49 protein-coding genes, 1 tRNA gene and 1 pseudogene (2 of these 51 only partly in view) are annotated in these 56,540 nt (G+C 70.6%); 27 read left to right on the plus strand and 24 right to left on the minus strand.

The genetic code is table 11. The features are described 5' to 3' along the window. Positions 1-79: the 3' portion of an L-seryl-tRNA(Sec) selenium transferase gene (gene selA / locus LG388_RS16930; protein WP_225783907.1), read on the plus strand. It extends 1,352 nt beyond the left edge of the window; 79 of the gene's 1,431 nt are visible here — the last part of the coding sequence; its start codon lies off the left edge, out of view; it ends in the stop codon at positions 77-79. 124 nt (positions 80-203) lie between these two features. On the opposite strand, the gene LG388_RS16935 is transcribed toward selA, so the two are convergent. Together LG388_RS16935 and LG388_RS16940 are read right to left on the minus strand one after the other, a co-directional pair. Continuing rightward, a complete protein-coding gene (locus LG388_RS16935) occupies positions 204-698 on the minus strand; it encodes a GNAT family N-acetyltransferase (protein ID WP_370630183.1) in 495 nt (164 codons plus the stop codon). Further along, positions 695-1,138: a DUF1778 domain-containing protein gene (locus tag LG388_RS16940; protein ID WP_370630184.1), complete on the minus strand. Its 444-nt coding sequence runs from the start codon at positions 1,136-1,138 to the stop codon at positions 695-697. The genes LG388_RS16935 and LG388_RS16940 overlap by 4 nt, the downstream gene beginning before the upstream one ends. Here LG388_RS16940 and LG388_RS16945 point away from each other — a divergent pair. The 3 genes from LG388_RS16945 to LG388_RS16955 all read left to right on the plus strand — a co-directional run bounded on the left by LG388_RS16945 (position 1,106) and on the right by LG388_RS16955 (position 4,552). Then, positions 1,106-3,493, plus strand: coding sequence for a SelB C-terminal domain-containing protein (locus LG388_RS16945; RefSeq protein ID WP_225783908.1), 2,388 nt, complete (start codon positions 1,106-1,108; stop codon positions 3,491-3,493). The two genes, LG388_RS16940 and LG388_RS16945, sit on opposite strands and share 33 nt — an antisense overlap. A 37-nt stretch (positions 3,494-3,530) precedes the next feature. Beyond that, positions 3,531-4,280: a hypothetical protein gene (locus LG388_RS16950; protein WP_225783909.1), complete on the plus strand. Its 750-nt coding sequence runs from the start codon at positions 3,531-3,533 to the stop codon at positions 4,278-4,280. Positions 4,281-4,456: 176 nt separating this feature from the next. Further along, positions 4,457-4,552 (plus strand) — tRNA-Sec (locus tag LG388_RS16955). Positions 4,553-4,817: 265 nt separating this feature from the next. On the opposite strand, the gene LG388_RS16960 is transcribed toward LG388_RS16955, so the two are convergent. Next, positions 4,818-5,978, minus strand: a complete 1,161-nt coding sequence (locus tag LG388_RS16960) for an IS701 family transposase (RefSeq protein WP_225783061.1) — start codon at positions 5,976-5,978, stop codon at positions 4,818-4,820. 114 nt (positions 5,979-6,092) lie between these two features. Here LG388_RS16960 and LG388_RS16965 point away from each other — a divergent pair. Continuing rightward, positions 6,093-6,904, plus strand: a protein-coding gene (locus LG388_RS16965) for an IS5 family transposase (protein WP_225782572.1) whose coding sequence is annotated in 2 segments (ribosomal slippage) — positions 6,093-6,429 and positions 6,429-6,904 — 813 coding nt in all. Because the reading frame shifts where the segments join, the coding sequence is not laid out codon by codon here. A gap of 65 nt (positions 6,905-6,969) precedes the next feature. Continuing rightward, a pseudogene (locus LG388_RS16970) lies at positions 6,970-8,130 on the plus strand (IS701 family transposase). A gap of 313 nt (positions 8,131-8,443) precedes the next feature. On the opposite strand, the gene LG388_RS16975 reads toward LG388_RS16970, so the two are convergent. Next, positions 8,444-9,151, minus strand: coding sequence for a restriction endonuclease (locus LG388_RS16975; RefSeq protein ID WP_225783910.1), 708 nt, complete (start codon positions 9,149-9,151; stop codon positions 8,444-8,446). A 241-nt stretch (positions 9,152-9,392) separates the two neighbouring features. Beyond that, positions 9,393-10,340 (minus strand): GlxA family transcriptional regulator, encoded by a 948-nt coding sequence (locus tag LG388_RS16980; protein WP_225783911.1) that lies wholly within the window; start codon positions 10,338-10,340, stop codon positions 9,393-9,395. A 122-nt stretch (positions 10,341-10,462) separates the two neighbouring features. Here LG388_RS16980 and LG388_RS16985 point away from each other — a divergent pair, with 122 nt between their 5' ends. From LG388_RS16985 to LG388_RS17005, 5 genes are read left to right on the plus strand one after another with little or no spacing between them, the layout of a single operon-like run. Next, on the plus strand, positions 10,463-11,263 hold the full coding sequence (locus tag LG388_RS16985; RefSeq protein ID WP_225783912.1) for an SDR family oxidoreductase: 801 nt from the start codon (positions 10,463-10,465) through the stop codon (positions 11,261-11,263). Between the two features lie 30 nt (positions 11,264-11,293). Then, the gene (locus tag LG388_RS16990; protein ID WP_225783913.1) at positions 11,294-12,304 is read left to right on the plus strand and encodes an aldo/keto reductase; all 1,011 of its coding nucleotides are present in this window, start codon (positions 11,294-11,296) and stop codon (positions 12,302-12,304) included. A 40-nt stretch (positions 12,305-12,344) separates the two neighbouring features. Further along, positions 12,345-13,478 carry a thiolase family protein gene (locus LG388_RS16995; RefSeq protein ID WP_225783914.1) on the plus strand — a complete coding sequence of 378 codons (1,134 nt, stop codon included), beginning with the start codon at positions 12,345-12,347 and terminating at the stop codon, positions 13,476-13,478. A 59-nt stretch (positions 13,479-13,537) separates the two neighbouring features. Further along, positions 13,538-13,771: a DUF6364 family protein gene (locus tag LG388_RS17000; protein WP_225783915.1), complete on the plus strand. Its 234-nt coding sequence runs from the start codon at positions 13,538-13,540 to the stop codon at positions 13,769-13,771. Then, complete coding sequence (locus LG388_RS17005; RefSeq protein ID WP_225783916.1) at positions 13,768-14,205, plus strand: TA system VapC family ribonuclease toxin; 438 nt, start codon at positions 13,768-13,770, stop codon at positions 14,203-14,205. Before LG388_RS17000 ends, LG388_RS17005 begins: the two co-directional genes overlap by 4 nt. A gap of 35 nt (positions 14,206-14,240) precedes the next feature. On the opposite strand, the gene LG388_RS17010 is transcribed toward LG388_RS17005, so the two are convergent. Further along, positions 14,241-15,740 (minus strand): DUF2130 domain-containing protein, encoded by a 1,500-nt coding sequence (locus LG388_RS17010; RefSeq protein ID WP_225783917.1) that lies wholly within the window; start codon positions 15,738-15,740, stop codon positions 14,241-14,243. Positions 15,741-15,999: 259 nt separating this feature from the next. Between LG388_RS17010 and LG388_RS17015 the strand changes: the two genes are divergently transcribed. The 4 genes from LG388_RS17015 to selD are packed head-to-tail and all read left to right on the plus strand — an operon-like array spanning position 16,000 to position 20,305. Then, a complete protein-coding gene (locus LG388_RS17015) occupies positions 16,000-17,127 on the plus strand; it encodes an acyl-CoA dehydrogenase family protein (RefSeq protein WP_225783918.1) in 1,128 nt (375 codons plus the stop codon). 21 nt (positions 17,128-17,148) lie between these two features. Further along, positions 17,149-18,015, plus strand: coding sequence for a phosphate/phosphite/phosphonate ABC transporter substrate-binding protein (locus tag LG388_RS17020; RefSeq protein WP_225783919.1), 867 nt, complete (start codon positions 17,149-17,151; stop codon positions 18,013-18,015). Next, positions 17,972-19,192, plus strand: a complete 1,221-nt coding sequence (locus LG388_RS17025) for a ferritin-like domain-containing protein (protein ID WP_225783920.1) — start codon at positions 17,972-17,974, stop codon at positions 19,190-19,192. The genes LG388_RS17020 and LG388_RS17025 overlap by 44 nt, the downstream gene beginning before the upstream one ends. Positions 19,193-19,237: 45 nt before the next feature. Next, complete coding sequence (gene selD, locus LG388_RS17030; RefSeq protein WP_225783921.1) at positions 19,238-20,305, plus strand: selenide, water dikinase SelD; 1,068 nt, start codon at positions 19,238-19,240, stop codon at positions 20,303-20,305. Here the strand turns inward: selD and LG388_RS17035 are convergent. Both LG388_RS17035 and LG388_RS17040 read right to left on the minus strand, forming a co-directional pair. Continuing rightward, complete coding sequence (locus tag LG388_RS17035; RefSeq protein WP_225783922.1) at positions 20,294-21,163, minus strand: L,D-transpeptidase; 870 nt, start codon at positions 21,161-21,163, stop codon at positions 20,294-20,296. The genes selD and LG388_RS17035 overlap by 12 nt on opposite strands. A gap of 17 nt (positions 21,164-21,180) precedes the next feature. After that, positions 21,181-21,492 carry a proteophosphoglycan ppg4 gene (locus LG388_RS17040; protein WP_225783923.1) on the minus strand — a complete coding sequence of 104 codons (312 nt, stop codon included), beginning with the start codon at positions 21,490-21,492 and terminating at the stop codon, positions 21,181-21,183. A gap of 345 nt (positions 21,493-21,837) precedes the next feature. Here LG388_RS17040 and LG388_RS17045 point away from each other — a divergent pair, with 345 nt between their 5' ends. The 7 genes from LG388_RS17045 (at position 21,838) to LG388_RS17075 (ending at position 31,965) form a co-directional block, all read left to right on the plus strand. After that, on the plus strand, positions 21,838-23,088 hold the full coding sequence (locus tag LG388_RS17045) for an MFS transporter (RefSeq protein ID WP_225783924.1): 1,251 nt from the start codon (positions 21,838-21,840) through the stop codon (positions 23,086-23,088). A 64-nt stretch (positions 23,089-23,152) separates the two neighbouring features. Further along, a complete protein-coding gene (locus LG388_RS17050; RefSeq protein WP_225783925.1) occupies positions 23,153-24,829 on the plus strand; it encodes a (2,3-dihydroxybenzoyl)adenylate synthase in 1,677 nt (558 codons plus the stop codon). Between the two features lie 73 nt (positions 24,830-24,902). Next, positions 24,903-25,166 (plus strand): phosphopantetheine-binding protein, encoded by a 264-nt coding sequence (locus tag LG388_RS17055; RefSeq protein WP_225783926.1) that lies wholly within the window; start codon positions 24,903-24,905, stop codon positions 25,164-25,166. 145 nt (positions 25,167-25,311) lie between these two features. Continuing rightward, positions 25,312-29,283, plus strand: a complete 3,972-nt coding sequence (locus tag LG388_RS17060; protein WP_225783927.1) for a non-ribosomal peptide synthetase — start codon at positions 25,312-25,314, stop codon at positions 29,281-29,283. A gap of 17 nt (positions 29,284-29,300) precedes the next feature. Continuing rightward, on the plus strand, positions 29,301-30,074 hold the full coding sequence (locus LG388_RS17065; RefSeq protein WP_225783928.1) for a 2,3-dihydro-2,3-dihydroxybenzoate dehydrogenase: 774 nt from the start codon (positions 29,301-29,303) through the stop codon (positions 30,072-30,074). Positions 30,075-30,104: 30 nt separating this feature from the next. Continuing rightward, the gene (locus LG388_RS17070) at positions 30,105-31,298 is read left to right on the plus strand and encodes an isochorismate synthase MenF (protein WP_225783929.1); all 1,194 of its coding nucleotides are present in this window, start codon (positions 30,105-30,107) and stop codon (positions 31,296-31,298) included. 16 nt (positions 31,299-31,314) lie between these two features. After that, entirely contained in the window at positions 31,315-31,965 is a 651-nt protein-coding gene (locus tag LG388_RS17075; protein WP_225783930.1) for an isochorismatase family protein, read from the plus strand. 346 nt (positions 31,966-32,311) lie between these two features. Here LG388_RS17075 and mdeB read toward each other — a convergent pair whose 3' ends face one another. After that, positions 32,312-34,996: an alpha-ketoglutarate dehydrogenase gene (gene mdeB / locus LG388_RS17080; protein ID WP_225783931.1), complete on the minus strand. Its 2,685-nt coding sequence runs from the start codon at positions 34,994-34,996 to the stop codon at positions 32,312-32,314. A 106-nt stretch (positions 34,997-35,102) separates the two neighbouring features. Here mdeB and LG388_RS17085 point away from each other — a divergent pair, with 106 nt between their 5' ends. Further along, entirely contained in the window at positions 35,103-35,585 is a 483-nt protein-coding gene (locus LG388_RS17085) for an Lrp/AsnC family transcriptional regulator (RefSeq protein ID WP_225783932.1), read from the plus strand. A 19-nt stretch (positions 35,586-35,604) separates the two neighbouring features. On the opposite strand, the gene LG388_RS17090 is transcribed toward LG388_RS17085, so the two are convergent. The 3 genes from LG388_RS17090 to LG388_RS17100 form a co-directional block, all read right to left on the minus strand. Next, positions 35,605-36,021 carry a hypothetical protein gene (locus tag LG388_RS17090; protein ID WP_225783933.1) on the minus strand — a complete coding sequence of 139 codons (417 nt, stop codon included), beginning with the start codon at positions 36,019-36,021 and terminating at the stop codon, positions 35,605-35,607. A gap of 8 nt (positions 36,022-36,029) precedes the next feature. Further along, positions 36,030-37,046 carry a 1-aminocyclopropane-1-carboxylate deaminase gene (locus LG388_RS17095; protein ID WP_225783934.1) on the minus strand — a complete coding sequence of 339 codons (1,017 nt, stop codon included), beginning with the start codon at positions 37,044-37,046 and terminating at the stop codon, positions 36,030-36,032. 190 nt (positions 37,047-37,236) lie between these two features. Then, entirely contained in the window at positions 37,237-38,205 is a 969-nt protein-coding gene (locus LG388_RS17100) for a LysR family transcriptional regulator (RefSeq protein ID WP_225783935.1), read from the minus strand. 134 nt (positions 38,206-38,339) lie between these two features. Here LG388_RS17100 and LG388_RS17105 point away from each other — a divergent pair, with 134 nt between their 5' ends. The 4 genes from LG388_RS17105 (at position 38,340) to LG388_RS17120 (ending at position 42,532) form a co-directional block, all read left to right on the plus strand. Beyond that, positions 38,340-39,767: a M20 family metallopeptidase gene (locus tag LG388_RS17105; RefSeq protein ID WP_225783936.1), complete on the plus strand. Its 1,428-nt coding sequence runs from the start codon at positions 38,340-38,342 to the stop codon at positions 39,765-39,767. Continuing rightward, complete coding sequence (locus LG388_RS17110) at positions 39,764-40,273, plus strand: Lrp/AsnC family transcriptional regulator (RefSeq protein ID WP_225783937.1); 510 nt, start codon at positions 39,764-39,766, stop codon at positions 40,271-40,273. The genes LG388_RS17105 and LG388_RS17110 overlap by 4 nt, the downstream gene beginning before the upstream one ends. Positions 40,274-40,514: 241 nt before the next feature. Then, a complete protein-coding gene (locus LG388_RS17115; RefSeq protein WP_225783938.1) occupies positions 40,515-41,489 on the plus strand; it encodes a tripartite tricarboxylate transporter substrate binding protein in 975 nt (324 codons plus the stop codon). 59 nt (positions 41,490-41,548) lie between these two features. Beyond that, positions 41,549-42,532 (plus strand): class I SAM-dependent methyltransferase, encoded by a 984-nt coding sequence (locus LG388_RS17120; protein ID WP_225783939.1) that lies wholly within the window; start codon positions 41,549-41,551, stop codon positions 42,530-42,532. Between the two features lie 93 nt (positions 42,533-42,625). Here LG388_RS17120 and LG388_RS17125 read toward each other — a convergent pair whose 3' ends face one another. The 12 genes from LG388_RS17125 to LG388_RS17180 form a co-directional block, all read right to left on the minus strand. Then, positions 42,626-42,853: a hypothetical protein gene (locus LG388_RS17125; protein ID WP_225783940.1), complete on the minus strand. Its 228-nt coding sequence runs from the start codon at positions 42,851-42,853 to the stop codon at positions 42,626-42,628. A gap of 164 nt (positions 42,854-43,017) precedes the next feature. After that, a complete protein-coding gene (locus tag LG388_RS17130) occupies positions 43,018-44,226 on the minus strand; it encodes a M20 aminoacylase family protein (RefSeq protein ID WP_225783941.1) in 1,209 nt (402 codons plus the stop codon). 19 nt (positions 44,227-44,245) lie between these two features. Further along, positions 44,246-45,238 (minus strand): tripartite tricarboxylate transporter substrate binding protein, encoded by a 993-nt coding sequence (locus LG388_RS17135; protein WP_225783942.1) that lies wholly within the window; start codon positions 45,236-45,238, stop codon positions 44,246-44,248. Between the two features lie 213 nt (positions 45,239-45,451). After that, positions 45,452-47,437, minus strand: coding sequence for a hypothetical protein (locus LG388_RS17140; protein WP_225783943.1), 1,986 nt, complete (start codon positions 47,435-47,437; stop codon positions 45,452-45,454). Positions 47,438-47,609: 172 nt separating this feature from the next. Continuing rightward, positions 47,610-48,650, minus strand: a complete 1,041-nt coding sequence (locus LG388_RS17145) for an NAD(P)/FAD-dependent oxidoreductase (protein WP_225783944.1) — start codon at positions 48,648-48,650, stop codon at positions 47,610-47,612. Between the two features lie 13 nt (positions 48,651-48,663). Beyond that, a complete protein-coding gene (fdxA, locus tag LG388_RS17150) occupies positions 48,664-48,993 on the minus strand; it encodes a ferredoxin FdxA (RefSeq protein ID WP_225783945.1) in 330 nt (109 codons plus the stop codon). Between the two features lie 81 nt (positions 48,994-49,074). Continuing rightward, complete coding sequence (locus tag LG388_RS17155) at positions 49,075-50,538, minus strand: sulfate adenylyltransferase subunit 1 (RefSeq protein ID WP_225783946.1); 1,464 nt, start codon at positions 50,536-50,538, stop codon at positions 49,075-49,077. 135 nt (positions 50,539-50,673) lie between these two features. Beyond that, positions 50,674-51,621, minus strand: a complete 948-nt coding sequence (gene cysD / locus LG388_RS17160) for a sulfate adenylyltransferase subunit CysD (RefSeq protein WP_225783947.1) — start codon at positions 51,619-51,621, stop codon at positions 50,674-50,676. Positions 51,622-51,682: 61 nt separating this feature from the next. Next, entirely contained in the window at positions 51,683-52,303 is a 621-nt protein-coding gene (locus LG388_RS17165; protein WP_225783948.1) for a phosphoadenosine phosphosulfate reductase family protein, read from the minus strand. 252 nt (positions 52,304-52,555) lie between these two features. Further along, positions 52,556-53,377: a DUF2894 domain-containing protein gene (locus LG388_RS17170; protein WP_225783949.1), complete on the minus strand. Its 822-nt coding sequence runs from the start codon at positions 53,375-53,377 to the stop codon at positions 52,556-52,558. Then, positions 53,374-54,090, minus strand: coding sequence for an OmpA family protein (locus LG388_RS17175; RefSeq protein WP_225783950.1), 717 nt, complete (start codon positions 54,088-54,090; stop codon positions 53,374-53,376). The genes LG388_RS17170 and LG388_RS17175 overlap by 4 nt, the downstream gene beginning before the upstream one ends. Continuing rightward, positions 54,087-56,540, minus strand: partial view of a DUF802 domain-containing protein gene (locus LG388_RS17180; protein ID WP_225783951.1) — the 3' portion only. The gene runs 207 nt beyond the window's last position; only the last 2,454 of its 2,661 coding nucleotides appear in the window; its start codon lies off the right edge, out of view; its stop codon occupies positions 54,087-54,089. Before LG388_RS17180 ends, LG388_RS17175 begins: the two co-directional genes overlap by 4 nt.

Consider the following 56,540-nt stretch of genomic DNA (forward strand, 5'->3'; position numbering starts at 1 on the left):
GCGCTGCCTCGAAGCTGCGGACCAGCCCATCTTTGAAAGCCAGTTGCCCGCCCTTTCAGCTGCACTGGCTGGGGCGTGAAAGAGGCCGAACGGTGAAGCAGCGGCGGCTGTTTGAAGAGATTGCCGAGGGCTTTCGCGGCTTTGGCAAAGGCGCGCGTGGGCCCGGCTGTTCAGCGCCCAAGCGCTTCGCGTCGAGCTCGGAATCAGCCCAGGCTGGCTTTCAGATCGGCCAAGGTCGCCATCAACATCATGGGGTCGAGCGGCGACGACTCGAAGCCCAGCCGTTCATAAAAAGCCTGGGCGGCGGGCGACAGGGCGTGAACGATCATTCCGCGAATGCCGATGGCGTCAGCCGCCTGCACGACGCGCAGGCCCGCATCCCTGACCAGCGCCCGACCCAGCCCGCTGCCCTGCAAAGAGCGATGCACTGCCAGGCGCCCGAGGACCACCACTGGAATGGGTTCGGGCATGTTGCGCCTGAAGCGGCCGGGCGCGCTGTCTGCGGTCACGGCGCTCGACGCCAGCGCGTAGTACGCCATCACCTGCAGGCCCTCGCAGGCCACGAACGTCCGGGAAGCGCCGGTGGCCTGGTTCTTCAGGGCGCGTCGTTGCAGCCATTGGTCCAGACTGGCCTCGCCTGACTCGAAGGACGCCAGGTCATGGTGGGAGGCCAGCGGCTCGGGCGCCGCCAGACTCACGTCTTGTCCCAGGGCGCCGGCGTCTGCATCGTCTGGCGCAGGCGCTCGTTGGGTTGCGGCGGCATGTCCAGCCGCGCCACGAAGGCAGCGTATGCCTGCGGGCTGACCGCGATCAGCGCCTGGTCCAGCAGCGCTTCCTCGGCAGCCATGCGGGCGGCATCAAGCACGAAGTCGGTCCGATTCTTTCCGCGCGATTTGGCTGCACGGTCAATCAGGCTGCGGTCTTCCGGCCTGATCCGGATGTTCAGGGTTTCTCGCTTGACGGATGCAATACTGGCTGTAGACATGCTCAGGCCTCCACAGGAAATCACGGCATCCAGTGTAATGCCGACGTCATTACATTGCAGACTGTATGGCATCGTGCGGTCCCAGGCGACCATGACGGTCAGACAACCAACATCCACAACATGATCATCGGCACCGCCGGTCACATCGACCACGGCAAGACCACGCTGGTGCGGGCGCTCACAGGCGTGGACACGGACCGGCTCAAGGAAGAGAAGGCGCGCGGCATTTCCATCGAGCTGGGCTATGCCTACATGCCCGTGCCCCCGCTGACCTTGCGGCCGCATGTGTCGCAGCAGCAGCCGACCGCCGATGCGGCATCGGCCGCCGCGCAGACCGCTGGCACGAGCGGGGAGGGTTCGCAGTCTGGAGGCACAACTGACGCCACCGACGACGACAGCACCCAAGTCCTCGGCATCATCGACGTCCCCGGCCACGAGAAGTTCGTCCACACCATGGCGGCTGGCGCCTCGGGCATCGACCATGCGCTGCTGGTCGTGGCCGCCGACGACGGCGTGATGCCGCAGACGCGCGAGCACCTGGCCATCGCGCTGCTCTTCGGCATCACCCAGGGCACGGTGGCGCTCACCAAGTGCGACCGGGCCGACGCGCAGCGCATCGCCGCCGTGAAGGCCGAAGTGGCCGCATTGCTGGCCGGCACGCCGCTGGCCGGCGCGCCCGTCTTTGAAACCGCCATCCGCCCCGCGGCGGCGGCGCCCGCCGCACACGCCCCTGAGGGCGCAGTGCCTGCCGCGCAAGCCTCGGAAGGCTCCGCGCCCGCGGCCCAAGGCATCGGCGCCTTGCGCAACCACCTCTTCACCTTGGCCCGCCAGCAGCACGCCCGACGCAGGGACGGCCTGTTCCGCCTCGCCGTCGACCGCGTGTTCACGCTCGCGGGTCACGGCACCGTGGTGACGGGCACCGTCTTCGCCGGGCAGGTGCAGGTGGGCGACACGCTCGTGCATTCCGCCACCGGCCAGGCCGTGCGCGTGCGCAGCCTGCACGCGCAGAACCGCGCCGCGCAGCAGGGCCGCGCCGGCCAGCGCGTGGCGCTCAACCTCACGGGCGTGGACAAGCAGGCCATTGCACGCGGCGACTGGGTCGCCGACGCCCGCGTGCTGCAGCCCAGCACGCGCATCGACGTGCGCCTGCGCCTGCTGGACGACGCGCCCCCACTCACGGCCTGGACGCCGCTGCACGTGCACCTGGGCGCCGCCCACCGGCAGGCGCATGCCGTGCCGCTGCAGGGCGACACCGTCGCGCCCGGCACCGAGGCGCGCGTGCAACTGGTCTTCGACCCCGGCGCGCCCGTGTTCGTGGTGCCCGGCGACCGGCTCATCCTGCGCAACGCCCAGGGCACGCGCACCGTGGGCGGCGGCGCCGTGCTCGATCCGCAGGCGCCCGAGCGCCGCCGCCGCAGCGCCGAGCGCATGCAGTGGCTCGATGCCCTGGAAACCCTGATCGGCCGCGCGGGGGGCGAAGCGCCCGGCGACGCCCGCCCGCTGCTGGCCGTGGCGCCCGCGGGCCTCACGCGCAGCGGCCTGGCGCGCCTGCTGGGCCGCCTGCCCGCGCCCGACTGGGCCGGGCCCGACGCGCCCGCCTTCCCGCTGGGCCAGGCCGGACCGCTGGCCGGTGCCGCGCTGGGCGCGCCCGGCGCGGGCGAGTCCGACAAGGCCGGCCAAGCCGGCCGGGCCGACATCCTCTGGCTCTCGCCCGCGGCCTGGGCGCAGGTGCAGGCCCGCATCCTCGACGCACTGGCGCGCCACCACGCCCGCTCGCCCGACGAACCCGGCCTCAACAGCGCGCGCCTGCAGCGCATGGCTTTCCCGGCCCAATCGGCGCTCGCGGGCTTTGGCACGGCCATGCCCGGCTGGCCCGCCTGGCTCGACAAGCTGGTGGCCGACGGCGTGCTGGCCCGCAGCGGCCAGTGGCTGCACCTGCCCGGCCACAGCATCACCCTGAACGACGCCGAACAGGCCCTGGCCGACCGCCTGCTGCCCCTGCTGCTGGCCGGCGGCAACGACCCGCCCTGGGTGCGCGACCTGGCCCAGGCCACCGGCACGCGCGAAGACGCCGTGCGCGACCTGCTGCGCAAACAGGCCCGCCTGGGCGCGCTCTACCAGGTCGTCAAAGACCTGTTCTACCCCGCGCAGCGCATGGCCGAACTGGCCGCCACCTTTGCCACCCTGTCCGCGCAAGCCACCCACGCGGCGGATTCGCTCCCTCTCCCCCCGCGGGAGAGGGCTGAGAGGGCTGGACAGAGGGGGCGACAAGCGCTGGCCCCGCGCCTGCCCCCCGGCGCCGTGGAAGCCCGCGTCTTCCGCGACGCCGTGCAACTGGGCCGCAAGCGGGCCATCCAGATCCTCGAATGCTTCGACCGCATCGGCTACACCCGCCGTGTGGGCGACGCGCACCTGCTGCGCCCCCACACCCGCTGGACGCCGGAAGGCCCGATCACCGGCCCGGCCGCTGACCCCGCCGCCCCGGCCCCCGCGCCGGCGCAGCCCTGAGCCCGACCCCCCGCACCTCAGAAGGAAGCGCCCACCCATGCCCCCAAGCACGGCCCGACGAGCCGGCCCTTCCTGCCGCAAGAACAAGACAACCCAGCGCTGGCTGCCCACCGCCGCCGCGCTGATCACCGTGGGCCTGGCGCTCAGCGCCTGCGGCCCGCGCCCGCCCACCGCGCAGTTCCAGGCCGACCTGTGCGGCCGCACCCTGAGCTGGGAAGAAAAGAGCGACTACTGGGACGTGCTCTACACCGGCCAACTGCCCGGCCAGCGCGAACTGACCCTGGCGTTGAGCATCCCGCGCCAGACCCCCTCTCAGCCTGATCGCCCCGAACAGCCCGTCGACGAGTTGAACGTGCAGTTCAACCTGCAGGGCGAACCCGGCCTGCTGCAGGCCGACGGCGCCCCGCGGCTGGTGGGCCGCTTTCCGCTGCGGGCCAATGACCTGATGAAACGCGCCGAAGAAAGCGCCGACCCCGTGGCCCAGCGCCGCGCCGACCTGGCGGCTGCCACCGGGGCTGCCACCGGGGCTGCCACGCCGCCCACCCCCGAATCCCGCACTGGCATGGCCACCGTCTTTGGCGACAAGGGCGTGATGTGGAAGGGCGGCGAGGGCGAACTGCAGATCACCGACGTGCGCGTGCTGGCGCGCGATGAAGACGAGGGCGGCACGGGCGGCCTGGCTGTGGCCAGCGGCAGCTACCGCTTCGACGCCACCCCCGCCGGCAGCGGCATGGCCTGCGTCATCAGCGGCAGCTTCAAAGACGCGAGCTTCCGCCTGCGCCGTTGACGGCTGTCTGTCTTGCTCCCTCGCCCGCTGGGAGAGGGCTGGGGTGAGGGCCGCACGTCGGTCGCCCACGCGCAAGCGCCCCTAGAATCCCGCCCCAGTGGCTGAGCCCGCGCAGGCCGCCACGTGAAAAATGAGAGCAGCGCATGCGCCCGACCGTGCATGCATGCGCCTCACAAGGAAGGCAAACGCACCCGGTGGTGCGCCCGGGCTTCAAACCCGGTAGGGGGCGCCAGCCGCTTCCTGGTCGGTTCGACTCCGGCTGCTTTCCGCCAACTGATGTGCAGGTCGTCGACCCACTGCGAGTGACTGTTGAAGACTGGTTGCTGCCGTTCAGCACCTGCGAGCTAGATGTCTGCAGCAACGCTGACAGCGGTCATTTAGTACTACAGCCGTACTTATGGAGGAGCATGTCCTCTGCGGCGGTAGTGGCACGCACGTGCCCTGTGCTGATGCCTTCGTCGCCACAGCGACCAGTGCAGGACATGGCCGAAGTGCTGTTCGCCCGGCCACACCAGCCCGGCCAGCAGCCTGCGCAGTTCAGGCACGCTCAACTCGATCAGGTCCTCCGGCGTTTTTTTTCTCCGCACTCCTGAGTACCGCCAGCACCGCGTGCGCCAGCAGCGACAGCGTGATGTGCCGATACCAGCCCTGCCAGCGGCGCACCTCGTATTGGTCCAGCCCACACTCGCCCTTGGCCGCTTCGAACCCGATCTCGATCTCCCAGCGCCTGCCAGCGATCTGAACCAGCTTGCCCAGCTTGGCCTTGGCACGCGGCGCAAACACCACGTAGTAGGCCAGCTCACGCTTTTCATCGAGACTGCGCCGCACCAGCAGGTAGTGTCCCCAGCGTTGCTCCTGTGGCGTCAACTGCAAGCGCCACAGCGGCGCCAGCGCCCAGTCGTAGAGCCGCTCTCCTTTGGCACCGGGCCCTGCCGACAGGCGTTTCCAGGCTTGCAGCCTCAGGCTACCTGCAATCGACTCGGCCTTCACCGACTTCGGGCCTTGCCACCACAGCGGCTCATTGCAGGCCACCGCCAGCACGAAGGGCTGCTCGCGCGACTCCAACCACAGCCGCAGGTGCCGGTCGCCACCGTAGACCTCGTCGCCTGTGACCCACCCGCAGGGAACACCGGCATCCAGCGCCCGCTCGATCATCTGGCGCGCCAGCCTGGGCTTGGTCGCGAATTCCACAGACGCCGGGATGCCCGCCGCATCGCAGCGTTGGCGATCAGCACTCCACTGGCGCGGCACGTACAACTCACGGTCGATGAAGGCGCTGGCCCCACGCCCGGCGTAGCACAGGAACACCCCGATCTGGCAGTTCTCGATGCGCCCGGCCGTGCCGCTGTACTGGCGCTGCACGCCCGCGGAGTGCACTCCCTTTTTCAGGAAGCCCGTCTCGTCGACGATCAGCACGCCTTCGCGGTCGCCAAGATGTTCGGCCACGTAGCTGCGCAGCACGTCCCGTGCCGCGTCGGCGTCCCACACGGCGCGCTCCAGAAGGTGCTGCACGCCATCGGGCGTGGCCTCGCCAATCCACTCGGCCAGCTGCCAGCCGTTCTTGCGCTCAACGCTGCCGAGCAGCCCCTGGAGGTATGCCAGGCTGCGCTGGCGCGGCTCCGAACGGCGGAACAAGCCGCCCAGGCGCTCGTGCATCGATACCAGTTCTCGCTCCCACGCCTTGAGCCTTGTGCGCATCCCGTGCCTGTGGTCGAGTCAACAATAGGCACATTCTATATCTACGGCTGTAGTACTAAGAGCTACTAACAAAACCATGTCATCATCGAGCGCTTGATTGGTGTTTGATGAGGCATGGGTCGAAACAGGAATAGAGAAATCAGCGCCGCGCTGTTCAAGAAGGTTGCCCCGCTGTTGCCGGTAGTCGTTGCCTCGGCCAAAGGCGGTCGCCCACGAGTGAGCGACGAGATGGCCCTGAACGGCATTCTGTTCGTGCTGCGCACCGGCATTCCCTGGGAGGAGTTGCCCCAGGAACTGGGCTTCGGCAGTGGCATGACCTGTTGGCGGCGTCTGCGTGATTGGCAGGCTGCGGGCGTGTGGCATCGCCTGCATCTGTTGTTGCTCGGTGAATTGCGCGGCGCCGGCAAACTGGACTTCAGCCGTGCGAGCATGGACGCGGCCAGTGTGGCCAGCCCCCGGGGGGCCACTACACCGGCCCCAACCCCACGGACAGGGGCAAACTCGCAAGCAAGCGCCACATCATCACGGACCGCCAAGGCATCCCACTGATCTTCTGCGTCACGGGCGCCAACGGGCATGACTCGGTGGTTTTCGAGCAACTGGTCGACGCGTTGCCAGCGGTACGTGGCTGTCGCGGTCGGCCCAGGCGCTGGCCGCACAAACTGCATGCCGACAAGGGCTATGACTATGCTCGCTGCCGCTTTCACCTGCGCAAGCTGGGGATCACCGCGCGTATTGCCCGGCGCGGCATCGAACGCAACGACCGGCTCGGGCGTCATCGCTGGGTGGTCGAGCGCACGCACGCCTGGCTGGCCGCCTTCGGCAAGCTGCGTACTCGTTTCGAGCGCCGCATCGACATTCATGTCGCGTTGCTCTCGCTGGCCTGCTGCGTTATCTGCATTCGCCATCTCCCACCGTTTTGTTAGCCGCTCTTAGTACTACAGCCGTAGATATAGAATGTGCCTATTGTTGACTCGACCACAGGCACGGGATGCGCACAAGGCTCAAGGCGTGGGAGCGAGAACTGGTATCGATGCACGAGCGCCTGGGCGGCTTGTTCCGCCGTTCGGAGCCGCGCCAGCGCAGCCTGGCATACCTCCAGGGGCTGCTCGGCAGCGTTGAGCGCAAGAACGGCTGGCAGCTGGCCGAGTGGATTGGCGAGGCCACGCCCGATGGCGTGCAGCACCTTCTGGAGCGCGCCGTGTGGGACGCCGACGCGGCACGGGACGTGCTGCGCAGCTACGTGGCCGAACATCTTGGCGACCGCGAAGGCGTGCTGATCGTCGACGAGACGGGCTTCCTGAAAAAGGGAGTGCACTCCGCGGGCGTGCAGCGCCAGTACAGCGGCACGGCCGGGCGCATCGAGAACTGCCAGATCGGGGTGTTCCTGTGCTACGCCGGGGGTGGGGCCAGCGCCTTCATCGACCGTGAGTTGTTCGTGCCGCGCCAGTGGAGTGCTGATCGCCAACGCTGCGATGCGGCGGGCATCCCGGCGTCTGTGGAATTCGCGACCAAGCCCAGGCTGGCGCGCCAGATGATCGAGCGGGCGCTGGATGCCGGTGTTCCCTGCGGGTGGGTCACAGGCGACGAGGTCTACGGTGGCGACCGGCACCTGCGGCTGTGGTTGGAGTCGCGCGAGCAGCCCTTCGTGCTGGCGGTGGCCTGCAATGAGCCGCTGTGGTGGCAAGGCCCGAAGTCGGTGAAGGCCGAGTCGATTGCAGGTAGCCTGAGGCTGCAAGCCTGGAAACGCCTGTCGGCAGGGCCCGGTGCCAAAGGAGAGCGGCTCTACGACCGGGCGCTGGCGCCGCAGGGGCGCTAGCAGCTGACGCCACAGGAGCAACGCTGGGGACACTACCTGCTGGTGCGGCGCCGTCTCGATGAAAAGCGTGAGCTGGCCTACTACGTGGTGTTTGCGCCGCGTGCCAAGGCCAAGCTGGGCAAGCTGGTTCAGATCGCTGGCAGGCGCTGGGAGATCGAGATCGGGTTCGAAGCGGCCAAGGGCGAGTGTGGGCTGGACCAATACGAGGTGCGCCGCTGGCAGGGCTGGTATCGGCACATCACGCTGTCGCTGCTGGCGCACGCGGTGCTGGCGGTACTCAGGAGTGCGGAGAAAAAAAACGCCGGAGGACCTGATCGAGTTGAGCGTGCCTGAACTGCGCAGGCTGCTGGCCGGGCTGGTGTGGCCGGGCGAACAGCACTTCGGCCATGTCCTGCACTGGTCGCTGTGGCGACGAAGGCATCAGCACAGGGCACGTGCGTGCCACTACCGCCGCAGAGGACATGCTCCTCCATAAGTACGGCTGTAGTACTAAAGGGTTGGGACTCGGCCGTCATCGCGCCGGAAGCGTACCCCAGAGCTGCCGCTAGCGACCGGCAGGTGGTGGCCGAATCTGGACAGGGGGTACCTGTGGTGCCACCGTCCGCAATCGCTGCAAAACGGACGTTGGCGGGCGTAGCTGCTTTTGTCACCCCAACCTCATCATGTTCGTGCACCGGGTCTTCCCATAGTTCGCGCACCCCCAAAACGACGACGACCCATCCCTCTTCTCCCGGAGAACCATCTTCACGCCGCATTTCACGCAGGTCGGTTTCCAGTATTCGCCTTCATAAGCCGTTCGGAGCAGCGCACTTTGCTGATCTTGGGCTCGACCGGCAATCAATCGCAGCAAGCCCTCGCGATCCTGCGCATTGATCCGGTTGTCCTTCGCAAAGGCCAGTGCGTCCTGCGAAAACGTCGAACTCGTCGCAAACGTCCCATACGTCAGGTCATGCGACTTCAGCACCCCGTAGAACTCGCGCAGTTCCTTCACGCCCACCACGCGCTTCTTCCAGTGCTTGCACTGCACGATCACGGGCTTGTCGCTGAACTGGCTCCACAGCCAGATGTCCACGCCACCATCGGCGCCGTGGGATTGGGTTTCGGCGCGCATACCGCTCTGGGCGAACAGGCCTTCGCACACGGCCTCGAAGCGGCGCCACTCGATGTGTTCGAACACGCGGGCGTTCCAGCTGGTCTCGGGCACGGGCGGCTGCAGGGCGGTTGCCGTTGGCGTGGCGCGGCGGGCCGCCGCCGCTGCGGAGGCCGTGGGTGCCGGGCGGCTCAAGGTCGGCTCGGTTCGTTCCTCGGCCTTGGGCGCGCGCTGGGCGCCGCCCCATTTCATTCCCCATCCCATCCGGCGTGCTCCTTTTTTCAGTGCATGCCTTTAATGTAAGTGGCTGTTACATCTCTGTGAACCCTCTGTTTTCATAGGTGAGCGGGCGCTCTTTGGATGCGCGTCAAAAGCATGGCGCCATTGGCCGCGCGGGGGCGGGGCGCAAGCACAGGCCCTTGGCCGGAGGCTGGTGGCGCGCATCTGTCGGCCAGGTGCTCAAACGGCGCGGTGCGGCAACGAGCGAACGCCTGCGCCCGCCCGCTCAACCCGCCCGGCTGTCCCGCCGCACCGCCTGCGGTGCCGTGCCGTACCCGCGCAGAAAGGCCTCCCGCAGATGCCGCCGGTCGCGAAAGCCCGTTTCGCGCGCAATGGTCTCCAGCGGGTGCCGGCTCTGTTCGATCAGGAGCCGCGCTGCTTCCAGCCGCAGCCCCTCGATGGCCTTGGCCGGCGACTGGCCGGTTTCGGCCGTGAACACGCGGCTGAACTGGCGCGGGCTCAGGTGCGCCACTTCGGCCAGCTGTTCCACGCCCAGCGGCTCCTTCAGGTGCTGGCGCGCATGGGCCAGCGCCTGCTGGATGCGGTCGGATTTGGGCGCGAGCTTGAGCATTTCCGAATGCTGTGACTGGCCGCCCGCGCGGCGCTGGTGCATCACCAGCCGGTGCGCCACGGCGCGCGCCATGGGCTCGCCCAGGTCCTGCTCGACCAGGGCCAGCGCCAGGTCGAATTCGGCCGTCATGCCGGCCGAGGTCCACATCGCGCCGTCGGCGATGTAGATGCGGTCGGCCTCGACCTGGATGCGCGGGTGGCGCTGCTGCAGCGCGTCGGCAAAGGTCCAGTGCGTGGTCGCGCGCCGGCCGTCGAGCAGCCCGGCCTCGGCCAGCGCGAAGCCGCCGGTGCACAGGCCCACGGTGCGCCGCGCATGCGCGCTGATCTTGGGCAGCAGGCGCAGCAGCGCGGGCGGGGTGGGCGTGGCCAGCGGGTGCACGGTGCCCACCACCAGCCAGCTGTCGGCCCGGCTGCGCGCGGTGAGCGGGCGGGCCTGCACGCTGACGCCGACCGAGGCCTGCACTGCGCCGTCGGCGCTCAGCCCGAAGTTTTCCACGGCATAGACGCGCTCGCCGGCCAGCAGGTTGGCGAATTCGAACACGGCCTGGGTGCCGAGCGCGATGACCTGGAAGCCGGGCGGAAGGATGTAGCCGATGCGGTGCATGGTGGGGCGCGCCGAGGTGTGCGGCGGTGATGGCCTAAAACATGACTATATACGTCATTTGAGACATGGCGTATCGGGCGCACCATTCGGGGCATCCACTGGCTCGCAAGGAGTTCCCTCTCATGACTTCGATTTCACTCGGCACGGCCCTCATCACCGGCGCCTCGACCGGCATGGGCGCGCTGTACGCGCAGCGGCTGGCGCGGCGTGGTTACGACCTGGTGCTGGTCGCCCGCCAGCGCGAGCGGCTCAACGCCCTGGCGCGCGACATCAGCAACGCGACCGGCCGCGCGGTCGAAGTGCTGCCGGCCGACCTGGCCACGCCCGACGGCCTGGCCACGGTCGAACACAGGCTGCGGCACGACGCGAGCATCACGCTGCTGGTGAACAACGCGGGCATCGGCACGCACACGCCGCTGCTGGCCAGCGACGTGGAGCGCATGACGCAGATGGTGGCGCTCAACGTGACGGCGCCGATGCGGCTGGCCTACGCGGCGGTGCCCGGCTTTGTGGCCCGCGGGCGCGGCGCGCTGATCAACATCGCCTCCATCGTCGCCGTGGCGCCCGAGGTGCTCAACGGCGTGTACGGCGGCAGCAAGGCCTTTCTGCTGGCCTTCAGCCAGTCGCTGCAGCACGAGCTGGCCGGCCAGGGCGTGCAGGTGCAGGCCGTGCTGCCGGGGGCCACGGCCACCGATTTCTGGGCCGCCGGCGGGCTGCCGGCCGAACAGCTCGACGCGCGCATCGTGATGCGGGCCGAAGACATGGTGGACGCGGCCCTGGTGGGCTTCGACCGCGGCGAGGCCGTGACCATTCCGTCGCTGCAGTCCGTGGCGCACTGGGAGGCTTTCGAGGCCGCGCGCAAGGCGCTGGCGCCGCACCTGTCGAGCAATACGCCCGCGCCGCGCTACGCGGCGCTGCATTGAGCCACGCGCGCCCAGGAGGAAGGCACCACCATGCAGTTCCATACCTTCGGCACCACCGGCCTCGCGCTGTCGCAGATCGCGCTGGGCACCGCCAACTTCGGCCAGCGCTGGGGCCACGGCGCCGATGCGGCCGAGAGCGCCGCCATCTTCAACGCCTATGCGGAAGCGGGCGGCAACGTCATCGACACGGCCGACGTGTACCAGTTCGGCCAGTCAGAAGAGATCCTGGGCGGCCTGCTGGCCGGCCGGCGCGAGGAGTTCTTCCTGGCCACCAAGTTCACGAACGGCGCCGCGCCGCAGGCGGGCCGGCTGGTCACGGGCAACAGCCGCAAGGCGATGGTCGCCTCGGTCGAGGCCAGCCTGCGCCGGCTGCAGACCGACCGCATCGACCTGTACTGGGTGCATCACCCGGACGGCGTGACGCCCTCGGACGAGATCGTGCGCGGCCTGGACGATCTGGCGCGGGCCGGCAAGATCCTCTACGCGGGCCTGTCGAACTTCCCGGCCTGGCGCCTGGCGCGCGCGGTGACGCTGGCCGAGCTGACGCGCAGCGTGCCCATCGCGGCCGCGCAGTTCGAATACAGCCTGGTGCACCGCGCGCCCGAGGCCGACCTGCTGCCCGCCGCGCGCGCCCTGGGCGTGGCGCCGGTCACTTGGTCGCCGCTGGGCGGCGGCATGCTGACCGGCAAGTACCGCCAAGGCGAGCAGGGCCGGGCGCAGGGCCTGGGCGGCGAGGTCTTCCAGGCCGAAGACACGCCGCAGCGCGCGGCCGTGCTCGACGAGGTGCTGGCCATCGCGGGCGAGCTGGGCGCATCGCCGGACCAGGTCGCCATCGCCTGGGTGGCCAGCCGCGGCGCGCAGCCGCTGATCGGCCCGCGCTCGCTGGCGCAGCTGCGTTCCAACCTCGGGGCGGCCGGTCTGGCGCTCACGCCGGCCCAGCTGGCGCGGCTCGACGCAGTCAGCGCGCCGCCGCGCGCGGCGGCAGCGGCGTCCGCGGCCCCTGCGCGCGACGCCGTGGCAGCAGGCCCGGTGGTGGCCTGATCCCTTTTCTCTCCCTTTCTTTCCCTCCAAGGAGCCCTTCATGAAAGCCGTCATCAGCGCCTATGCGCGTTCGCCCTTCCACTTCGCCCGCAAGGGCCGCCTGGCCGAGGTGCGGCCCGACACGCTGGCCGCGCAGGTGGTGCAGGGCCTGCTGCAGCGCACCGACCTGGACCCGGCGCTGCTCGAAGACGTGATCCTGGGCTGCGCGTATCCGGAAGCGGCGCAGGGCAACAACCTGGCGCGCATCGTCGGCCTGCTGGCCGGCCTGCCGCAGGAAGTGGGCGGCATGACCGTCAACCGCTTCTGCGGCTCGTCCATGCAGGCGGTGCACATCGCGGCCGCGCAGATCGAGGCCGGCATGGGCGAGGCCTTTCTGTGCGTGGGCGTGGAGTCCATGACGATGGTGCCGCAGGGCGGCTTCAACTTCTCGCCCAGCCCCGAGCTGCTGGCGAACAGCGACGCCTACATCTCGATGGGCGACACGGCCGAGAACGTGGCCGCGCAGTGGCAGGTGAGCCGCGCCGACCAGGAGCTGCTGGCGCTGCAGTCGCACCAGAAGGCCGCCGCAGCGCGCGACGAAGGGCGGCTGCGCGACGAGATCGTGCCGATCCGCCTGGCCAGCGGCGAAGTGGTGGACGCCGACGGCTGCATCCGCCCCGGCACCACGCTGGAGGCGCTGGCCGGCCTGAAGCCCGCCTTCCGCCCCGACGGCGTGGTGACGGCGGGCACCTCGTCGCCGCTGACCGACGGTGCGGCGGCCGTGCTGGTGACCAGCGACGCCTTCGCGGCCCGCCACGGCCTGCAGCCGCTGGCGCGCGTGCGCAGCTTCGCGAGCGTCGGCGTCGATCCGGCGATCATGGGCATCGGCCCGATCCCGGCCACGCGCAAGGCGCTGGCACGCGCGGGCCTCACGGTGGCCGACCTGGACGTGGTGGAGATCAACGAGGCCTTCTCCTCGCAGGCGCTGGCCTGCATCCGCGACCTGGGCCTGGATCCGGCCACCGTCAACCTCGACGGCGGTGGTCTGGCCATCGGCCACCCGCTGGGCGCCACCGGCGCGCGCATCACGGGCAAGGCGGCGGCGCTGCTGGCGCGCACGGGCGGGCGCTACGCGCTTTCGACGCAGTGCATCGGCGGCGGGCAGGGGATTGCGACGGTGCTGGAGCGGGTGTGAAGTCAGGGTGTCCATCGCTAGATAAAATACAGATATCTGTATCGAAGCCGGTGGATGCCATGAAGACCACGCTGAATCTCAATGACGCCCTCGTCACCCAGGCCAAGACCTTGGCGGCACAGCAGCGCACGAGCTTGACGCGGCTGATCGAGGAGGGCCTGCAACTGCGCCTGAACGCGGTGCCGAAGCGCGGCGCCGCGCGGAGCCTGCCGGTGTTCCACGGCAAGGGTGGCTTGGCGCCGGGGCTGGGCGGCTTGAGCAACAAGGAAATGCTGGACGCCGCCGATTCATGACGCCCGACGTCAATGTGCTGGTCGCCGCCTCGCGCAGCGACCATCCGCATCACGCCAGTGCGCGCGAATGGCTGTTGGCTGCGCTGGCCGAGGCCGAGAGCGCGGTGCCTCTCACCCTGCAGCCGATGGTGACCGCCAGCTTCCTGCGACTGGTCACGCATCCCCGAATCTTCTCTCAGCCCACACCCGTCGCCGAAGCCATGCGTTTCGTCGACGCTTTGCTGGAGGCACCAGGCGTGCGTGCGCCGGTGCTCGGCGACGAATGGCCCGTCTTCCGCGCGCTTTGCATCGACAAGGGGCTGACGGCCAACGACCTGCCGGACGCCTGGCTGGCCGCGGCGGTCATTCAGCAGGGCGAGCATCTGGTCACTTTCGACCGCGACTTCCGGCGCCTGCTGTCGCGCAGTCAGTTCACGCGGCTTGACCCGGGCTGAGCTTGCTGTGGGGGCACGGTGCCTTGCCCCCCGTCTCACTCCATGCCCGGCAACTCCGGCGCCTCGGGCGTGCCGCCGGGCGGCAGCTGCGGGCGGCGGCTGCCGTTGCTGCCGGCCTTCTTCAGTTCGTCGAACTTGGCCGCCATGGTCGGGTTGCCCCGCGTCAGCTTCTTGAGCGTCACGTCCTGCGCCTTGTCGTTGGCCAGGCGCAGGTTGCGGTCGGCGCCGAGCAGGGCGTCCTTGGTCTTCTGCAGATGGTCGATGGACTTGTCGATCTCTTCGATGGCCGTGGCGAAGCGGCGCGACGCCAGGTCGTAGTTCTTCGAGAACGCATTCTTGAAGCTGTCGAGCTGGGTCTCGAAGTTGGTGATGTCGATGTTCTGCGCCTTCACCAGCGCCAGCTCGTTCTTGTATTGCAGCGCGCCCATGGCCGCGTTGCGCAGCAGCGTGATGATGGGAATGAAGAACTGCGGGCGCACCACGTACATCTTCGGGAAGCGGTAGGACACGTCGACGATGCCGCTGTTGTAGAGCTCGTTCTCGGGCTCGAGCAAAGACACGAGGATCGCATACTCGCAGCCCTTCTCGTTGCGGTCCTTGTCCAGTTCCTTGAAGAAGTCCTCGTTGCGCTTCTTCGTGGCCGTGAGGTCGGCTTCGTTCTTCATCTCGAACATGATCGAGACGATCTCGGTGCCGGCCTCGTCGCTGTCGCGGAAGATGAAGTCGCCCTTGCTGCCGCTGCGCGCGTCGTTGTCTTTTTCGAAGTAGGCGCGCGGGAAGGCGGTGGCGCGGATGCGGTTGAACTCGGTCTCGCAGTGCTGCTCCAGCGTCTCGCCCACCATCTTGGTCGACAGGCGCGCCTTCATGTCGCGCAGCCGCTCGATGGCGTCGTCGCGGTCCTTGATCTGCGTTTCGTACTTGTCCTTGAGCGACTTCTCGGCCAGTTCCTTTTCGAGTGCGGCGCGCGCCAGGCGGCTTTGCAGCGTGTCGCGCTCCTTCTCGACCGCTCCCACGGCCTGCGTGATGGCGAGCTGTTGCGCGACCTCGGCGGCGGCCAGGCGGGCGCTCAGGGCCTGCAACTCGGCGTCCTTGGCCGCGGCCGTCTTCTGCAGCGCGGCGGCCTGCGCGGCGGCGGCTTTTTGCAACTCGTTCTGCAGGCGCGCGGCGGCCAGTTCGGCCGCGGCCTGCTGCGCCTGGCGGGCCTGCTGCAGTTCGCCGGCCAGCGCATCGCGCTCGCGCTCCAGGGCGGCCAGCGCCTCGGCCACCGCCAGGCGGCGCGCCACTTCCTCACTGTCCAGGCGCGCCTTCAGGTCCTGGATTTCGGCCTCCTTGGCGGCCACCGCCGCGCTGGACTGGCTGGCCAGGCGCGCCTCGGCCAGCGCAAGGGCATTGCGCTTGTCGCGCTCGGCCAGCTCCAGGCGTTCGTGCAGCAGCCGGTCGAACTCCTTGTCGCGCACCTGCTTCTGGATGTCGGCGTAACCAGCCTCGTCGATCTTGAAGGCTTTGCCGCAGTGCGGGCAGATGATTTCGTGCATGCTCGTTTCCTCGTCTGAGCGCGGATTGTGGCCGCCGCCATAATGGGCGGGGCGCTGCCGTTCGCGGGGCGTTCCATCGTGAGTCGCTGTTGCAGGTCTGCACCGAAGTCACATGCCGCACGCACCCGCTGCGTCGGCGCAGGGGCCGCCGCCAGGCGGCCGATCCGGCCCGCGCGAGGGGCGGGGCCTGTGGACGCAGATGCAGGGCATGCCGCGGCGGCTCGAAGTGTCTTTCCGACCCTCACCCCGGAGTTGCCTCATGCGCTTTCTGCAAGCCCTCGAACCCATCGTCCGTGACATCATCGCGCCCGCCGCGGCCGAGACCGACCGCGAGGCGCGCTTTCCGCGCCAGGCGCTGGACGCGCTGGGCGCGGCCGGGCTGCTGGGCTTGGTGAGCAGCCCGGAGGTGGGCGGGCAAGGCTTGGGCCTGGCCGAAGCAGCGCAGGTGGTGCAGCGCATCGCGCAGGACTGCCCCGCCACGGCCATGGTGCTGACCATGCACTACGCCGGCACGGTGCTGATCGAGAAGTACGGCCCGCAGCAGGTGCGCCAGGCGATCGCGGCCGGCCGGCACATCACCACGCTGGCCTGGTCCGAGATGGGCACGCGCAGCCACTTCTGGGCGCCCGTGGGCACCGCGCGCCGCGAGGGCGACCAGGTGGTGCTCGACGGCTTCAAGAGCATGGTCACCTCGGCCGCGGAGGCCGATTCGTACGTGTGGTCCTCGCGCCCCACGCAGGGCGACGGGGCGTCGAGCATCTGGCTGGTCGACGCAAAGGCCGCGGGCCTCGCGCGCACCGCCGTGTTCGACGGGCTGGGTCTGCGCGGCAATGCCTCGGCCCCCGTGAAGGGCGAGGGCGTGCGCATTCCGGCCACGGCACTGCTGGGTGAAGACGGCCAGGGCGGCGACCTGATGAACAACGACGAGCTGCCGGTGTTCGCGACGCTGATCGCGTCCAGCTCCATCGGGCTGATGGACGGCGCGCTGGCGCGCGCCACCGCCCACCTGGTGAAGAACCGCTTTGCCGAAAGCGACACGAGCCTGTCGGAGCTGCCCACCATCCGCGCCTACCTGGCGCGCGCGCAGATCCGCGCCGACCAGGCCCGCACCCTGCGCGATGACACCCTCGCCGCGATGGCCGCCGGCCGGCCCGACACGATGCTGCGCGTGCTGGAGGTGAAGGCCAGCGCCGCCGAGGCCGCGCTGGAAGTCACGGACACCGCGATGCGCATCTGCGGCGGCGCGGCCTTCCGCAAGGACGTCGGCATCGAGCGCCTGTTCCGCGATGCGCGGGCGGCCTCGGTCATGGCGCCGACCTCGGACGTGCTGTACGACTTCATCGGCAGCGCGTTGTGCGATGCCGCGGCCAAGGCCCAGGCGGCGTGAACAGAAAAAAGGAGCCCGACGATGAGCCAACCCCAACCCTTCATGCTGGGCGCCGTCGCGTATGCGCCCAAGGTCGTCACCATCTGGGAAGGTTTCAAGACCTACCTGGCCGAGCGCGGCTTCGCGATGGACTACATCCTCTATTCGAACTACGAGACGCAGGTGCAGGCGCAGTTCACGGGCGACATCGCCTTTGCCTGGAACTCGCCGCTGGCCTGGGTGCGCGCCGACCGCATGGCCCGTGCGCGCGGGCAGGCGGTGCAGTCGCTCGTGATGCGCGACACCGACCAGGACCTGCAGTCGGTGCTGGTCGTGAAGGCCGACAGCCCGGCGCAGAGCCTGGCCGACCTGAAGGGCCGGACGGTGGGCTTTGGCGCCATCGATTCGCCGCAGGCCACGCTGATCCCGCTGGACCACCTGCAGCACGAGGGTGGCCTGGTGCCGGGCCGGGACTACGAGGTGCGCCGCTTCGATGTGCTGGGCGGCAAGCATGGCGACCACATCGGCGGCGAGCGCGATGCGGCGTTGGCCATGCTCCAGGGCGAAGTGGCCGCAAGCTGGATGATCGCCGGCAACCACCGCGCCTTTGCCAAGGAAGGCACCTTGCCCGCGGGCGGCACGCGCGTGCTGGCCACCACGGGGCGGTACGACCATTGCACGATGACCGTGAGCCCCGGTGTGGACGCCGCCGCCACGCAGCGCTTCGCCGACCTGCTGCTGGCGATGGACTGGAACGACGCCCAGGTGCGGCCGCTGCTGGAGCTGGAAGGCCTGAAGCAGTGGCGCCCGGGCCGCGCGGACCACTTCCGTCTGCTGGAGCGCGCGGCCACCGAACAGGGCTTCTATGACGCGCTCGGGAACATCGTTGCCGCCGACTATCGATATTGAGACGCTGGGCTTCGACGCCGGAGCGCACCTGCTGGTGAAGCATGCGCTGGCGACGCTGCCCGAGGGCGCATCGCTGCGCGTGACCGGCCAGGCACCGGGCTGGCAGGCGCAGCTGGCCGACTGGTGCCGCGCGCAGGGCCATGCGCTGGCGTGGGCCGATGCGTCGCAACGCCTGGCGCATGTCACGCCCGGCACCGCCGAGGCCGGCCGCTGGCGCGACGCCGCGCACACCGGCCATGCCGACCCGCGCGCCGCCGGCGCGGTGCTGCCCGAGGCCCGCGCCCACTGGGGGCTGGCCGCGCGCGGTGCCCGCGTGGAAGCGGGCTCGCCCGACATCGCCTTCCGGCTGGACCGCAAGGACGAGGTCTGGGCCGAGAACGCGGCCGAGCTCTATGCCCAGGCCGTCAGCGCGCAGTGGGACCCGGAGGTGGCGCTGGACTGGCAGGTGGCCTTCACCCACCCGCCCGAGGTCGAAGCCGCGATCCGCCAGGTCATGACCTACATGGTCGAGAACGAGAACGCGGCGCTGCTCGTGCCCGCGCGCTTTCTCGGGCAGATCCACCCGCACTACCGCGAGCTGCAGGCCGCGCTGGCGATCCAGGTGGCCGACGAGGCGCGCCACATCGAGGTCTTCACAAGGCGCATCCGCCTGGGCGGCGGCGAGCCCGCGCTGTCCACGGCGGGCGGCCAGGCCTCGCTCAAGAGCCTGCTGGACGAGCCCGACTTCTCCGTCGCGGGTTTCCTGCTGTCGGTGCTGGGCGAAGGCACCTTCGTCAACCTGCTGCAGTTCCTGGCCGCGCATGCGCCCGATCCGCTCACGCGGCAGATCGCGAAGCTGGCGGCGCGCGACGAGGCGCGCCATGTGGCGCTCGGCATGTCGCACCTGCTGTACCGCCTGCAGCAGGAGCCGGCGATGCGCGGGCGCCTCGCGCACGCCGTGGAGGCGCGGCACGACAGCCTGGCCGGCACCGCGGGCCTGAACGAGGAGGTGTTCGACGCGCTGGTGCTCATCGGCGCCGGCGCGCTCACGCCCGCCGCCGTGGCCGCCGGCTTTGCCAAGGTGCAGCAGCTCATGCGCGAGATGGCCGACGGCCGCTTCACGCGCCTGCTGCGCCTGGGCTTCGAGCGCGCCGAGGCCGAGCGGCTGTCGGCGCTGCATACGCGAAACTTCATGTGAGACCGCGGCCGTTCGCGGCCCCCTTTCCCCCATCCATTCCGAACCATGACTGCTGCCACCGACTCCGCCCCGCGCCTCACCTCCCTGTCCCACGGCGGCGGCTGCGGCTGCAAGATCGCGCCGGGGGTGCTCAGCGAACTGCTGGCCCGCAGCAGCCTGCCGAAAATGGGTTTCCCCGACCTGCTGGTGGGCACCGAGACCGCCGACGACGCGGCCGTCTACCGCATCAACGAGCGGCAGGCCATCGTCGCGACCACGGACTTCTTCATGCCTATCGTGGACGACCCGCGCGACTTCGGCCGCATCGCGGCCACCAATGCGCTGTCGGACCTCTACGCCATGGGCGCGCAGCCGCTGATGGCGCTGGCCATCGTCGGCATGCCGATCAACGTGCTGCCGCACGAGGTCATCGCGAAGATCCTCGAAGGCGGCGAATCGGTGTGCCGCGAGGCCGGCATCCCGCTGGCGGGCGGGCATTCCATCGATTCGGTCGAGCCCATCTACGGCCTGGTCGGCATCGGGATCGTGGAGATCGCGCACCTGAAGCGCAACGCCACCGCGCAGGCCGGCGACGTGCTGGTCCTCGGCAAGCCCCTAGGGGTGGGCATCCTGTCGGCAGCGCTGAAGAAGGGCGAACTCGACGCCATGGGCTATGCGGCCATGATCGAGGCGACCACGAAACTCAACCGCCCCGGCACCGAACTCGCGCGGCTGCCGGGCGTGCATGCGCTGACCGACGTGACCGGCTTCGGCCTGTTGGGCCACACGCTGGAACTGGCGCGCGGCGCGGGCCTGGCGGCGCACCTCGACAGCGGCGCGCTGCGCTGGCTGCCCGGCGTGCAGGCGCTGGCCGCGCGCGGGATCGTCACCGGCGCCTCGGGGCGCAACTGGGCTTCTTACGGGGCCCAGGTGGAAGGCGCCGTGACGGAGGACGCCACGCTGCGCGCGCTGCTGACCGACCCGCAGACCTCGGGCGGCCTGCTCGTGGCCTGCGCGCCCGAAGCCGCGGCGCAGGTGCTGGAGCTCTTTGCGAAGGGCGGCTTCACCGATGCGGCGGTGATCGGCCGGATGAGCGCCGGTGCACCGGGCGTGCGCGTTTTTTCAGAGGACTGACGCGGTGCGCGTGCCCGGCGGGGCGCTGGCGCGCGCGGCGGACCCGGGCCCGGGCGCGTCGGCGAACAGGTGCGGGAACTGCCTCTCCAGGCTGCGCGTTTCCGGCAGCACGTAGACCACGCCGCCGCCCTGGCCCAGCGTCGGGCGGATGTGGGCGTCGTAGAAGGGCGGCGGGATGTTGACGCAGCCCATGGAGATGCGGTTGTCGGCCACCGACTCGCTGGCCAGGCGCTGCGGCCGGCGCTCGGCCGGCGCCGCGCTGTCGCGCAGCCGGTGCATGGACACGGCGGCGTCGTAGTCGATCCAGACGATGTCTTCGTGCTCGTGGTTCAGGCCAGGCTCGGCCACGAAGCGGCCGGCGGGCGTGGTGCGCTCGCTGGGGCGGATCTGGGCGATGGGCCGCTGGCCGATGCCGGGCACCGAGTCGTCGCCCACGGCCAGGCCCAGCAGCACCAGCGACTGGCCCTGCAGTTCCCCCTCGCCATTGAAGACGAAGAGCCGGGCGGCGCGCTTGTCCAGGATCACGAAGGGCGCGCCGCCGCTGTCCGCCTGCATCATCACGCGGGTCCACAGCGTGGCCACTGGCGGCGTCAGTCCGGCGGGCGGGGTGGGCAGGGGTGGCGGGTCGCTGCGCGGCACATGCCTCGCCAGCGAGAGCCCGGCGTCGGACGGCACGGCTTGCGAAGCGGGTGGCGCCAGCGGTGCCGCGGGCGCGCCGGAGGGCTCGGCGCTCGGTGCGAGGGAATGGGCGGTGCCCGCCGGATCGGCCGGCGGCACCCCGATCACCACCGCGCCCAGCGCGGCCAGCCCCAGGACGAACCCGGCGATCAGCGTGCGGCGCGGGGCGGCGGGGGTCATGGCAGCGATCCTTGCGATCAGCCGCGGTCGGCGCGGGCCGGACGCATGGGGGCGTCCATGTTCGTGCTGGGCGGTGCCGACGGCGTGGCGGGGGCGACGGCCGTGCCCGACGAAGTGGCGGGGGCCTGCTGCATCGTGCCCGTGGTGCCGCCGGGGGCCGGGGTGGGCACGCCGGTGGTGCCCATCGACGTGCCTTGCTGGGTCTGCTGGCCGGCGCCCAGGGCGGGGTTGGCGACGTTGGGGTTCGGCGGCGTGCCCTGGGCCACGACGGCGCCGGCGGCTGCCAGGGCGGCGGCGGCGATGGACAGCTGGATCTTCGATGCGTTCATGGTGTGCTCCTTGGGTGGGTGGTGGCCGGGGACCGGCCGGATGTCTGCATTGCGGACAGGCGCACCTTAAAGAGCCCGGCCGCGCGCCCGGGGTCGGTGCGGCTCGTGGGGTGTCGTAGGACATGCGGGGCCGGGCGGCATCGGCCAATGGCCGCGCGGGCGTCGGTGCAAGCCCGGCGATACACTGCGGCGCCTTCCCTTTCCAAGTCCCTTCGCGTCTGGTACCGCGCCGGGGCCCTCCGCTCGCACGGAGCGCCCGCCAGCCTGCGCCAGCTTCCCTGGCGGCACCGGATGCGCCGGCTTCGCGCGCTGCGGCGTGCGGGCCGGCCCTGCCGGATCTGCTTCATGTCCTCTGCGCTTCCCCCTTCCTCCGGCGCCGCCCCGCGGGCGGCCGCCATGCCTTCGGCCGCCGCCGCCGCGCCCCTGCGCCTGTACCCGCTGCTGCTGGCGGCCCTTCTGGGCACCATGGCCATGATGGCCTACGTGGCCGTCATCGGCCCGGCCGTGCGGCGCCTGGGCCTGCCCGAATGGGTGGCCGGGCTGTCGGTGACCGCCGGTGGCATCTTCTGGATGCTGCTGGCGCGCGCCTGGGGCCGCGCCAGCGACCGCGCGGGCCGCAAGCCCGTGCTGCTGGTGGGCCTGGGCGTGTTCGCGCTGACCTACCTGGGCATGGCGCTGGGCGTGGACCTGGCGCTGCGCGGCGCCCTGGGCGGTGTGGCCGTGGTGGCGCTGCTGATCGTCACGCGGGCGCTGGTGGGCGCCTTCTACGCCGCGGTGCCGCCCACGGCGGCGGCCGTGATCGCCGACCACACGCCACCCGCCTCGCGCGGGGTGGTGATGGCCAAGCTGGGCTCGGCCAACGCGCTGGGCATGGTGGCCGGGCCGGCGGCGGCCGGCTGGCTGGCTTCGCGCGACCTGGGGCTGGCGCTCTACGCGGCGGCGGCGCTGCCGGCCATCGCCTTCGTGCTGATCGCGCTGCGCCTGCCCGCGCGCGCACCGGTGGCTGCGCCCGCGGGCGGCCCGGGCGGCAAGGGCGGCATCGGCCTGTGGGACGCCCGCCTGCGCCTGCCCGTGCTGACGGCCTTCATCGCCATGGCTTCGGTGGCGGTGGCGCAGGTGTCGGTGGGCTTCTTCGCCATCGACCGCTTCGGCCTGCGCGAGGAGGAGGGCGCGCGCGTGGCGGGCCTGGCGCTCACGGCCGTGGGCTGCGCGCTGATCCTGTCGCAGCAGCTGGTGATGCGCCTCAGGGGCGTGCCGCCGCTGCGCTGGGTGTGGGTCGGCGCGCTGATCTCGGGCCTGGGTTTCCTCAGCGTGTTCTGGATCCATTCGCAGGCGGCGCTGCTGGCGGCGTACGGCTGCGCGGCCTTCGGCATGGGCTTCATCTTTCCCACCTTCCAGGCCATGGCCGCCAATGCCGTGCAGGCGCACGAGCAGGGCGCGGCCGCGGGCAACCTGTCGGCCGCGCAGGGCCTGGGCATGGTGCTGGGGCCGCTGATCGGCACCCTGGTCTACCGGCTGGCGCCAGGCGCGCCCTATGCCCTGGTGGGCGCCGCGCTGCTCACACTTTCCCTCAGCGTGGCTTTACGTCCGCGATAAGAATGATTCTTGTTGATGGTGGACAATGGCGGGCTCGTTTCCGAGCGAATCCCGCCTTGTGCCCATGCCTGAACCCCTGATTCCCCTGCGCCAGAGCTGGCCCGACGCCTTCGTTCGCCGATATCGGGGAGCCGGCTACTGGCGCGGCGAGACCTTCCCGGCCTTCCTGCGCGAGCGTGCCCAGCGCCTGGGCGCGCGCACGGCGGTGGTGGGCAGCGGCCAGCGCTGGAGCTATGCCGAGCTGTGGCAGCGCGCCGAAACGGCTGCCGCCGGCTTCCTGGCGCTGGGCCTTTCGCCCGGCGACCGCGTGGTGGTGCAGCTGGGCAACGTGCCGGCCTTCTACAGCGTGGTCTTCGGCCTGTTCCGCGCCGGCCTGGTGCCGGTCTATGCGCTGCCCGCGCACCGGATCACCGAGATCGGCCATTTCATGCACAAGGCCCAGGCCGCGGCCTATGTGGCGCTGCGCAGCTACGAGGCCTACGACTACCGCCTCCTGGCGCGCGAACTGGTGGCCCGCAAGGAGGCCGGCGAGCTGCCGCATTTCCGCCAGGCCGTGATCGTGGGCGGCGACGCGGCCGAGTTCGCCGACTTCGACGCCTTCCAGCCCGACCCTTCGCTGCTGCCCAACCAGGACCCGGATCCGCAGTCGGTCGCCTTCCTGCAGATCTCGGGCGGCAGCACGGGCCTGTCCAAGCTGATCCCGCGCACGCACGACGACTACATCTACAGCTTCCGCGCCAGCAACGAGATCTGCGGCATCGGCGAAGACAGCGTCTACATGGTCGCGCTGCCGGCCGCGCACAACTTCCCGATGAGCTCGCCGGGCGCCATGGGCGCCTTTTATGCCGGGGCCACGGTGGTGCTGTCGCCTTCGCCCTCGCCCGAAGCGGCCTTTCCGCTCATCGCGCGCGAAAAAGTGACCGACCTGGGCCTGGTGCCACCGCTGGCGCTGCTGTGGGCGCAGGCCGCCGAGACGACCGCGCACGATCTTTCGAGCCTGCGCGTGCTGCAGGTGGGTGGCGCCAAGCTCACGACTGAGGCCGCGCGCCGCGTGGTGGCGGGGCTGAAATGCCAACTGCAGCAGGTCTTCGGCATGGCCGAAGGGCTGGTCAACTACACGCGCCTGGATGACCCTCAGGAGATCGTGCTGAACACCCAGGGCCGGCCGATCAGCCCCGACGACGAGGTGCTGATCGTGGACGACCACGGCCAGCCGGTGCCCGAAGGTCAGCCCGGCTACCTGCTCACGCGCGGGCCGTACACCATCCGTGGCTACCACAACGACGACGCGGCCAACGCGCGCAGCTTCACCGACGACGGCTTCTACCGCACCGGCGACGTGGTGCTGCGCACGCCCGAGGGCTACCTGAACGTGCAGGGCCGCGCGCACGACCACATCAACCGCGCGGGCGAGAAGATCTCGGCCGAGGAGGTGGAAGACCACCTGCTCGCGCATCCGCAGGTCTTCGACGTGGCCGTGGTGTCCATCCCCGACGAATACCTGGGCGAGCGCATCTGCGCCTTCGTCATTCCCAACGCGCCGCGCGCGGGTGAAGACAAGCCCCGCGGTCCCGCGCTCAAGGCCTGGATGCGCGCGCGCGGCGTGGCCGCGTACAAGATCCCCGACCAGATCGTGTTCGTCGAGGCCTTCGAGACCACCGCCGTGGGCAAGACCAGCCGCAAGGAGCTGCGCGCCCGACTGCGCGAAGAGTTCCTAAAAGCGCAGCCCGCGCAGGGCTGAACTCTTTCATCGATTTTTCTTTCCAGGCGCGCCGCGTGTGTGAGGCGCGCCGCTTGCTGACTGTTTTTCTGCCATGACCGATCCGACTGCCTCCACCCCCGTCCTGACCCTGGAAAAGCTGCGTGCCGACGTGGCCCGCATGGTGGGCGAGGCGCCCGAGGACATCGCCCTCACCGACAACCTGATGGACGTGGGGCTGGATTCCATGCGCATGCTCAACCTCATCATGGGCTGGAACGAGGCGGGCCTGAAGATCGACTTCTCGGACCTGGCGGAGCACACCACGCTGGAAGGCTGGTGGAAGGTGCTGTCGGCCCGCCAAGGTATTCAAGAATGACGGCAACCCCCAAGCCGCTTCGCGGCTCCCCCTTCTGCTGCGCGAAGGGGGCGCAGCCGACGGTTCGGCAAAGCCGGTCCCGTGGCTGCCCTGAGATGGGTGGCATGTGGCGCGTGGTCCGTGGGGCGTGGCCCGGGGAGGCCGCGTGAGTCATGCCAGCACTTGGCCGCTCACCGAGGCGCAGGCCGGCCTCTGGTACGCGCAGCAGCTGGCGCCCGCCAACCCCAGCTTCAACACGGCGCACGGCCTGTGGATCGACGGGCCGCTGGACGTGGAGGCTTTCACGCAGGCGGCCAACCAGGCCGCGCGCGAGTGCGAGTCGCTGGCGCTGCACCTGCGCCTGCCCGAGGGGGATGAAGCGCGCGAGCCCGTGCAGTCCATCGACCCCGCCCGCGTGCCGTTGCTGGAGGTGGTGGACCTGCGTGCGCTGGCCGATCCGCGCGCCGCGGCCGAGGCCGCGATGCAGCAGGACATGGGCACGCCGCTCGATCCGCTGCGCGACGCGCTGGCGCTGCAACGCCTGTATGTGCTGGGGCCGCAGTCCTTCTGCTGGTACCAGCGCGCGCACCATTTGACCAACGACGGCTACGGCATGGCGCTGTGGGGCGAGCGCGTGGCGCAGCTTTACACGCAGGCCGTGACGAAAGACGACGCGGCTTGTGCCGCCACCGTGCCACCGCCTCTGGCCTCGCTCGCCGGCGTGATCGACGAAGACGCCGCCTACCGCGCCAGCACGCGACGCAGCGACGAAGCGGCCTGGTGGCGCGCGGCCTTCACGCCCCTGCCGGAGGTGGCGGGGCTCGCGCCGGGCCGCGCCACCCCCGCGCATTTCTGCCACCGCCGCACACTGCCCTTGAGCGAGGACTGGCGCGCGCGCGTGCTGGCCTTCGCCCAGGCGCAGGGCCAGATGTGGCCCGACGTGCTCACCGCCCTCACGGCCCTGTACTGCCAGCGCATGGCCGGCGCGGCCGAGGCCGTGGTGGGCGTGCCCTCCATGGGCCGCCTGGGCAGCGCGAGCGCGCGCGCCACCGCCACCGTGATGAACGTGCTGCCGCTGCGCGTGGCCGCCCAGCCGGGCCAGCCGCTGGCCGAGTTCATCGCGCAGCTGGCCAAGGCGCAGATCCAGGCGCGCCGGCGCGGCCGCTACCGCAGCGAACAGCTGCGCCGCGACCTGGGCCTGCTGGGCGGCCAGCGCCGCCTGCACGGCGCGCTCATCAACGTGCAGCCCTTCTACAAGCCGCTGCGGCTGCCGGGCCTGCATTGCGCGCTGCAGATCCTGGGCACGGGTCCCATCGACGACATCACCCTCGGCTTCCGCGGCGACGGCGTGCAGTCGCTGCTGCTGGAGATCGAGGCCAACCCGGGCCTGTACAGCGAAGCGGCGGTCGAATCGCACCTCACGCGCCTGAAGGCCTTCATCGAGGCCGCGCTCGATGCGGCCACGGTGGACGACGCGCCGCTGGCCAGCCCCGAAGAGGCGCGGCGCCACCTCATCACGCTCAACGCCACCGAGCATGCGGTGCCCGACACCACGCTCGTCGCGCTGATGCAGGCGCAGATGCGCGCACGCCCGCAGGCCATCGCGCTCGAATTCGAAGGCGCCACGCTGAGCTACGCCGAGCTGGACGCGCGCACGCAGGCCCTCGCGCAGCAGCTGCGCGCGCAGGGCGTGCGGGCCGACACGCGCGTGGCCGTGGCGCTGCCGCGCTCGCTCGAACTGCTGATCGCACTCGTGGCGGTGCAGCGCGCCGGCGGCGCCTACCTGCCGCTGGACCTGGCGCATCCGCCCGAGCGCCTCGCGCGTGTGGTGCAGCTCGCGCAGCCGCTGCTGGCGCTGGTGCGGCCCGAAGACGCGATGCGCCTGCCGCACGGCTTGCCCACGCTGGCCCCCGCGCAATGGGCGACGCAGCCCGTCGCCACGGCCGAACCGCTGCCCGAAGTGCAGCCGCAGCACGCGGCCTACGTCATCTACACCTCGGGCTCCACCGGCGAACCCAAGGGCGTGCTCATCGAGCACCGCGCCATCGTCAACCGCCTGGAATGGATGCGCCAGCACTACGGCTTCGGGCCCGACGAGCGCATCCTGCAGAAGACGCCCGCCACCTTCGACGTGTCGGTGTGGGAGTTCTTCCTGCCGCTCATCACCGGCTGCACGCTGGTCATCGCGCCGCCCGAGGCGCACCGCGACCCGGCCTGGCTGGCGCGCATCCTGCGCGAGCAGCGCATCGGCACCTGCCACTTCGTGCCCTCGATGCTGGCGGCCTTCCTGGCCGATCCGGCGTCGCGCGGCCTCACGATGCGGCGCGTGTTCTGCAGCGGCGAAGAGCTGCCCGCGCCGCTGCGCGACCGCTTCCACGCCACGCTGTCGGCCGAGCTGCACAACCTCTACGGCCCCACCGAAGCGGCGGTGGACGTGAGCCACTGGCACGCGCACCCGCGCGACCTGAGCCTGCCCGTGCCCATCGGCTTCCCGGTGTGGAATACGCGCCTCTATGTGCTGGATGCGCGCATGCGCCCCCTGCCGCCGGGCGTGGCGGGCGAGCTGTACCTGGGCGGCGTGCAGCTGGCGCGCGGCTACCTGGGCCGCGACGACCTCACGGCCGAGCGTTTCCTGCCCGATCCGCACCGCCCGGGCGAGCGCCTCTACAAGACCGGCGACCTCGCGCGCTGGCGCGAGGAAGACGGTGCCGTCGTTTTCCTGGGCCGCAGTGACCACCAGGTCAAGATCCGCGGCCTGCGCATCGAGCTCGGCGAGATCGACGCGGCCATGGCTTCGTACCCGGGTGTGGTGCGGGCCGAGGTGATCGTGCGCGAAGACCGCGAGGGCGACCGGCGCCTCGTGGCCTACGTGCAGCCGTCGAAAGGCGAAGCGGGCTTCGACGCGCAGGCGCTGCGCGCCCATGTGGCCGCGCGCGTGCCCGACTACATGGTGCCCGCGGCCTTCGTCGAGCTGCAGGACTGGCCCGTCACCGCCAACGGCAAGCTGGACCGGCGCGCGCTGCCGGCGCCCGCGCTGGCGGCGAGCAGCGCAGTCCCCCTCGCCACGCCCACCGAAGAGGCGCTGGCCGCCATCTTCCGCGAAGTGCTGGCGCTGCCGGCGGATCTGGCCGTGGGCGGCGATGCCGACTTCTTCGGCCTGGGCGGCGACTCGCTGTCGGCCGTGCAGCTGCTGCTGCGCGTGCAGGAACAGTGGCGGCGCGACCCGGGCCTGGGCGCGCTGTTCGAATCGCCCACCATCGCGGCGCTGGCGGCGGCCGTCGACAGCGAGCAGGTGCGCTTCGACAGCGGGCTCAAGCCGCTGATCCAGCTCGCGGCCGGCGACCCGCAGCAGGCGCCGCTGTTCGTGATCCACCCCGCGGGTGGCATCGCCTGGGGTTACCGGCACCTGGCGCTCGTGATCGCGCATCCGCAACTGCTGGACGACACGCGCGGCACGCCCTCGCGCAGCGTGTGGGGCCTGCAGTCACCCGCGCTCGACCCCGCGGTGCCGCTGCCGGCCAGCATCGACGCGCTGGCGGCCCGGTACGCCCAGCGCGTGAGCGAACTGCAGCCCACGGGCCCCGTGCACCTCATGGGCTGGTCGGTGGGCGGCATCCTGGCGCAGGCCATGGCCGTGGCGCTGCAGCAGCAGGGCCGCACGGTGGGCCTGGTGGCGATGCTCGACGCCTATCCGGCGGACGTGTGGCGCCACGAACCCGAACCCACGCCGCAGCAGGCGCTGCGGGCGCTGCTGGCCATCGCGGGCTACGACCCCGAAGGCCACCCCGAGCTGGACACGCGCGAAAAGCTCATCGCCTTCCTGCGTGCCGGTGACAGCGCCTTGGGCCACCTGCCCGAAGCCGCGCTGCAGGGCGTGGTGCGCGTGGTGACCGACACCAACCGCCTGATCCGCGAGCACCACCACCGGCGCATGGCCGGCACGCTGGTGCACGTGCGCGCGGGCCTGGACCACGCGGCCAAGCCGCAGCTGCAGGCCGCCACCTGGCAACCCTACGCCGATGCGGTGCAGACGCTCGAAGTGCCGCTGCTGCATTCGCAGATGACCCGCGCGGCCGCCACGGCGCTGATCGCGCCGCTGCTGGTCGCGCGCATGGCCGAAGGCGCCGCGCCGCGCTGACGATACGAGGACCGAACATGCAACTCACAGGATTCGAGGGCCGCATCGCCTTCGTGACCGGCGCGGCCGGCGGCATCGGCCAGGCGCTGGTGCGCCAGCTGCTGCTGGCCGGCAGCACGGTCGTGGCCACCGACGTGGCCGCACCCGCCTTGGCCGCTCCCGAAGGTGCGCGCGGCCGCCTGCTGCCGCGCGCGCTGGACGTGAGCGACGGCCAGGCCGTCACGCGCCTGGTGCAGCAGACCGAGGCCGAGCTCGGCCCCATCGCGCTGGGCGTGAACGTGGCCGGCGTGCTGGGCAGCACCTTGGTGACCGAGACCAGCGACGCCGAATGGCGCCGCGTGTTCGCCGTGAACTGCGACGGCGTGTTCCATGTCGGCCGCGCGCTGGCGCAGGTGATGCAGCCGCGCGGGCAGGGCGCCATCGTCACGGTGAGCTCCAACGCGGCGGGCGTGCCGCGCCACGCGATGGCCGCCTATGCCGCCTCGAAGGCCGCCGCCACCATGTTCACGCGCTGCCTGGGGCTGGAACTGGCGCCGCACGGCATCCGCTGCAACATCGTGGCGCCGGGCTCCACGCTCACGCCCATGCAGACCGGCATGTGGGCCGACGAGCGCGGCGCCGAGCGCGTGATCGCGGGCCTGCCCGAGCAGTACAAGGCCGGCATTCCGCTGCGCAAGCTGGCCACGCCGCAGGACATCGCGAATGCCGTGATGTTCCTGCTGTCCGATCAGGCCGGCCACATCGCGATGAGCGACCTGTACGTGGACGGCGGCGCCACGCTGAGGGCCTGAGCCATGGGTGCATTCACCGGGGATCCGATCATGTCCACACCGGCCCTCGCCGATGTCGCCGAAGACGGCCGCGGCCATGTGCTGCTGCAATCGAAGGACGGCAGCCGCCTGACCGAAGGCGTGGCCGCCGTGCTGTCGCCGGCCCTGCCGGACCTGGGCGAGGCCGTGGCGCGGCATTTCGCCGCCCCTCTGGCCGTGGAGGCCGGCCTGCTGGCCGGCGCCTTGCCCTTCGACCGCGCGCAGCCCGCGCACCTGATCGCGCCGCAGCGCGTGGTCGACGCCGGCCCGGCGCAGGCCTGGCTGCAGCGCATGGCCGCGCAGGGCGCCGCGCCCGCGCCCTGGGCCCTCACGCCGCAGCCCACGCGGGCCCGCTACGAAGAGGCCGTCGCGCAGGCCTTGACGGCGCTGCGCGGTGCGGGGGAACTGCGCAAGGTGGTGCTGGCGCGCACGCTGCGCGCGCACAGCGCGCAGCCGGTCAACCCGTGGCGGCTGCTGCAGCGCCTGGCCGGCGATCCGGGCGTGATGCGCTACGTGGTGCCGCTGCCCGTGGCCGCCGGCGAGGCGCCGGCCTGGCTGGTGGGCGCGACGCCCGAGCTGCTGCTCTCGCGCCGCGGCGCGCGCATCGTGAGCGAGCCGCTGGCCGGCTCCGCGCCGCGCGTGGGCGACGCGGCGCAGAGCCAGGCCCTGGCCGAGGCGTTGCGCGGCTCCGCCAAGGACCAGCAGGAACACCGCTATGTCGTGCAAGCAATCGCCGACCTGCTGGCCCCGCTGTGCCGCCAGCTGCGCGTGCCCGATGCGCCCGCGCTGCATGCCACGGCCACCATGTGGCACCTGGGCACGCACATCGAGGGCGAGCTCAAGGATGCGTCGCCCGACGGCCTGCCCGCCGCATCGAGCGCCGCGCTGGCCGCGCTGCTGCACCCCACGCCGGCCGTGTGCGGCACGCCGCGTGCGCTGGCCGCGCAGGCCATCGCGCAGCTTGAAAGCGTGCCGCGCGGCTTCTATGCCGGTGCCGTGGGCTGGTGCGATGCGGCCGGCGACGGCGACTGGCATGTGGCGCTGCGCTGCGCGCGCGTGCAGGGCCATGAAGCGCGCCTGTTCGCGGGCGCCGGCATCGTGGCCGATTCGGTGCCCGCCTCCGAAGGCGCCGAGACGCGCGCCAAGTTCAACGCCATGTTGAATGCGCTGGAGCTGGACCTGTCGGCCCTGCCGGCCGACCTTTGATTGCTCTTTTCATCCAATGACCGATCCAACTGCCCGCAGCCTGCCTCGCATCCCGGCCTACGCGCTGCCGCGTGCCGATGAACTGCCCACGCCGCGCGGCCCCTGGCGCTTCGCTGCCGCGCGCGCGGCGCTGCTGGTGCACGACATGCAGGCCTACTTCCTGGCCGCGTACGGCGACGCGCCGCAGCCGCTGCCGGCCGTGGTCGCGAACATCGCGCGCCTGATCGCCGCCGCGCGCGCGGCCGGCGTGCCGGTCTTCTACACGGCGCAGCACGGCAACCAGGACCGGCGCGACCGGGGCCTGCAGGCCGACCTGTGGGGCCCGGGCATGCGCGCCATCCCCGAACATGAAAGCATCGTCGAAGCGCTGGCACCGCAGGCCGGCGACCATGTGCTGACCAAGCACCGCTACAGCGCCTTCCAGCGCAGCAACCTCGAGACGCTGATGCGCGTGCGCGGGCGCGACCAGCTGGTGATCTGCGGCGTGTATGCGCACATCGGCTGCATGGCCACGGCCGTGGAAGCCTTCCAGCGCGACATCGAACCCTTCTTCGTGGCCGACGCATTGGCCGACTTCTCGCGCGAGAAGCACGACCTGGCCGTGCAATGGGTGGCCGCGACCTGCGGCGTGCCGCTCACGGCGGATCAGTTGCTGGCGCAGTTCTGAATCGGACCTCCCTGGTCGTTGGCGCCTCTCAACCGTCCACAACGCCTTGCGGCCCAGGGCTGTGCGCGGGCGACTTGTGGGGTGGCGAGAAGCGCAGCGAAGCCGGTGTGCCCGCGCGAAGTCGCGCGGGCTTCGTGATCTGACTCATCGCGGCTGTCCGAGCGGAATGAACGCAGTGAATGCAGCGAGTTCCGCGATGCACCGGCTTCGCGAGCATCGCAGCGCAGTCGGCGCAGCCGACCACCCCGCCAGGAGCCCGCGCACAGTCCTGGGTCGCAAGGCGTCGCGCGCAACTTCAACTGTCAGCCGATTTCAGCCAGCAAAGCCCCGCATTTGGCGCTTTCGCTCAGCCCACCAGCCGCTTCGCCGCGTGCACGACGTGCGCCGCATCCACGCCGAAGAAGTCGCGCAGCGCCGCCCGCGTGTCGCTGCGCCCGAAGCCGTCGGTGCCCAGCGTGAGGTAGCGCCGGCCCGCGGGCAGGAAGGCGCGCACGCTTTCGGGCACGGCGCGCACGTAGTCGGTGGCGGCGATCACCGGGCCTTCGGTGCCGGCCAGCACCTTCGCGATGTGGGCGATGAAGGGCTCGCCCGCATCCGCCTCGCCCGCCAGCGCACGCGCCTCGCAGGCCTGCCCATCGCGCGCCAGCTCGCTCCAGCTCGTGACGCTGATCACCGTGGCTTCGATGCCTTCCAGCGCCAGTTGCTGCGCCGCCTTCACCACTTCGGTCAGGATGGCGCCGCTGCCCAGCAGCGTGACCCGGCGCGTGGCAGCCGGCGCGCCTTCGGGCCGCTGCCAGCCGTCGTAGCGCCAGGCGCCGCGCAGCAGGTCGGCATGCGCGGCCGCGGGCACGTCGGGCTGCGCGTAGTTCTCGTTCATCAGCGTGACGTAGTAGAAGACGTCCTGCTGCTCCACCAGCATCTCGCGCATGCCGGCGTCGACGATCACGGCCATCTCGCCCGCGAAGGCCGGGTCGTAAGCCTTGCAGTTGGGAATGGTTGCGGCCACCAGGTGGCTGCTGCCGTCCTGGTGCTGCAGGCCCTCGCCGCCGAGCGTGGTGCGGCCCGAGGTGGCGCCGAGCAGGAAGCCGCGTGCGCGCTGGTCGGCCGCGGCCCAGATCGCGTCGCCCACGCGCTGGAAGCCGAACATCGAGTAGTAAATGTAGAAGGGCAGCATGGCCAGGCCGTGCACGCTGTAGCTGGTGGCCGCGGCCGTCCAGCTCGCGATGGCGCCGGCCTCGCTGATGCCTTCTTCGAGGATCTGGCCGTCCAGCGCCTCGCGGTAACTGAGCACCGAGCCGATGTCCTCCGGCGCGTAGCGCTGGCCCACGCTGGAATAGATGCCCACCTGCTTGAACAGGTTGGCCATGCCGAAGGTGCGCGCCTCGTCGGCCACGATGGGCACGATGCGCGGGCCCAGCTGCGCGTCCTTGAGCAGGTTGCCCAGCAGGCGCACGAAGGCCATGGTGGTGCTCATTTCCTTGCCGGCAGCCTCGGTGGCGAACCTGGCGTAGCCGTCGAGCGCGGGCACGGGGACGATGTCGCAGGCCGTCTCGCGGCGCGGCAGCGCACCGCCCAGGGCGGCGCGGCGTTCGCGCAGGTAGCGCATCTCGGCGCTGTCCTCGGCGGGCTTGTAGAAGGTGAGCGACGTGGCCTGCTCGTCGCTGAGCGGCAGGTTGAATCGGTTGCGGAATTCGATGAGGTCGGCCTCATCCAGCTTCTTCTGCGAATGCGTGGTCATCTTGCCCTGGCCGGCCGCGCCCATGCCGTAGCCCTTCTTGGTATGGGCCAGGATCACCACTGGCTGGCCGCTGTGCGCGGCGGCCGCCGCGTAGGCGGCGTGGATCTTCACCAGGTCGTGCCCGCCGCGCTTCAAGCGGTCGATCTGCTCGTCGGTCATGCCCTGGGCCAGGCGCTGCAGCTCGGGGTTCTGGCCGAAGAAATGGTCGCGGTTGAAACGGCCGTCCTTGGCCGCGAAGGTTTGCATCTGGCCGTCCACCGTGTCGGCGAAGGCGCGCAGCAGGGCGCCTTGCGCGTCGCGCGCGAACAGGCCGTCCCAGTCGCTGCCCCACACCAGCTTGATCACGCGCCAGCCGGCGCCGGCGAAGAGCTTTTCCAGCTCGTCGATGATGCGGCCGTTGCCGCGCACGGGGCCGTCCAGGCGCTGCAGGTTGCAGTTGACCACCCACACCAGGTTGTCCAGCTTCTCGCGCGCGGCCAGCGTGAGGGCGCTCATGGATTCGGGCTCGTCCATCTCGCCGTCGCCGAACACGCCCCACACCCGTCGCTTGTCGATGGGTGTTTCATGTTCATTGCGGCCCTCGCAGTTCAGCAGGTTGCGGTGCGTGAGGTAGCGCATGAAGCGCGCGTGGTAGATGCTGCTGATCGGGCCGATGCCCATCGAGCCGGTGGGGAACTGCCAGAAGTCCGGCATCAGCCAGGGGTGCGGGTAGCTCGACAGGCCGCGCGCGCCTTTCTCTGACGCCGTGATTTCCTGGCGGTAGTGCGACAGGTCGGCCTCGGTGAGCCGCCCTTCGAGGAAGGCGCGCGCGTACACGCCCGGCGCGCTGTGCGGCTGGAAGAACACCAGGTCGCCGCCATGGCTTGCGGTGCGGCCATGGAAGAAATGGTTGAAGCCGGTCTCGAACAGGTCGGCTGCGCTGGCATAGCTGGCGATGTGGCCGCCCAGCTCGCCATAGGCCTGGTTGGCGCGCACCACCATCGCCAGCGCGTTCCAGCGCATCAGCGAGCCCAGCCGTTCCTCGATGGCCAGGTCACCCGGGAAGACCGGCTGCTGGTCTACGCCGATGGTGTTGGCATAGGGCGTGGCCAGCTCGGGCTGCCAGCCGATGCGGTGGGCGCGCGCCAGCCGCGCCAGCTCGTCGAGCATCCAGCGTGCGCGCGCCGGGCCTTGCGCCTCGATCAGCGCGGCATAGGCTTCGCGCCACTCGGCCGTCTCGCCGGGGTCGATGTCGTGGGCGTCGGCGGCCGTTTGCAGCAGACGCATCTGGTCGGGGGTGAGAGGGGCGTTCATGGCTGTCACTCTAGGCGGCGCGCAGCGGAATGAGGTGTTGAACTGAGGCGCCTTAGCGCTTGAAGGCGGAATAATCTGCTGCCAAACATGAGACTGACGGCATTTCATGAGCATGGACACGATCGACCTGCGCATCCTGGACGAACTGCAGCGCGATGGCGCGCTGTCGAACGTGGAGCTGGCGCGGCGGGTGCATCTGTCGCCCTCGCCCTGCCTGGCGCGCGTCAAGGCGCTGGAGGCGGCCGGCGTCATCGACCGCTACGTGGCGCTGTGCAGCGCGCCCGCGCTGGGGCTGGGGCTCAATGTCTTCATCTCGATCAGCCTCCGAACGCAGAGCAAGGAGTCGCTGGCCGATTTCGAGCGGCGCATCGCCGAGCACGAGGAGGTGATGGAGTGCTACCTGATGACCGGCGACAGCGACTACCTGATCCGCATCGCGGTGGCCGACATGGCGGCGCTGGAAAAATTCATCCTGGAACAGCTCACGCCGATCCCGGGCATCGAGAAGATCCGCTCCAGCTTCGCGCTCAAGCAGGTGCGCTACAAGACGGCGCTGCCGCTGCCTGGACCTGTGCCGCCTGCGCGCTGAGTCCGCAGCCATGGCCGGCTCAATCGACGGCCAGCGTGAGCCAATGGCCGGCGTGGGCCTGTGCCAGCTGCCACGCGGCCAGGGCGATGGCCTGCGGATCGCCGGCCTCGGCGCCCCACAGCCCCAGGTAAGCCCGGCCGGGCGGTGCGAAGGCGCGCAGCGATTCCGCCCGCGTGCGCTCCGCGTCGGTGATGACCAGCACCGGCCCGGGACTGGCGGCCATCCAGCCTTCGAGCGGGCTGTCCACGCGCTCGCGCTGCCCGCGCCGCCACAGCGTCTCGCAGGCGATGCTGGCTTCCAGTTGCGCCGACCAGTCGGCCAGATGGCGCAATTCGACCGTCAGGCCGTGGTCGCGCTCGAAGGCACGGGCGGCCGACTGCGCGGCGGCCAGCACGCCGGTCGCGCAGATCCATTGCATGTCCGGCGCGCGTGGCATGGCAGGCCTCAGCCGTTGCGGAAGATGTAGCTGTAGGCGCTCAGGGCCGGTGCGCCGCCCAGATGCGCGTAGAGCACGCGCGAGCCGGCCGGGAATTCGCCTTGGCGCACCTTCTCGATCATGCCGTGCATGGACTTGCCCTCGTACACCGGGTCGGTCAGCATGCCCTCGGTGCGTGCGCACAGGCGGATCGCCTCCAGCGTGCCTTCGCTGGGCAGGCCGTATTCGGGACCGCCGAAGCGCGTGTCGAGCACGACGTCCTTGTCGGTGATGTCGCGGTCCAGCTCGACGAGCTGGGCCGTGTTCTTGGCGATGCGCAGGATCTGGTCGAAGGTCTGCTGCGGCTTGGCCGAGGCGTCGATGCCGATCACGCGGTCGGCCCGGCCGTCGGCCGCGAAGCCCACCACCATGCCGGCCTGCGTGCTGCCCGTGACCGAGCAGACGACGATGTAGTCGAACTGAAAGCCCAGCTCCTTTTCCTGCTCGCGCACCTCTTCGGCAAAGCCGACGAAGCCCAGGCCGCCCCGGGGATGCTCGGAGCAGCCAGCCGGGATCGGGAAGGGCTTGCCGCCGGCGCGGCGCACGCTGTCCATCGCCTCTTCCCAGCTCTTGCGGATGCCGATGTCGAAGCCCGAGGCGTCCAGCCGCACGTCGGCGCCCATGATGCGCGAGAGCTCGATGTTGCCCACGCGGTCGTACACGGCGTCGGCGTAGTTGACCCAGTTCTCCTGCACCAGCACGCACTTCATGCCCAGGTGCGCGGCCACGGCGGCGACCTGGCGCGTCTGGTTGGACTGGATGCCGCCGATGGAGACCAGCGTGTCGTAGCCGCCCTCGATGGCTTCGGGGATCAGGTATTCGAGCTTGCGCGTCTTGTTGCCGCCGAAGGCCAGGCCGCTGTTGCAGTCCTCGCGCTTGGCGTAGAGCTGCACCTCGCCGCCCAGGTGGGCGCTCAGGCGCTTGAGCGGCTGGATGGGCGTGGGGCCGAAGGTCAGCGGATGGCGGGGGAATTTCTGCAGGTTCATGCGGGACTCCTGTATGTGACAAGCGGGTGATCGATGGCTCAAAGCATAGGAGCCATGCCCGGAAACAGGGTTGCGAAATCAGGGCTGCAGAAGGCCCGGAAATTTCTGAATGACCGGCGAAATGGGCGAATCGATGTGCGGGAATGGCTTCGTGCACAACAAAATTCCGTTTCTCCCTGAGCGCGCCATGTCAGCCCTTCCTGGTCCTCCTTTTCGCCACGGCCACCGGTGGGGCAGCGCTGCACGGTGCCGCCATGTGCGAGATCAGGAAATCGCGGAACACGCGCACGGGTTCGGGATGCGTGCGCTCGGGCCGCATCTGCACCTCGATGTCGCGCCCGCTGAAGGTGCGGTCGCGGATCGGCACGGCGCTGAGGCCTTCTTCGGCCAGCAGGCCGCGCACGGAAATCTCGCTGGCCAGCGTGACCGCATCGCGCAGCCGCACGAAGCGCAGCAGCGCGCCCACGTAGTTGCTCGTGAACACGGTGTCCACCGACACACGCTGCTTGATGCAGGCGATATCGAACAGCTGGCGCAGCGTGGTGTCGGTGCCCGGGAGCGCCATCGGGTGGCCCTGCAGTTGCGCCAGCGTGATCTGCTTGAGCGGGGCCAGCGGGTGGGTGCTGCGCATCACGGCCATGCCGGGTGCCGGCTGGCGGTGCGCGACCTTCACGTCGGTGTAGCCCACGCGGCTGTAGCTGAACACCACGCCGATGTCACAGGCCGCCTGGCGCACGCGCTGCGTGACCTCGGCCGGTGCGGCCACGCTGAGTTGAACCGAGACACCGCGGTGCTTGTCCAGAAACGCGTCGATCAGCGTGGGCAGGAACTGCAGCGCGAAGCCTTCCGAACTGGCGATGCGCACCTGGCCACTGCCCAGGCCCTGCAGCGCCTGCATGCTGGCGACGATGCGTTCGGCGTCGGCGCCGGACTTGCGCGCGTGCTCGGCCAGCAGTTCACCGGCCGGGCTCAGCGTCATGCCGCGCGGGCGGCGCTCGAACAGGGCCAGGCCCAGCGCCTCCTCGAGCCCCGCGATCTGCCGGCTCACGGCCGAGCCGGACACGTTGACGCGCAGCGCGGCCTCGCTGATCGAGCCGCAGCGCACCACCTCGAGGAAGTAACGCAAGGCGGTGCTCTGCAGCCGGTGGGAAGGATCCATGGGGTTCGTCCTGGGAAGCGCGGCGATTTGCCATTTTGGCAAACGATGCATCTGAATATTCTGCTTCTCGCAAGCACCGGGGCTCCCTACCATGCGCCCGTCCACCCCCTTTCCCGCAGGCTGGAGAACCCTCGATGAGCAGAGAACAGGCGCTGGCCGCTGCCGCGGCCCACTTCGACACAGGCCGCTTCCTCCACACGCTCTCGCGCCGCGTGGCGCTGCGCACTGAGAGCCAGACGCCTGAAGGCCGTCCCGTGCTGTGCGCCTACCTGGCCGAGGACATCACGCCTGAGTTGCAGGCGCTGGGTTTTTCCTGCCGCATCCTCGACAACCCGGTGGCCGGCGGCGGCCCCTTCCTGGTCGCCGAACGCATCGAGGCCGGGGCCGCATTCACCGTGCTGAGCTATGGCCATGCCGACGTGGTGCGTGGCCAGCAGGCCCAGTGGCGGGAAGGGCTGCACCCGTGGCAGCTGACGGTGGAGGGCGACCGCTGGTACGGCCGCGGCAGCGCCGACAACAAGGGCCAGCATACGATCAACCTGGCCGCACTGGCGCAGGTGCTGCGGGCACGCGGCGGCAGGCTGGGCTACAACCTCAAGCTGCTCATGGAGACCGGTGAGGAGATCGGCTCGCCCGGCCTGCATGCCTTCTGCACGTTGCACCGCGAGGCGCTGGCGGCCGACCTCTTCATCGCTTCGGACGGGCCGCGTGTGGCGGCGCCGCGGCCCACGCTCTTCCTGGGCTCGCGCGGCTTCTTCAACTTCCGCTTGAACGTGCACTTGCGTCCAGGCGGCCACCATTCGGGCAACTGGGGCGGCCTGCTGCGCAACGCGGGCACGCGCCTGGCGCACGCCATCGCCTGCCTGGTCGATGCGCAGGGCCGTGTGCGCGTGCCCGGCTTGCTCCCCGATGCGCTGCCGGACAACGTCCGCGCGGCGCTGGCGAGCATCGAGGTCGGCGGCGGGCCGACCGACCCACCGATCGACCCCGACTGGGGCGAGCCGGGCCTGACACCGACCGAGCGTGTCTACGGCTGGAACACGCTGGAGGTGCTGGCCTTCAAGACCGGCAACCCCGAGGCGCCGGTGGGCGCCATTCCGGGCGAGGCCTTCGCGCTGTGCCAGATCCGCTTCGTGGTCGGCACCGACAGCGCGCGCTTCGTCGACCACCTGCGCGCGCACCTGGACCAGCAGGGCTTCGATGATGTGGCCGTCGAGCCCGACGGCGAGGCCATGGCCGCCACGCGGCTGGACCCGGACGACCCTTGGGTGCACTGGGCGCTGGAGTCGCTGCGACGCAGCACCGGCAAGGCGCCCGCGCTGCTGCCCAACTTCGGCGGCTCGCTGCCCAATGACGTGTTCGCCGAGGGGCTGGGCCTGCCCACGCTGTGGGTGCCGCATTCCTACCCGGCCTGCAGCCAGCATGCGCCGAACGAGCACCTGCTGGGCAGCGTGGCCCGCGAGGGGCTGCAGACCATGGCCGGCCTGTGGTGGGACCTGGCCGAGCAGGGCCCGGCGCTGGCTGAGCAGCGGCGCGCGCGCCAGGAAGGTGTGGCCGTATGAGCACCAAACCCCGTCGACGCAGTGCCGCGGAAGCCGAACTGCCGCCGGCCGAGCTGGACCGCATCGACCGTGCCATCCTGCGCGCGCTGCAGCGCGATGCGTCCATCTCCAACGTGATGCTGGCGGCCAAGGTCAACCTCAGCGCGCCGGCCTGCCTGCGCCGCGTGGAGCGGCTCAAGGCCTCGGGGCTGATCAAGGGCATCGTCGCGCTGCTCAACCCCAAGCCGCTGAACGTGGGCATGCTGGTCATCATCGGCGTGGTGCTGGACCGCTCCACGCCCGAGTCCTTCACGGACTTCGAGAAGGCGGCGCAGAAGGTCTCCGGCTGCCTGGAATGCCATGTGGTCACCGGGGAGTTCGACTACATCATGATGCTGCGCACCCAGGACAACGACAGCTTCAACCGCCTGCACGCCGAACAGCTGCTGTACCTGCCGGGCGTGCGCCAGGTGCGGACCTTCATGGTGCTCAAGCAGGTGCTGTCGACCACGCAGTTGCCGATCTGACCACGCGGCCATAGCCCCGCTGGCCGCTGCCGGCTCCTGTGCTGCGGCGCCTGCGATTGCGGCCCATTCCCCCAGGGGCTGCGGCGCGCAGGCTTCACCCGAAGCGCCCTCGAGGCGCCTCTGCCTTCATCCAACGACCTTGTTCCCGCCGGTTGATCGTGGCCGGCCGCGCAGGCCTGCGCCTGCGCATTTGCACGATCCCCAGCCCCTTTTCCAACCCAAGCCCTCCAGGAGAGATCGCATGAAGAAAGTGTTTGCAAACGTCGTACGGCTGCTGCTGGCCGCTGCGCTCGCGGGTCCCGCACTCGGCTGGGCCCAGAACTACCCGGCGCGGCCGGTGCAGCTGGTGATTCCCTTCCCTCCCGGCGGCGCCGTGGACGTGGTGGGCCGGCTGGTGGCCCGGCACCTGGGCGAGCGCCTGGGCCAGGCCGTGGTGGCGGACAACCGCGCCGGCGCCGGGACCGTGGTGGGTGCAGCCGTGGTCGCCAACGCCGCCCCCGACGGCTACACGCTGCTCATCAGTTCCGGCTCCACCTTCACCATCAACCCGGCGCTCAACCCCAAGCTGCCCTACGACGCCATCAAGAGCTTCGAGCCGCTGGGCATGACGGCGCGCGTGCCGCTGATCCTGCTGGCGCATCCTTCGGTGGCGGCCAACGACTTCGCGCAACTGCTCACGGCCGTGCGCGCCGCGCCCGACAAGTTCGTCTACGGCTCCTTCGGCAGCGGCACCACCGGTCACTTCGCGGGCGAAATGCTCTGGGAGCGCGCGGGCGTGAAGCTGACCCATGTGCCCTACAAGGGCAGCGCCCCCGCGATGACCGACCTGATGGGCGGGCAGATCCCGCTGACGGTGGACACCGTGGCCGCTGCCTTGCCGCACCTGAAGGCGGGCAAGGTCAAGGCCATCGCCGTGCTGGGCGAACGCCGCGCGCCGCAGCTGCCGCAGGTGCCCACCATCGCCGAAGGCGGTTACCCCGGCTTCTCGGCCGATTCCTGGCTGGCGGTGGTGGCGCCGCGCGGGTTGCCGGCCGAGGTGCGGGCCCGGCTGCACCGCGAGATCGCGACCGTGGCGGCGGCACCCGAGGTGCATCAGGCGCTGGTCAACTCCGGCCTGCAGCCGGCCTACGAGTCGGGCGACGCGGTGGCGGCGCGCATCGAGGACGAACTGCCGCGCATGCGAGCGACGGTGCGGCGCGCAGGCATGGAGAACTGAAGGCGGTTCATCGGGGCGCCTGCCCGGGCGGCGGGCCCGTTTCATGGCACGCTCGCCCCATGCAAGCGCTTCTCGATGCCATTCGAACCCTTCAACCCCCGGCGGACGCCCAACGCCTGTTCCATGGCCGCGGCGGCCTGCACCCCGGCTGCGAACACCTGTCGCTCGATGCCTACCCGCCGGTCTTCGTGCTCACCAGCTTCCAGCCCCTGTCCGATGACGCCCTCGCCACATTCGGCGCCGCCCTGCAGGCGCGCTGGGCGCAGGTGGCACCGGGCGAGGCCCTGAACTGGGTCTACCAGTGCCGCCATGACGGCCGCAGCGACACCCGCCTGATGGCCGGGGCGGTGCCCGAGCCACACGAGGTGAGCGAGGACGGCGCACGTTTGCGCGTGCATGTGCTCAGGGGGCAGAACCACGGGCTCTTCCTGGACATGGCCGAAGGCCGCCGCTGGGTGCGCGCGCATGTCGCCGCACGCGCGGCAGAGAGCCCCCACGCGGGGTCGGAACTGAAGGTGCTGAACCTCTTCGCCTACACCTGCGCCTTTTCGGTGGTGGCGCTGCAGGCCGGCGCCCGGGAGGTGGTGAACCTGGACATGAGCCCGGGCGCCCTCGCCATCGGCCAGCAGAACCACCGGCTCAATGGCGTGGACGAAGGCGCGCGCTTCCTGGCCCATGACCTGTTCAAGTCCTGGGGCAAGGTCACGCGCCTCGGGCCCTACGGGCTGGTGATCGTCGATCCGCCCAGCTACCAGAAGGGCAGCTTCGTGGCGACCAAGGACTATGCGCGGCTGATCCGCCGCCTGCCCGAACTGCTGGTGCCCGGCGGCCATGCGCTGCTGTGCCTCAATGCGCCCGAGCTCGGCGCCGGCTTCCTGCAGGACCAGGTGCGCGGGCTGGCACCCGAGCTGCGCTTCGTGGAGCGCGTGCCGAATCCGGCCGTGTTCGCCGATGTGTCGCCCGAGCGGGCGCTCAAGGTGCTGGTGTACCGCAGCCCGACGCTGGAGGAAGCGGCCGCGGCGGCGAAAGGAGATGTGGCCTGAGCCGCCGGGTGCCATTCGGCAGCGCCCGCCGCGCCAGGGCGAGGCTCAGGGGGGAGCGGTGAGCCCGCGGCGCAGCGGCTGCCGCTGAATGCCTCAGTCGCGCGCGTCTGGCAGGCGCCGCTGCGCGCCACCCGTGTGCAGGGACTTGCGGCCCCAGGCCATAGCGCCGCGCTCCACCGCGTAGATCAGCGCCGCCACGGCGGCCATCACGGCCAGGCCGACGGCCCAGCCCTTGACGGCCCCGAGCAGCAGGCCGAGCGCGACGGCCCAGCTGTAGACGAACACGATGTCGTAGACGACATCCCACTTGAAGGCCCGCATGTCCGTTCTCCTTCAAGGCCCGCACGCTGGGCCTTGCGGTGCCTGGACCCCGGTGCCCGAACCGGGCAGCAGCGGCGCGCGTGCCGGTTCACTGTAGGGCAAGGCGGGGTGGCCGCCAAGAGGCGCGCGCCGACGCGCATCCGCCAGCGAGCGGACGGATCGGCTCAGGCGGTCGCGCACGGGCGCGCGAACCAGCGGCGCACCAGGTTCACGAACAGGCTCGCGCCCAGCGGCAGGATCTCGTCGTTGAAGTCGTAGCTGGGGTTGTGCACCACGCAGGGGCCGGCGCCGTGGCCGGGCAGGCGGTGGTCGCCGTCGCCATTGCCGATGAAGGCATAGCAGCCGGGCACCTGTTCCAGCATGAATGCGAAGTCTTCCGCCGCCATGATCGGGACCTGCGTGAGGATCTGCTCGGCCGGCAGCATCTGCGCCAGCACCTCGCGCACGAAAGCCGTCTCGGCCGTGTGGTTCACGGTCGAGGGGTAGTTGCGCTGGAAGTGGAAATCGCACTCGGCGCCGAAGACGGCGGCCGTGTGGGTGGCGATCTCGGCCATGCGGCGCTCGATGAGATCCAGCGTCTCGGCCGTGTACGCGCGCACGCTGCCCTGCACCACACACTCATCGGGAATCACGTTGGGCACGCTACCCGCGTGGATCATGGTGACCGAGATGACGGCCGTTTCCAGCGGCTTCTTGTTGCGCGTGATGATGGTCTGGAAGGCCTGGATCATCTGCAGCGCGGCCGGGATCGGGTCCACGCCCAGTTGGGGCATGGCCGCGTGGCCGCCCTTGCCGCGGATCACGGCCTTGAACTCGTTGTTGGACGCCAGCACAGGCCCGGGCGAGGCCGCCACGCTGCCCACCGGAATGCCCGGCATGTTGTGCATGCCGAAGACGGCTTCGCAGGGGAACTTCTCGAACAGGCCCTCGCGCATCATCTCGCGCGCGCCGCCGCCGTGCTCTTCGGCGGGTTGGAAGATCAGGTGCACGGTGCCGTCGAAGTCGCGGTGCTTCGCCAGGTGCTGCGCCGCGCCCAGCAGCATCGTCGTGTGGCCGTCATGGCCGCAGGCGTGCATCTTGCCCGCATGCTTGCTGGCATGTGCGAAGGTGTTGTGCTCGGCCATCGGCAGCGCGTCCATGTCGGCGCGCAGGCCGATGGCGCGCGGGCTGCTGCCGCCCGTCCCGACGATGGTGCCGACCACGCCGGTCCTGCCCAGGCCGCGGTGGATCGGGATGCCCCAATCCGTCAGCAGCTTGGCCACCAGGTCGGAGGTGCGCGTTTCCTCGAAGGCCAGTTCAGGGTGGGCATGGATGTCGCGCCGCACCGATTGCAGGAAGGCGGCCTGGGCGCTGATGTCGTCGATGAGTTTCATGGGAAGTGCAGGAAGAGGTTCAGTCGGCCTTGACGCCGATGCGCTGGAGCAGGGGCGTCCACAGCGTGCGGTCGTCGGCGATGCCCTGCGCGAAGGCCGCCGGGCTGGCATGGTAGGGCAGCGAGCCGTGGCTTTCAAAAGCGGCGGCCAAAGCCGGGTCGGCCAGCGCGGCGCCGATCTCGCGGTTCAGGCGTTGGACCACGGCGTCGGGCACGCCCGGGCGCGCGACCACGCCCAGCCACACCGCGCCTTCAAAACCCTTGTAGCCCTTGCTCTCGAAGGTGGGCTGGCCGGCGAAGGCCGCGCTCTTCACGGCCGGGCTCACGGCCAGCACCTTCAGCCGTCCATCCCTGACCATGGGCTCGATCAGCGAGGTGCCGGCCAGATAAATCTGCGTGTCGCCCGCGATGGTGGCAGTCAGCGCGTCGGGTCCGGTCTTGAAGGGCACGTGCGTGACGGCGATGCCGGCCTGCTGCTTGAACAGCTCGAACAGCACATGCGGCGGGCTGCCGTTGGAGGAGGAAGCGTAGTTGAGCTTGCCCGGCGCCTGCTTCGCCATCGTCACCAGGTCCTCGACCGTGTTCACGCCCAGCTTCGGATTCACGGCCAGCGCCATCGGAATGACCGAGATCGGACTCACGGCCTGCAGGTCCGTTTCCGGGTCGTAGGTGAGCTTGCTGAATACGTGCGGGTTCCACACCGCATGCGCGTTGGTGATGAGGGCCAGCGTGTGGCCATCGGCCGGCTGGCTCTTGAGCCACTGCATCGCCACCATGCCGCCCGCGCCGGGCTTGTTCTCGATCACCACCGGCTGCCCCAGCGCCACGCGCAGCTTGTCGGCCAGTGGGCGCGCGAAACTGTCGGGCAGGCTGCCGGCGCCGCCGTTGACGATCAGGGTGACGGTGCGGGTGGGGAAGGGGGCGGCGGCCTGCGTCGATGCCAGAGGGGTGGCCAGGGCCAGTGTGGCGAAAGGCAAGAAAGCGCGGCGGCGCAGCGTGTACGGGACGGTCATAGACTGAAGCTCTCGGACCGGGGTCGAGGTCGATGGATGATATTAGTTCTCATCTTTTGGCAGCGGTCATGTCCATCCGGACTCGGTGAGGAGACAACAACCTGCCCGGGGGTCTTTCAGTGAGTCTGCTGCGACGTCGCCGTCCCGAGTAACTCGTGTCGGTCCTCGGGGAGTGCAGCGGCGAAGGCTTTCCCATCAAAGACGGAAGCGCCATCAAGTGCGTTTGCGTCGGCGTATGGCTATCAGGAAAGCCATCAAGGGGAAGGCAATCACCATGGGCGAAGCCGGCGATGCATAGAGTACGTTGATGGACGGAATGGAGGTGGCCTCCAGATAAGCCAGCAGCACCGTGCGGACCGCGACCGCGGCGACACAGGCCAGCGCGACCGCCAGCATGAAGTCGGGGCGCGGCCGGCGCAGCCATTGCCAGGTGGCGATCAGCAGTACGACGGCCCCTGCCGCGGCCCCGAAAGGCCAGACTTGCAAGTAGGCTTTGGCAATTGGGCGAACCGCGTGCTGCAACCGGCGCTGCCGTGAGGTCACGGGATCGGTGCGATGGTCTACCCATGTGTCCACATGCATCTTGACGGTCGGAGTGTCGAGCAAGGAACCCGTGCCCATGTCGACGACGCTCGACTGTGTGCCTTGACGCGCGATCAGCCTGCATGCACCGGGTGCGCACGACGACACAAGATGGAAGCGACGCGCGGTCATGCCCGGGAACGCTTGCTCCACATCCGGTGCCTCGAGCAGCTGAAGCACCCACGGCTGGGGCGTTCCGTCCTTGGGTGCGAGCGAGAGCATCGGCAATGGGTCTGTGCCCGCGATCCAGCCCCGTAGTTCGAAGCGCTTCGCGTCCGGCAGCGCAACCGGTCCCACCATCTGCCGGAACCATTCGATGCGGTCTGGCGCACCATAGCTCGGATCGACACCGATCCTTCCATCGCCCAACCCCAGAAGCACCGGAAGAACCTGATGTGCTGCATGGAGTGTGGGCTGCAGGTCCTGCCAGGCCCACTCGGGTTTGAGCGAGTCGCGTGCGGCATTGCAGGGGATGACTCCTTGGTCACAGGCTTCATTGATTTCGCGGGTCAGGCGGTCGTAGAAAGCCATGGCGTCGGGAGCCGAACGGTAGTGGCCGGCCAGAGCGGTCGCATCCCGGAAGGCCCACATGAACCATCCAGAGAGAATGCCTGGACAGTCGGTGAGCGAGAGTTGGTTGCAGCCGATGCGTTGCCACGATCTGCCGCTGTCGCCTTCCAGAAAGGGTTGCAGTTCCCGTGCTGCGGAGCTCACCGCATAGGCGCGCTGGCGGGCATCCGCCGGGAACACGACATAGCGTACAGGCTGGTCATGCCGGATGCGCGCCAGAGCACCATAGGCTCGCGTGAAGCTCGGACTGTGAAACTCCGTACTTTGGAAGACGCCATAGCGCGACAGGTTGACGGCCTTGACGCCCTGGATCACGACCTGGGCAAAGACGGCCACCACCAGCATCGGAAAAAGAACTTGCGCCAGCATCGGAAGAAGGGCGGCGCGAGGCGCGGGGCAGCGCCGCCACAGCGAGCCCTGCTGCACCAGCTTCATGACCGCCAGCACAGCCAGTGCCGGCAGGATCCAGACGCCCTCTTCACGCGTCAGCCAGAACCCGCCGAAGACCAGGCCTGTCGAGGCGGCCAGCACGAATGTCCGGTGACGGGCGCGCTTGTGCGCGGGAAAGAGGAGCAGGCCCAGGAGCACGATCAGCGCCAGCGACTGGGACAGGTAAATCCCTTCACGGATGACGCGTGCGAGTTCCGGATGCCACAGCACGGGATTGAAGGCCAAGGCCGCGAACAAGGCCACGCCTGCCCAGGGCCGACGGGTGCGCTTGGCCACTTCGCTGGCCAGCAAGCCGCATACGGCCAGGTAAAGCAGTTGCTCGGCCAGCTTCAGTGGCAGCCCCAGTGCTCCCGTAATGCGGATGAACCAGGGATAGCCCATGCCCTTGGCGAGCGTCAGGTGATCGAAGGGCCCCAGCCACTGGTGCGCGGACAGCGCATAGGCGCCGCGCACGAACAGGGCGTCGTCGTAGCTGGCATCGGCGATGGCATGGACAGGAAAGCAGGTCCGCAACCAGAGACTGATGACCGCCAGAGCGCCGCACAGTAACCACATGGCTTGGGAGCCCTTCCACCAAGGGCCGTAAGCGCGTTGCATATCTGACTTCTACAGGTAATCGTGCGAGGGGCGTCGAGGTGCCGCGGCGCGAAGTGCGGCGGCCGGCGTGCCAGGCCTTTCAGGCCCGAAGGATTGAAGGACTGAAGGACTGAAGGACTGAAGGACTGAAGGACTGAAGTTTCGCCGCGTCGAAGACGCTTGGCGCAAAGCTTCATTCGCGGGCGGGCTTGGCCACCCCCAGCAACTCATGCAACCGCGTGCTCGTCGTCGTGTACTGCAGCGGCGGCACCTTGCCGTCGAAGACGATCTCGGCCGCCGCCCAGGCGGCCAGGGTGGCTTCGTGGAAGCCGCAGACGATGAGCTTGCGCTTGCCGGGGTAGGTGTTGATGTCGCCGACGGCGAACAGGCCGGGCTCCGCGGTCTGGAAGCGCGCGCTGTCGACGGGGATCTGCTTGCGCTCCAGCGCCAGTCCCCAGTCGGCGAGGGGGCCCAGGCGCGGCGAGATGCCCTGGCACACGACGAGCGCGTCGAGGGCCAGGCCCAGCGCCTGGTCCTCGGGGGTGGTGACGGACAGCGTGCGGCCGTCGAAGGCGTGGGGCTGGCCGATCACCAGCCGGATCGCGCCGGCATCGATCTGGGCGCGCAGCCGGGCCACGGTGGCGTCGTCGCCGCGGAAGGCGTCGCGCCGGTGCAGCAGCAGCACCTCGTGCGCGATGCCGACCAGGCCCAGGGCCGCGTTCACCGCGGCCTCTTCACCGCCATGCACCACCACGCGCTGCCCGGCGAAGGCCCGCAGGTCGCTCGGGTGATAGAAGAGTTGCCGCCCCTCGAAGGCGTCCATGCCCTGCAGGCTCATCTTCCTGGGCACGAAGGCGCCCACGCCCGCGGCGATGAAGACGGTTCGCGCCAGGAAGGTCTGGCCCGACGCGGCACCGGCGCGCCAGCGGCCGTCGGCCTCGCGCGCCAGGGTCTGCACTTGCGTGCCCAGATGCATCGGCACCTTGAACGGCGCGATCTGGCGCAGCAGCGAATCGGCCAGCGCGCGGCCCGTGGTGGCCGGCGTGCCCGGGATGTCGTAGATGGGTTTGTCGCCGTACAGCTCGACGCACTGGCCGCCCGCGTGGGGCAGGGCATCGACGATGTGGCAGCCGATTTCGAGCAGGCCCAGCTGGAAGGCCTGGAACAGCCCCACGGGACCGGCGCCGATGATCAGCGCGTCCGTGGGCAGGGGGGCGGGGTTGCTGCAGTTCACCGCCGCCGCCGGGTCACTTCACCAGTTCGGCGATCTTGCCCGGCTTGTCCTTCCACTCGTCGGCGTCGGGCAAGGGGGACTTGCGCTTGGTGATGCTCTTCCAGCCATCGGCGCGGGCCAGCTCGGCATTGAGCTGGATGAACGCCAGCTGGTCGGCCGGCAGGTCTTCCTCGGCGAAGATGGCGTTGGCCGGGCATTCGGGAATGCACACGGCGCAATCGATGCACTCGTCGGGGTCGATCACCAGCATGTTCGGCCCTTCGCGGAAGCAGTCCACCGGGCACACGTCGACGCAATCGGTGTATTTGCAGCGGATGCAGTTCTCGGAAACGACGTGAGTCATGGTGGTTTCGCTGGTTCTGAGGCGTTCCTCACGGCCCGTGAAGAACATCCGGAGTTGGCTCGGGAAAACCCGGCATTGTAGTTAAGTGTTTGCCGAACGAGCCGGCGCGGCGCGAACCAGCGCTGCCGCCGCGGTCTTGTGGCTCGCGGTGTCGACCAGCACCAGCGAGCCCAGGGCCCGCGCCTCGGCAAAGGGCCGCACGGCCAGCGGCTGCTGCAGGGCCAGCACCACCTCGCCGATGGTGTTGGCTTCCAGCTGCTGCGCCTCCTCGGCTTCCAGCGTGTGGATGTTCAGCCGGTGCGCGATGCGCGCCACCTTGGCCTTGACCCAGCGGTGGCCGTGCAGCGCCCAGTACACCCGGCCGGCCACCAGCGGCTCGTCGTCGAGCCAGGCGACCGTGGCGTGGATCTCGCGCTGGGGCTCGAAGGCCTCCGGTTCCAGCAGCCAGTCGCCGCGCGACACGTCCACCTCGCGGTCCAGCACGATGCCGGCGCTGTGGCCGGCCGGCACGGCCGCTTCAGCCCGCGTGTGCGTGAGCACGCGCGCCACCGTGGCGTGCTGGTTGCTCGGCAGGATCGCGATGCGCTGGCCAGGCTCGATGCGGCCGCTGGCGACGCGGCCCCAGAAGATGCGGCGGCCCTGCGAGGTGTCGGCCGAGCCGGAGATCGGCCGCGGCGCCGGGCCGCTCCCAAGCGCGGCCGGCGCCCCCTCGGGGGGCAGCGCAGCACGCGAAGCGGCAAGCGTGGGGGCGGAAGGTTTTTCGACCCATTGGACGGGAAATGCGAAGGGCTGCTGTGTGTCAGCCGGCGTCACGGGCAGCTGTTCCAGCAGTTCCAGCAGCGCGGGGCCGTCGTAGCCGGCCCAGCCCGAAGCCTGGCCCGGGCCGTTCGGGTGGCGTGTGGTCACGTTCCAGCCCTTGAGGGCCGACACCGGCACCACGGCCTTGAGCGCGATGCCGGCCGCCTCGGCAAAGTCGCGCAGCGCGCCGCCGATGCGTTCGAAGGCCAGCGCCGCCTCGTCGATGGCGTCGAGCTTGTTGATGGCCACCACCAGCGAGGGCACGCGCAGCAGGTGCGCCAGCAGCAGATGGCGGCGCGTCTGTGGCAGCAGCGTGCGGGCCACGACCTCTCCGTCACTCACCTCCGCAGCCCACGGCAGCTTGGTCGCATCGACCAGCACCACGGCGGCATCGGCGCTCGAGGCGGCCGTGACCATGTTGCGCGTGTACTGCTCGTGGCCCGGCGCGTCGCCGATGATGAACTTGCGCGCGGGCGTCGAGAAGTAGCGGTACGCCACGTCGATGGTGATGCCCTGCTCGCGCTCGGCCGACAGACCGTCGGTCAGCAGCGCCAGGTCGGTCTCGCCATTGCGCTGCACGCCGGCCAGCTGGTCGGCCAGCACGGCGCGGCTGTCCACCAGCAGGCGGCCGATCAGCGTGCTCTTGCCGTCGTCGACCGAGCCGCAGGTGATGAAGCGCAGCGCGGTGCCGGTGTCGGCAGCACTGGGAGCGGGGGTTTTAACTTCCGAGGAGGCAACGGTCGTCATGGCGTGTTGTGTACGTAGGGATGGCGGGTTCAGAGCACTCGTGGAACCGGCTCTGCCGGGCCACTGAGTGCGCCCCCTTGAGGGGGGGAGGCGAGCGACACGAAGTGCGCGATGCCCGTGTGTTTCGGGGGTGGGCTAGAAGTACCCGTCCTTCTTGCGCTTCTCCATCGACGCGTCCGAAGTCTTGTCGTCCATGCGCGTGGCGCCGCGCTCGCTGATGTCGGTGGACAGCGTCTCCACCACCACGTCGGCGGCGTTGGCCGCCAGGCTTTCCACCGGCGCCGTGCAGGTGATGTCGCCCACCGTGCGGAAGCGCACGTCGCGCACCTGCACCGTCTCGCCCTCGCGCGGCGGCGTGAGTTCGGTCACGGGCATCAGGAGGCCCTTGCGCTCCACCACCTCGCGCTTGTGCGTGTAGTAGAGGGAGGGCAGCTCGACCGATTCGCGGGCGATGTACTGCCACACGTCCAGCTCGGTCCAGTTGCTGATCGGGAACACGCGGAAGTGCTCGCCCGGCGCCAGGCGGGTGTTGAACAGCGTCCACAGCTCGGGACGCTGGTCCTTGGGCTGCCACTGGCCGAAGGCGTCGCGGTGCGAAAAGATGCGCTCCTTGGCGCGCGCCTTTTCCTCGTCGCGGCGCGCGCCACCGATCAGCGCGTCGAAACGGAATTCCTCGATGGCTTCGAGCAGCGTGACCGACTGGTGCACGTTGCGCGACTCGCCCGGGTGCGCCAGGCGCACCGTGCCGCGCGCCATCGAATCCTCCACGCTGCGCACGATCAGCTCGGCGCCCAGCTCCTTCGCGCGGTGGTCGCGGAAGGCCGTCACTTCGGGGAAGTTGTGGCCGGTGTCGATCATCAGCAGCGGATAGGGCAGGCGGCCGGCGCCGAAGGCCTTCTCGGCGCACTTGAGCAGCACCAGTGAATCCTTGCCGCCCGAGAACAGCAGCGTCGGCCGCTCGAAGGCCGCGGCCACCTCGCGCAGGATGAAGATGGTCTCTTCCTCCAGCGCGTCCAGGTGCGCATTGGACAGGTGCACGGGTGGGTGCGGCAGCAGCAATTCGGTGTCGGTGCGGGCGTTCATCGGCAGGTCCGGGTCGGGGCAGGGGCGGATCGTGGGAGCGGGTGCGGCCGGGCGGGCCGGCTCAGTGCGACAGGTGCAGGCCGCACTCGCGGTGGTCCTCGCCCTTGGTCGGGTCCACGTAGTCGAAGTTGTTGGGCAGGCCGTGCTTCTCGCAGTATTCGTACAGGTCCTTGGACGACCAGTGCAGCAGCGGCGCGACCTTGATCAGGCCGTCGGGGTTGAGGCTCACCGGCGCCATCTGCGCGCGCACGGCCGTGTCGGTGGCGCGCAGGGCCGTGAACCAGACCTTGGGCGCGGTCTCGCGCAGCGCGCGGGCGAAAGGTTCCAGCTTCACCTCTTCGGTGAAGGCCGCGTGGCGCGGATCGTCGAGCGCGGGCGCCGGGCCCTCCACGGCCTCGCGGTGCGCGCGCGAGCGGCGCGGCAGGTAGATCTTCAGGTTCAGCTTCAGCCGCTGCGTCACTTCGTCGGCGAAGCGGTAGGTGGCTTCGGTGTTGTAGCCGTTGTCCATCCAGATCACCGGCACGTCGGGCTGGGCCTGCGTGACCAGATGCAGGATCACCGCTTCGAAGGGGCGGAAGTTGGTCGTGACGATGGCCGGCTCATTCAGGCCCAGGGCCCAGTCCACCAGGGCCGGCGCGTTGCGGCCCAGATCGGCGTTGACTTGTGCGAGGTCGAAACTCATGGGGAGCGGTTCAGGTGGGGCGCATGGCGGGTCGCGTCGCATCACGGGCGCGGCCGCTTCGCCATCGCAGGGCCCGAACTGTAGGCAGGGGGCTTATGAAAGCAAACGATTGTTTAGTTCGCGCCTTATGCGGATAAGCAAATGCGCCAGCATCCATGCGGGCTGGCGCGGGGTTGCTGGCTGTTTCCGGATAAGGGCGGCGCGATGCGGCTGCGCCCGACGGCGCCGGTGGGCGCGGCCGGAGTTCCGCCCTCAGCGTGTGCGGCTGCTGCGCTTGACGATCAGCTTCTTGGCCGGCGCCTTGCCGCCTTTGCCACCCTTGCCGGCGCTGCGGGCGGGCGCGGCCTCGTCGGGCCGCGCGGACTGCGCGCGTTCCAGCCACATCAGCGTGTCCGCATAGTCCAGGAAGTGGTTCAGGTAGCCCGGCGAGAGCGCGCGCATGGCGGCCAGGGTCTGGTGCACCAGGTGCTGTGCGTTGAGCGGACCGGCCTGGTCGGGCACGCGCGCCAGCGACTGGGTGAGGCGGCGCTCGGCGCTCAGGCGGCTCCAGGTGCTGCGGAAGTAGCCCATGGCCTTGAGGTCCGGCGGGCCGCCCAGGCTGGCCAGCGCCTCGTCGGTGGCCGAGGGGCGGTCGGCGCTCGCCGGCAGCGTGCCGGGGCGCGCCAGCTGCTCCAGCTGGGCCAGCAGCCCGGCCAGCGCGGTGCGGGGCGTGCGCGCCGCGCGCGCCGGCGCGGCCGATGCCCGGGTTTCGACGCGCGCCGTGCGCGGCACCGGCCGGGCATCGGCGGCTGCCGGCACCCCGGCCGCCGGCGCGCGCGCGTCGTGCGCCGCGATGAGTTCGGCCAGCCGCGCGTGCAGCCGGTCCCGCACGGCGCCCCGGCGCGTCTCGGCCTGGCGCGCCAGGGCATGGATGAAGAGGGTGTCGAGCCGGCCCTCGCCGCCCGCCTGCGCGGGCACCGGATGCCGGCGGCGCCAGTCGGCGAGCAGCTGCGCGAGGGCGTCCGCGTGCTGCGGCGCAGCGCCGTCCGCGGGAAGCGGCTCGTCGCCGTGGGCAGGCGCTGGCGGGGTGTTCATCGCACGGCTTTCTCCGCCCCGGCAGCGCGCGCGCCCGCGGCCGCGGCCGGCACTGGCGCGGTGGCCGGCGTGGCGCCCTGGGAGGGCCGGGGCATCGGGGCCATTTCCACGCGGCGGTTGCGCGCGCGGCCTTCGGCGTCGGCATTGGAGGCCACGGCCTGCTGCGCGCCGAAGGCGGCCGCGAACACGTCCTCGGCCGGCAGGCCCTCGTCGATCAGCGCGCGCGTCACCGTCAGCGCGCGCTGGGCCGACAGCTCCCAGTTGTCCGCGAAGCGGCGCGCGTCCTCGCGCATGGGCCGGTCGTCGGTGAAGCCGCTCACCATCAGGATCTCGCGGCGCTCGGCCAGGTAGCGTGCCAGCGGCGCGGCCAGGGTCTTGAGCAGCTGCCGCCCCTCGGGCTGCAGCTCGGCCGAATTGAAGGCGAAGAGCACGCTGCCGCTGATGCCGATGCGTCCGTCCACCAAGGTCACGCGGCCGCTGGCCAGCGGGCCGGCCAGCACCTGTTCCAGCGCCTGGCGGCGCTGCGCTTCCTGCTGGCGCTGCTGCACCTCGGTTTGCAGCCTGGCGCTCAGGTCGGCCTGAAGGCCCAGCGCATAGACCAGCAGCAGCACGAAGGCGCCCAGCAGCCCGGCCATCAGGTCGCCGAACACGGCCCACACGGGCGCGGTCTGGTCGCCCGTGCCGTCGCCGTCGAAATCTTCCTCGTGCGTCATGCGCCGGCCTGCACGGCGCGCGCCTGCCGCGAGGCGATCTGCTGCAGGTCCTCGATGATCTGCTTTTGCGACATCACGCTCAGGTCGATCACCTCGCGCGCCTGCGCCACGTAATAGGCCAGCTGTTCGTCACTGCGCGCCAGGGACGCATCCAGCGCCTCCTCGATGCGCGCGAGCTGCGCCACCAGCTTCTCGCTGCCCTGGCCGAAGTGCTGCAGCGCGCCGCCGAAGGCTTCGCCCAGGCTCGCGATCTCCACCGTGCCGGCCTGCAGCTGCGCCGCGGCGTCCTGCAGGTGGCCGGCCTGCGCCTGCACCTGTTCGCCGAAGCGCGCGCCCACGCGCTCCATCAGCTGGGCCGAGGTGCTGACCAGCGCGTCGATGGCGCCGCGCTGTTCGGTGCTCGCGTGGTTCACGGCGTCGAGCAGCGTGGAGAGGGTGTCGAGGATGCGCGTGCGCTCTTCCAGCATGGCGTTGTCGCGCACCATGCTGTCCGACAGCTTCTGGCGCAGCTCGGCCACCACGTCGGCGGCGGCGCGCGGCGCTTCGGCCGCGGCCTGCACCAGCTGGCCGATCTGTTCGATGGTGCTGCGCGCATGGGCCTCGCTCTGGGCCGTGATCTCGCGCGCGGTGGCGGCCAGGGTGTCGCAGATCTGCGCTTGGCGCGCGGCGTTCTCGGCGCCGGCCTGCGCCCATTGCTGCTGCAGGCTGTCGCGCATCTGCGCCAGCGAAGCGGTCCAGGCCGCGAGGCGCTGCGCGTCCTGATCGGCGGCCTGGGCCCGGTCTTGCGCCTGCGCCTGCTGCAGGCTGTGCAGCAGGGCGGCGCCCTGCTGGCCGAAGCCCTCGCTGGCCGCCTGCAAGGCGCTGCGGGTCTGTTCGCCGAGCTGCGCGCCTGCTTCGGTCTGGCGGGCCAGCGCCTGGTCCCACTGCGCCGCGACCCGGGCCACGGCGCCTTCCAGCCGCGCGCCCACGCCTTCGACCAGGGCCGTGGCACCTTGCTCGAAGCGCTGCGTCAGGGCATCGAAGCGCACGCTCGCGGCTGCCAGCGCGGCCTCGGTGCGTTCGCCCATCGCCGCGCTGCTCTGCGCGTGCTGCGCCAGCGCCTGCTCCCACTGCTGCGCCACGGCCGCGACCGAGGCCTGCAGGCGCGTGTCCACGCCCTCGAAGAGCTGGCCGGCCTGCGCGCCGAACTGCTGCGCCACGGCCTCGAAGCGCTGCGAGGCGGCTTCCAGCGTGGCCCCGCTGCGCTGCTGCAGCGCCTCGCTCTGGCGGGCCTGTTCGGCCAGCGCGCCTTGCCACTGTCCGGCCAGTTGGCCGGTGAGCTTGTGCAGTTGCGCATCGACGCCATCGACCAGTTGCTGCGTGCCGGCGCCGAACTGCTGCGCCACGGCATCGAAGCGTGCCGCGGCGGCTTCCAGCGCGGCCTGCGCCTGGCCGCTCAGGGCCTCGCCCTGGCGCTGCTGCAGCGCGAGCGCGTCCTGCCACTGGCGGCTTTGGCGCTCGGCGCTCGCGTCCAGCCTGGCCTGCAGCGCATCGATCAGCGTGGCATGGCGTTCGGCCTGCTGCTGCGCGGCTTGCGCGTGGGTGTGCTGCAGCGACTGCGACAGCGCCTCGGTGCTGCGCTGGTGCTCGGCCAGCGCCGCCTGCCAGCTCTGCGCGACGGCGGCGCTGGTGGCCTCGAAGCGGCCGCCCAGGCGGTCGAGCTGTTCGTGCACGCGCGCCGCCAGCGCCTGCTGCAGCTGCCCGCTTTCCTGCGCCAGGCCGGCCAGCGTGGCCTGCACCACGGGCTGCAGCGCTTCGGCCGCCACGCGGGCGCTGTGGTCCAGGCTCTTTTGCAGCGACTGGTCCACCGACGCGGCCAGCGCGCGGTAGGTGTTCTGCGCTTCCTCATGGAAGCGCGACTGGCCGCTGCCCAGGCGCTCGTTGAGCGTTTCCTGCTGGCGCGCGAGCGTCTGCATCAGCGCCTGCACCTGCTCGACCAGCGCGGGCATGGCGCCGGCCTGCTGCTGCAGCAAGGCCAGCGCGGCTTCCTGCTGGCGCGCGGGCGAGAAGGCGCGCAGCGTGGTGGCGGCCTGCGCGTCGAGCTGCTGCACGGCCTGTGCGCGCTCCCGCCGCAGCAGGGCCGCGAGCAGCCCCAGCATGGCCGAGGCCGCGACCCCCGCCACCGAGGTGCCGAACGCCAGCCCCAGCCCCTGCACCGGCGCCACCAGCGACTGGCGGATGCTGTCGATGTTCTGCGCCGCCCCCAGCGCGCTGCCCGTGCCCTGCAAGGTGACCACCATGCCGATGAAGGTGCCCAGCATGCCCAGCAGCACCAGCAGGCCCGACAGGTAGGGCGCCAGCGCCGGGCCGGGCAGGGCCGCACGTTCGCCTTCCACGCGGCGGCGCGCGGCGGCGCGCAGCGACGCGGGGAGCTGGCGCAGCCAGTCGTCCAGTGCGGCCGGCGGCGCGGC

It is taken from the genome of Xenophilus sp. Marseille-Q4582, assembly GCF_916700565.1.
Taxonomy (GTDB): Bacteria; Pseudomonadota; Gammaproteobacteria; order Burkholderiales; family Burkholderiaceae_C; genus Xenophilus.

Bases quoted from the DNA above. Each gene is read 5' to 3' on its own strand.
- LG388_RS17155 (WP_225783946.1), bottom strand. From the start codon at position 50,538: ATGACGACCGTTGCCTCCTCGGAAGTTAAAACCCCCGCTCCCAGTGCT.
- LG388_RS17065 (WP_225783928.1), top strand. From the start codon at position 29,301: ATGCAACTCACAGGATTCGAGGGCCGCATCGCCTTCGTGACCGGCGCG.
- LG388_RS16985 (WP_225783912.1), top strand. From the start codon at position 10,463: ATGACTTCGATTTCACTCGGCACGGCCCTCATCACCGGCGCCTCGACC.
- LG388_RS16960 (WP_225783061.1), bottom strand. From the start codon at position 5,978: ATGCGCACAAGGCTCAAGGCGTGGGAGCGAGAACTGGTATCGATGCAC.
- LG388_RS17095 (WP_225783934.1), bottom strand. From the start codon at position 37,046: ATGAACCTGCAGAAATTCCCCCGCCATCCGCTGACCTTCGGCCCCACG.
- LG388_RS17050 (WP_225783925.1), top strand. From the start codon at position 23,153: ATGCCTGAACCCCTGATTCCCCTGCGCCAGAGCTGGCCCGACGCCTTC.
- LG388_RS17015 (WP_225783918.1), top strand. From the start codon at position 16,000: ATGCGCTTTCTGCAAGCCCTCGAACCCATCGTCCGTGACATCATCGCG.
- LG388_RS17110 (WP_225783937.1), top strand. From the start codon at position 39,764: ATGAGCACCAAACCCCGTCGACGCAGTGCCGCGGAAGCCGAACTGCCG.
- LG388_RS17130 (WP_225783941.1), bottom strand. From the start codon at position 44,226: ATGAAACTCATCGACGACATCAGCGCCCAGGCCGCCTTCCTGCAATCG.
- LG388_RS17140 (WP_225783943.1), bottom strand. From the start codon at position 47,437: ATGCAACGCGCTTACGGCCCTTGGTGGAAGGGCTCCCAAGCCATGTGG.
- LG388_RS17135 (WP_225783942.1), bottom strand. From the start codon at position 45,238: ATGACCGTCCCGTACACGCTGCGCCGCCGCGCTTTCTTGCCTTTCGCC.
- mdeB (WP_225783931.1), bottom strand. From the start codon at position 34,996: ATGAACGCCCCTCTCACCCCCGACCAGATGCGTCTGCTGCAAACGGCC.
- LG388_RS16975 (WP_225783910.1), bottom strand. From the start codon at position 9,151: ATGGGATGGGGAATGAAATGGGGCGGCGCCCAGCGCGCGCCCAAGGCC.
- LG388_RS17085 (WP_225783932.1), top strand. From the start codon at position 35,103: ATGAGCATGGACACGATCGACCTGCGCATCCTGGACGAACTGCAGCGC.
- selD (WP_225783921.1), top strand. From the start codon at position 19,238: ATGACTGCTGCCACCGACTCCGCCCCGCGCCTCACCTCCCTGTCCCAC.
- LG388_RS17040 (WP_225783923.1), bottom strand. From the start codon at position 21,492: ATGAACGCATCGAAGATCCAGCTGTCCATCGCCGCCGCCGCCCTGGCA.
- LG388_RS17000 (WP_225783915.1), top strand. From the start codon at position 13,538: ATGAAGACCACGCTGAATCTCAATGACGCCCTCGTCACCCAGGCCAAG.
- LG388_RS17175 (WP_225783950.1), bottom strand. From the start codon at position 54,090: ATGACGCACGAGGAAGATTTCGACGGCGACGGCACGGGCGACCAGACC.
- LG388_RS16980 (WP_225783911.1), bottom strand. From the start codon at position 10,340: ATGCACCGCATCGGCTACATCCTTCCGCCCGGCTTCCAGGTCATCGCG.
- LG388_RS17005 (WP_225783916.1), top strand. From the start codon at position 13,768: ATGACGCCCGACGTCAATGTGCTGGTCGCCGCCTCGCGCAGCGACCAT.
- LG388_RS16990 (WP_225783913.1), top strand. From the start codon at position 11,294: ATGCAGTTCCATACCTTCGGCACCACCGGCCTCGCGCTGTCGCAGATC.
- LG388_RS17165 (WP_225783948.1), bottom strand. From the start codon at position 52,303: ATGAGTTTCGACCTCGCACAAGTCAACGCCGATCTGGGCCGCAACGCG.
- LG388_RS17075 (WP_225783930.1), top strand. From the start codon at position 31,315: ATGACCGATCCAACTGCCCGCAGCCTGCCTCGCATCCCGGCCTACGCG.
- LG388_RS17125 (WP_225783940.1), bottom strand. From the start codon at position 42,853: ATGCGGGCCTTCAAGTGGGATGTCGTCTACGACATCGTGTTCGTCTAC.
- LG388_RS16950 (WP_225783909.1), top strand. From the start codon at position 3,531: ATGCCCCCAAGCACGGCCCGACGAGCCGGCCCTTCCTGCCGCAAGAAC.
- LG388_RS17090 (WP_225783933.1), bottom strand. From the start codon at position 36,021: ATGCCACGCGCGCCGGACATGCAATGGATCTGCGCGACCGGCGTGCTG.
- LG388_RS17010 (WP_225783917.1), bottom strand. From the start codon at position 15,740: ATGCACGAAATCATCTGCCCGCACTGCGGCAAAGCCTTCAAGATCGAC.
- LG388_RS17020 (WP_225783919.1), top strand. From the start codon at position 17,149: ATGAGCCAACCCCAACCCTTCATGCTGGGCGCCGTCGCGTATGCGCCC.
- LG388_RS17025 (WP_225783920.1), top strand. From the start codon at position 17,972: ATGACGCGCTCGGGAACATCGTTGCCGCCGACTATCGATATTGAGACG.
- LG388_RS17055 (WP_225783926.1), top strand. From the start codon at position 24,903: ATGACCGATCCGACTGCCTCCACCCCCGTCCTGACCCTGGAAAAGCTG.
- LG388_RS17100 (WP_225783935.1), bottom strand. From the start codon at position 38,205: ATGGATCCTTCCCACCGGCTGCAGAGCACCGCCTTGCGTTACTTCCTC.
- LG388_RS17070 (WP_225783929.1), top strand. From the start codon at position 30,105: ATGTCCACACCGGCCCTCGCCGATGTCGCCGAAGACGGCCGCGGCCAT.
- LG388_RS17045 (WP_225783924.1), top strand. From the start codon at position 21,838: ATGTCCTCTGCGCTTCCCCCTTCCTCCGGCGCCGCCCCGCGGGCGGCC.
- LG388_RS17035 (WP_225783922.1), bottom strand. From the start codon at position 21,163: ATGACCCCCGCCGCCCCGCGCCGCACGCTGATCGCCGGGTTCGTCCTG.
- LG388_RS17115 (WP_225783938.1), top strand. From the start codon at position 40,515: ATGAAGAAAGTGTTTGCAAACGTCGTACGGCTGCTGCTGGCCGCTGCG.
- cysD (WP_225783947.1), bottom strand. From the start codon at position 51,621: ATGAACGCCCGCACCGACACCGAATTGCTGCTGCCGCACCCACCCGTG.
- LG388_RS17120 (WP_225783939.1), top strand. From the start codon at position 41,549: ATGCAAGCGCTTCTCGATGCCATTCGAACCCTTCAACCCCCGGCGGAC.
- LG388_RS16945 (WP_225783908.1), top strand. From the start codon at position 1,106: ATGATCATCGGCACCGCCGGTCACATCGACCACGGCAAGACCACGCTG.
- fdxA (WP_225783945.1), bottom strand. From the start codon at position 48,993: ATGACTCACGTCGTTTCCGAGAACTGCATCCGCTGCAAATACACCGAT.
- LG388_RS17170 (WP_225783949.1), bottom strand. From the start codon at position 53,377: ATGAACACCCCGCCAGCGCCTGCCCACGGCGACGAGCCGCTTCCCGCG.
- LG388_RS17105 (WP_225783936.1), top strand. From the start codon at position 38,340: ATGAGCAGAGAACAGGCGCTGGCCGCTGCCGCGGCCCACTTCGACACA.
- LG388_RS16995 (WP_225783914.1), top strand. From the start codon at position 12,345: ATGAAAGCCGTCATCAGCGCCTATGCGCGTTCGCCCTTCCACTTCGCC.